This window comes from Terriglobales bacterium (assembly GCA_035651655.1).
GTDB lineage: Bacteria > Acidobacteriota > Terriglobia > Terriglobales > Acidobacteriaceae > DASRFG01.
In genome coordinates this window covers 1-57,411 of record DASRFG010000006.1, presented here as the reverse complement: position 1 = coordinate 57,411, position 57,411 = coordinate 1, and the positions used below count along the sequence as shown (strand labels likewise).

Sequence of the window (57,411 nt, the reverse complement as noted above, 5' to 3'; positions counted from 1 at the left end):
CGCAGAAACTCTTCGTGAAGTTTGGTGACCTCGCGTGCGATCACTAGCGGCCGTTCCGCGCCGAGGATCTCAACCACATCTTCGAGGCATTCGGTGATGCGATGGGGCGCCTCGTAAAAGACCTGGGTGTGCGGCGAATTGGCAATGCTTTCCAGCACCTCACGGCGCTGTCCTTTTTTGGCAGGAAGAAAGCCGCTGAAACGGAAAGAATCGGGTGGCAAGCCGCTGGCTACCAGACCTGCAAGAAAAGCAGCGGGACCAGGAATTGGCACTACGGGGATGTGGTGCCGGATGGCGAGAGTAATCAGCTTATAGCCTGGATCAGAAATTCCCGGCGTCCCGGCGTCGGTCACCAGCGCGACGCTGGCGCCCTGTTCGAGCTTCATGACCAGTTCGGCTGAGCGCGTGATTTCATTATGCTCGTGATAACTGATGGTGGGCTTGGTGATGCCGTAGTGGTTCAGGAGTATCTGAGTCTGGCGCGTGTCCTCGCAGGCTATGAGGTCAACCGATTTCAGGGTATTGAGCGCGCGCAAGGTGATGTCGCCGAGGTTGCCGATCGGTGTGCCGACCAGATAAAGAGCCGCTTTAGAGGTATTGTGAGTTTCGGAATCAGCAGTGTGCGCCGCTGCCGAATCAAGTTTTGTCGGCCCTGCCATAGCGGGAGTCTAGCATTCCCGTTCAGTCGCATTCAGCCAGCCACTACCCGCGCTCCGGGTGAATTGACGTTCGCCCGAGACGACCCTAGAATCAGAGAAGAACTTTCGCTTGCGAACCGAACCAGGAGTTGGATGCCACTCTACGAATACGAATGCCAAAAGTGCCATCACCGCTTTGAACGCCTTCGGCAGTTCTCTGATCCTCAGGTAACCAAGTGCCCCAAATGCAAGGGACGGGTGGAACAGGTCATCTCGGCGCCTGCGGTGCAGTTCAAAGGATCGGGATGGTATGTAACCGATTACGCTAAAAAATCGTCTGCGCCTCCGTCTTCTTCGGGTAACGACAGCGGCTCTGGGAAATCCGACGAGAAGGCCAGCGACAAGGCTGGCGAGAAGAAAGAGTCCAAGCCAAAGTCAGAAGCTTCCAAGAAGCGCAAAGACTGAGGCGGGTAGTCTTCTGGTAGTTTGCTGCTAGAACAAAAGGCATCAGGTCAGACCTGATGCCTTTTGCCCCTCCAGCCGGCCAACTTAGAGAATTAAGCCACTCGGCGAGTGTCGGCACGATCAGGGTTGCGACGTTCTTCCATAACCGCGCGTCGCCGGCCCGCCAATCCCAAAAGCCCTAACAGTCCGAGCAGCCCCCAGAGTCCTGAGACCGAGCGCCCACTGGTGTTGTCCGGCGTAGTCGTTTGATCGGCGCCAGCAGCCCGACTCGACGCTTTATTCGGTTCTTGATCGGATGTGGTCTGGTCGGCTGCATTGGATTTGTTGGTATTGGCTGCGTCGCCATTTTTGTCAGAGCTCCCCGATGTGGCAGACTTGCCACTTTGTTTGTCGGAGCTGGCCGGGTTACCGCTCTGACCGGGTTGGCTTGACTGGTCGCCGGGCACACTGGGCGAACTCTGGGTGGCTGCCGGCAGAGACCCAGAAACTACCAACAACAATGTGCTGAGAATCCCGACATTCGTCATTTTAGAAATAGACAATCGCATGACAGCCCTCCTCATCTCGCGAAGTCAAACGGATCGGCAGAAGCCCGGGCCTGCGTATTGTTGGGTGAGATTGGGCTGTTAGACGCAGGGATGCCCTGCGGCCAGTCACAGTCTTGGGCTGCGGAGAACCGGCGGGGAGCTGGTTTCAATCAGCCGGCATTGAAGCTGCCTGGTGTTGGCGGCGCGCTTGGATTTCAATGTAGACATTGACCAGCGACACTGCCGCAGGAGTCACGCCAGGAATACGATTGGCGTGGCCCAGAGTACGAGGCCTCACACGTTCCAACTTCTCCTGCATCTCTCGCGAAAGGCCGCTCACACTGCCATAGTCAAACCAATCGGGAATATTGCGCTGTTCGGCTTTTTTCAAGCGCTCAATGGCACGCTGTTGCTGGTCAAGGTAGCCGGCATATTTAATTTCGGTTTCCACCGACTTAAGTTCGTTGCGGATTGAAGAAGCCAAGCGCTGGTTTAACGCTCCCTCCCCATCCGAGCTGAAAAATGAGGGCAGCAGATCGCGCAGCAGGGGGACCAGATCTTCAATTGTGACCTCCGGCCGCTTGAGAACGTGGGCGAAAGTGGTACCCGCGACATTGCCAATTTTGGCGCCAAGATCAGCCGGTAAAGAATTCACCCGTGCAGTTTCGAGCAAGTGCTTCAACCCGGCGAGGCGCTCCTGTTTGGCCAGAAATTCTGTCCACGCCGCATCAGAGATCAGCCCCACCCGCCGGCCGTGAGGAGTGAGCCGCCGGTCGGCGTTGTCGATGCGCAGGTGCAAGCGAAATTCCGCGCGAGAAGTGAACATTCGGTAGGGCTCGTTGGTGCCTTTGCTGATCAGATCGTCAATCAAAATGGCGGTGTAGGCTTCGGTGCGATCAAGCGCGAGGGCTGGTTCACTCTTGACTTTCAGAGCTGCGTTGATTCCCGCCATGAGGCCCTGGCATGCCGCTTCTTCGTAGCCGCTGGTACCGTTGATCTGGCCCGCGAGAAAAAGCCGCTCGATCTGTTTCGTTTCCAGCGTGCGCTCAAGTTCAGTGGGATCAATGGAGTCGTACTCGATGGCATAACCGGGCCGCAACATCTCGGCATTTTCCAGCCCAGGGACTGACTTGATGATCGCGAGCTGCACCTCGACCGGCAGTGATGTGCTCATCCCGTTGACGTAAATCTCGTGCGTGTTCAGGCCTTCAGGCTCGAGGAAGAGCTGGTGAGTTTCCTTGTCTGGAAACTTGACGATTTTGTCCTCAATAGAAGGACAGTAGCGCGGCCCAATGGACTTGATCTGGCCGCTGTACATGGGCGAGCGGTGCACATTTTCACGGATGATGCGGTGCGTCTCGTCGGTGGTATATGCGATGTAACATGGCACTTGGGAATCAGCATGTGCCACGCGCTTGGTACGGAAGCTGAAAGGCGTTGGGTCTGCGTCGCCCGGCTGCAACTGAAAACGCGACCAATCTATGCTCCGGCCGTCCAGGCGGGGAGGAGTTCCGGTCTTCAAGCGGCAGCCCCTTAGCCCGAGGCGCTTAAGACCTTCGCCAAGCAGCACCGATGGCGGTTCGCCGCTGCGCCCGGCTGGATATTGCTGCTCTCCACAGTGGATAAGGCCATTCAGAAATGTGCCCGTCGTGATAACGATGGCGTCCGCCCCCACGGTGCGTCCATCGCGAAGCTTGATGCCTTTGCAGATTCTTGAAGAGTCAGATGGTTCGACGATCAAATCCGCGACTTCCGCCTGCTTGATCTTGAGGTTCGCCTGTGACTCAAGCACTTCCCGCATCTTCAGGCGATATGACTGCTTATCGCACTGGGCTCGCGGCGACCAAACCGCCGGTCCCCGTGATGTGTTCAGCAGACGGAACTGGATACCGACGGCGTCGGTGACTTCGCCCATGATGCCGCCCAGGGCATCCACCTCACGGACGAGATGGCCCTTGGCGATCCCACCCACAGCCGGATTGCAGGACATCTGCGCGATCAAATCGACGTTGAGAGTATAGAGTGCGGTGCGCAAGCCCATGCGGGCGGCTGCCATAGCGGCTTCGCATCCTGCGTGGCCGGCACCGACCACGACTACGTCATATTGTTCCGTGAACTGCATCCTTTTCTATTCTAAACGAGCGCAGGACGGGCGATGTGCTTCGATTAAATGTGGGAGCTGAATCTGCTACATTTGTCCAAGTTCAAATAAAATGAAACCGGTCCCGATCGGAGCGCGCGCCGAGGCCAGCGAAACTGTCGAACACGAGCACACGCTGGCTGCGCACCATCCGCAATTGCCGCCGGTTTATTCCACTCCGAACATGATTCGGTTGATGGAGACGGCTGCGTTCCAGGCGCTTCATCCCTATTGCGCACCGGGCGAGATCACCGTAGGCACGGCCATCCATGTGGAACACCGGGCCGCCACTGGCCTGGGGGCAAACATTCAGGCCGAGGCACTGCTGGAGTCTTTCGATGGTCGCTTCTATGTGCTACGCGTGACCGCCAGGGATGACGTGCAGGAAATTGGTCGAGGCACAGTAACCCGGGCTGCAATTGAGGTAAGCACGTTTCTGGAGCGGGTCCGAACCAAGAACAAGAAATAGTGCGCGCATGAACAACGTAGAACTGCAACCCAAGGCTGAGTTGTTTCGGGCCATGCACGGTGGCCCCGCCATACTCGTTTTGCCTAACGCCTGGGACGTGGCTAGCGCGCGAGTTCTGGAACAAGCCGGGATGCAAGCTATAGCCACAACCAGCGCCGGAATCGCTTTCTCACTCGGCTACCCCGATGGGCAACGCATCTCGCGCGACGAAATGATCGCGGCCGTAGCGCGGATTGCGAAGGCGGTGAAAGTCCCGGTAACGGCGGACGTGGAAGCAGGGTATGGCAATCGCGCACAAGATGCGGCACGAACCGCCAAAGCGGTGATGGAGGCGGGAGCAGTGGGCATAAATCTGGAGGACAGCACCGGCAATCCTGAGCGTCCCCTGGTTGATCTTCCGCTTGCCGTGGAAAAGATCAAAGCAGTGAGGGAGGCTGGCCGCGCTGCCGGCGTGGCGTTGGTAATCAACGCCCGCACCGATGTTTACCTGGAGAACGTAGGGGCGCCGGAAACCCGCTTCGACGAAGCTTGCCGACGAGGCAAAGCCTTCAGAGATGCAGGCGCAGACTGCGTTTTTGTCCCCGGAGTAACCGATTCCGAGACGATTGGCCGCTTAGTGCAGCAATTGAAATGCCCGATCAATATCCTCGCTGGGCCGGGTTCGCCCTCCACACGCGAGTTACAGGGCCTGGGAGTTGCACGCGTGAGCATGGGTTCCAAACCGATGCTCGCTGGCTTGGGGCTGCTGAGACGGCTGGTGCGTGAAGTTACAGAAAAAGGAACTTATTCCGCGCTGGAAGGCTTGGTAACGCACTCAGAGATGCAGAAGATGCTGGGCGCGTAAGACCTCGACAGAACACAGCTTCCCTCAGCCCCTTGTGAATTCCTGGTTTCGATACAATCCGAAGCAGACGAATGTCTGCCAGCGCTGAATTCTCCTTTGAAATAGAGGCCACGTGCGGCGAAGCGCGGGCCGGCCGCCTAACGCTGCCACACGGCGTGGTGGAAACGCCCGTGTTTATGCCGGTCGGCACCCTGGCAACAGTGAAAGGCGTGCCTCAGGACACGCTCGAAGACCTGGGCGTTCAAATCCTGCTCAGCAACACATATCACCTATATTTACGCCCCGGAGTGGAGACCATCCGCAACATGGGTGGGCTGCACCGCTTCATGGCTTGGGATCGCGCGATTCTCACTGACTCTGGCGGTTATCAGGTGTTCAGCCTCAGCGATCTGCGCAAGGTCACCGAGGAGGGGGTTCGCTTCCGCTCGCATCTCGACGGCTCGGAGCACTTTTTCACTCCGGAAAGCGCAATGGAGGCGCAGATCGGGCTGGGAGCGGACATCATCATGGCGTTCGACGAGTGCACCGAGTATCCCGCCGAACGCGAGCGAACACGGCAATCCATGGAAATGACGCTGCGATGGGCCGAACGCAGCAAGAGGTACTTTGAAGAGCACAAGCAGCAAGTGCCGTGGGATAGAGGTTCGAGTCTCGAGTTTCCACTTGCAAGCGACCGGCCGGAGACTCGCAACGTCGAGCGGGACACTCGAAACCACACGCAATCCCTTTTCGGAATTGTCCAGGGAGGCACTTATCCCGATCTGCGGCGTGAATCGGCGGAGCGCACTATCGAAATCGGCTTTCCTGGGTACGCCATTGGGGGTCTGAGTGTGGGTGAGCCGCGCGATCTAACTCACGAGGTCGTGGCGGCGACGGTGCCGAATTTGCCACCTGATCGGCCGCGCTACCTGATGGGAGTGGGCACACCAGATGAAATCGTGCGCTATGCAGGGATGGGCATAGACATGATGGACTGTGTGCTGCCTACGCGAGCTGCGCGCCACGGACTGCTATTCACTTCGGAAGGCAGAGTCGCGATCAAGAATGCCCGCTATGCCCGGGATGAGTCGCCCCTCGATCCGCGCTGCGGCTGCCGGGTCTGCGCCCGCTATTCTCGCGCTTACCTCCGGCACCTCTATGCGAGCAACGAAGTGCTGGCGATGGTGTTGAACACTACCCACAACCTGGCCCACTACCTTGACACCATGCGAGCGGTGCGGCATTCTATAAAACTTGGGGAGTGGGCCAATTTTCTTTCTGGTGCCCGGTCCACACCGAAACCGTAGTCCGGAACCCCCTGATCACGCCTGGTCATAAGGAAGCATCCGGCCCGGACAAGCTTTCCCGCAGGTGAACAAGCCAAGCAAGCTCTACGGACGGGCAAGTTTGCCGTGCGATTAGATGGAGGTTTGGTGGAGACATATGAGTGAATCTCTCGCTGCTCTGGTGATCGTACTGGTACAGGCCAAGGCTCCTGGAGGGGCGGCGGGGGTGGGCTTTGTTCTTCCCCTCATACTTATTTTTGGGGTGTTTTATTTCCTGCTGATCATGCCGCAGCAGAGGCGGCAGAAGAAATGGCAGCAGATGCTGGGCGAGTTGAAGACAGGAGATCGGGTGGTCACCAGCGGCGGGTTGCGCGGCACAATCATTGCGCTTCGCGATGATTATGTGCACCTGCGCGTGCCTCCTGACAATCTCCGGGTTGAGGTTGCGCGTTCCGCCGTGGTTTCGGTCACCACAGGAGAAGAGGCCGCGAAAACAGCTTAGAGAAGTTTCCACCAATCCCGGGTACTTACATATATGCAGCGCAACTTACTCATAAAACTTGTTGGCATCGTCGCGGTACTGATTGTCTTTGCTTTTGGCATTTTTGGCATTCCCCAGAGCTTTTCGAAACAGGGTCTGGTTAGCAGTATCCAGGAGAGGATTCACCTGGGACTGGATCTAAAGGGCGGTACTCACCTGATATTGCAGGTGCAGGTAAATGATGCGGTAAAGGCCGATGCCGAGCAGGCCATTGAACGGCTCAGAGACGAGCTGCGAAAAAAGAACATAGCCTTCGCGGAGATTAGTCAGCCCGACCCGGTGAATGCTCCCGACCGCATCCTGATCAAGGGTGTACCACCGGAGAGCAGCTCCGAACTACATCAGATCGTCAACGACCGCCTGCCAGAGTACAACCTGACATCCGCTGCGCAGGACACTTGGACCGTGGCGATGAAGCCTTCCAATCTTGCTGACCTGAAGAACCGGGCAGTGTCGCAGGCCATCGAGACCATACGCAACCGGGTGGACCAACTGGGTGTGAACGAACCCATCATCGAGGAGCATGGACTTGGGCAGTACCAAATCCTGGTGCAGCTACCCGGCGTGGACGATCCCGCGCGCGTGAAAGAGATCATGCAGTCCACTGCCATGCTGGAGATCAGGCAGGGATTGGGGGGGCCGTATGACAGCGAAGCAGCAGCCTTAGGCGCAAATAACGGTGTGTTGCCTCCCGGAAGCATGCTTATGAAAGGCCGCAGTATCGGCCAGAAAAGCACCGAGTCAGGGGACGTATATTGGCTGGTGTCACGCTCCACAGCTGTAACCGGGCGCGACTTGCGCACAAATGGGGCGACGGTGAACCGGGATGAAAACGGGCGCCCCGATGTAGGTTTTGCACTTACGAACGAGGGCGGCCGCAAATTCTCCGCTTTCACCCAGGCCCACGTGGGCGACAAGCTGGCTGTGACCCTGGATAACAAGGTCATGGAAGTGGCGACCATCCAGGAGCAAATCCGTGACCAAGGCCGCATAACTGGCGGATTTACCGATCAATCGGCGAAGGACCTTGCCTTGGTGCTAAATTCCGGCGCGCTGCCGGCTGGAATTCGTTATCTGGAAGAGCGGACTGTGGGCCCGTCCCTCGGTGCGGACTCCATCAAGGATGGTATTCGGGCGGCGGTCATCGGCATGGTTGCGGTGCTGTTGTTCATGTTGGTCTATTACCGAGGCGCCGGCGTCAACGCGGATATCGCGCTCATCTTGAATTTGATCATCCTTCTTGGGTTTCTGGGATATTTCGGAGCGACCCTGACCTTGCCGGGCATTGCCGGAGTGATCCTTACGGTTGGTATGGGTGTGGACTCGAACGTTCTTATATTTGAGCGTATTCGGGAAGAACTGCGGAACGGCAAGACTCCGCCCTCCGCAGTGGAACAGGGTTTTAGCCACGCGTGGATCACCATCGTGGACACACACGTCACCACGATTGTGTCGGCTGCAATCCTGTTCGCGTTCGGCACGGGGCCGGTGAAGGGGTTCGCGGTGACGCTGACGTTTGGTTTGGCGGCGAACCTGTTCACGGCAGTATTTGTCTCGCGGGTGATCTTCGACTACATCCTGACCCGCAAGCAGCGCGGCGAAGCGCTCAGTATTTAGGTGTAGGAATCGAACGACTGGTTGAGGGCTAAGTGGAATTCTTTCGCAATACGAACATAGATTTTCTTGGGAAGAAGTGGTATTTCCTCGCGTTTTCGCTGGTGTTCAGTGTGGCCGGGCTGCTGTCAATGCTGTTCTGGCACGGTGTTCCCCTGGGCGTCGATTTCAGAGGTGGGACGCTGGTGTACGTGAAATTCAACAGCACTCCAGATGACAACGCTCTGCGGGCGGCCATGGATCGTGCCGGCTTGCACAATGCGCGCATCCAGCGCTATGGCCTGCCCGGCAACAACGAGGTGCTGATCCGGCTGGAAGAAAAGGAAACCAGTGAGGCCTCGCTCGACCGCGGAAAGCTGCAGATTATTCACGCACTGGAGAGCAATGCGCCGGCCGGCAAACAAGACCTCAATAACGCCAGTGCCGCGGCAATACGCGATTACTTGCTGCAGACTGATCCATTGCGTGCGGGCAGCGACGCCAATGACCGCTACCAAGCCGTTGCTCAAGCCATCGTTAACTATCGCGACAAAGTTCGGGGCGGGGTACTGAAATCCTTCGATGAACTCAAGGGAATTGCTGACCCGGCGGTCCAGGCAGCGCTCCAGAACGGCTTCTTCGTCTCCAACTTTAGCGTGCGCAACGTGGAGATCGTAGGGCCGCAAGTGGGCAGGCAGCTCCAAGGCCAGGCCCTTCGCGCAATTTCATTTTCGCTCCTCGGAATGCTCATTTATCTATGGTTCCGATTTGAGCTGATCTATGGCGTTGCGGCTGTGGTGGCGGTTTTTCACGATACCTTGATCACGGTTGGGGCGTTCTCCCTGGCCAATAAAGAGATCAGCCTGACCGTGATCGCGGCCATTCTTACCCTGGTTGGCTATTCCATGAACGACACCATCGTCGTCTTTGACCGTATCCGCGAGAACATTAAGTTGCTCCGGCGGGAGAAGCTGGCCGATGTGGTCAATAAGAGCATTAATCAGACCCTAAGCCGAACCATCTTGACGTCCGGCCTTACTTTCCTTACTGTGTTGGCCCTATATCTGTTCGGGGGCGAGGTGCTTAGGGGATTCTCCTTTGCCCTGGTAATAGGTATTTTGATCGGGACTTACTCCTCGATCGCGATTGCAGCTCCCATGCTGGTGGCCTACCAGGATTGGCGGGCTGGCCGTAGCGGCAGACGTCCGGAGACAGGTACAAAGGCAGGCAAAGCAGCTGCTTCCGACGCGCGCCGAGAGAAAGTACGGGCCATTTAAGCAGCACTGGATACCATCAGTTCCCAAAATTTATTTGGCTCGGGCAACACTCGGGGCGGGAGCAAAGATCGCACCGATGGTGTCTAAGTATTAGGGGAAGTAACGTACGGAGGAATTTCCATGTTCGAGGATAGCCTCATAGAATCGGGCGGCAAGCTGAGGACCAAGCAAGGGATGACGACCACGATCTCCTTTGCCTTGCAGATGTTTCTGATCGCGATCCTTATCCTGATTCCGCTGCTCTACACGGAAGCTTTGCCCAAACAGCAGTTGATGACGTTTCTAGTGGCTCCGCCGCCACCCCCTCCCCCTCCCCCTCCGCCGGCCGCGGTGCCGGTGAAGGTAGTCAAGGTAATCCAGACCGACATTATCAATGGTCAGCTGCGGACTCCCACCAAGATTCCTAAGAAGGTCGAGATGATCAAGGAAGAGGAGGCCCCACCGCCAGTGATGGCAAGTGCGGGCGTGGTGGGTGGTGTGCCGGGCGGAGTCCCCGGTGGACAGATGGGTGGAGTCATCGGCGGCATCATCAGTTCGACACCCATGCCCAAAGTGGCGGCCCCCCAGCGCGTGCGCGTATCGCAGGGCGTTACGTCAGGGCTGCTAGTCCATCGCGTACAGCCGAATTATCCTCCCTTGGCGCGACAGGCGCGTATTCAGGGGTCGGTCGTGCTCCAAGCCGAGATCAGTAAGGATGGGGCTATTGAGAATCTGCGGCTGATGAGCGGCCATCCCATGCTGGCGCCTTCGGCAATTGAGGCCGTCCGGCAATGGCGTTATAAGCCGTACATCCTGAATGGCGAGCCGGTCGCGGTGGAGACGCAGATCACCGTGAATTTCACCCTCTCGGGAGGGTAGGGCTGAGTTAGGGCTGAGTCGGGAGCATTGCTGCTCGGGTGGGTGTACACTGCGGGGCACCAACCTTGCGTGCTGGACCAGAATCATAAGCAGTGCACGCGCAGAGAGCGGATGTAAGCTCCACGACCGCTCGACTCAATTACTAGGCCCAAGAGTTTTTCAAAGCTATACGTGAATGCGGTTATCAGAAGTCCTGAGGAGGAGAAAGTAACTCATGCTCGCACCTAACGTAGCAAACTTCGTTTTCAGTCACGTTTCCGCCTACGCCGCCTGGATGTTCCAGGAAGGCGGGACGGTGGGTTGGGACCCGGTTTCGCTTTGGCATCAGATGGGTATTCCAGCGAAGACCGTGGTAATCATTCTGTTCATCATGTCGGGTTGGTCCATCGGTGTGATGATTGACCGCTGGATGGCGTTCAGCGCGGCACGTAAGCAGTCGCGTGCTTTCGCTCCCGCTGTTGCCGGCGCCTTGCGCGAGGGCAAGATTGATGAGGCCATTCGCGTTGCGGAGCGTAATAAGAAGAGCCACCTGGCCAAAGTCGTGACCGCCGGCCTGCAGGAATTTCGTGCGCACTCGGAGTCCGGTGATATCCCGGGCGAGCAGATCGAGGCGTCAAAGCGAGCATTGGAGCGCGCGGAAGCTATTGTCCACGCCGAACTGAAGCGTGGTTTGGGCGGACTAGCGACGATCGGATCAACAGCTCCCTTCGTGGGACTCTTCGGCACAGTGGTAGGCATCATCAACGCATTTAAGGGCATTGAGTCGCAGAAAGCGACCGGTCTAGGTGCTGTGGCCGGTGGCATCTCCGAAGCCCTGGTGACCACCGCGATCGGCTTGTTCGTCGCCATCCCGGCCGTGATGATGTTTAACTATCTGACCGGCCGCGTGGAAGCGTTCGACGTAGAGATGGATAACTCGTCGAGCGAGCTGATTGATTATTTCCTGAAGCGGCGGGGCGTCCGTCGGTAAGTATTGGGGCGGCTGGATCTCTGGCCGACTGCGGTGTTGGTAGGACTGCACCGCTCTGTCTCACAGAGATACCCGCCCACTAGAGAGGGAAAACTATGGCGATTTCAGTTCGCGAAGAGGGGAAGAAGGTCAACTCCAATATCAACGTGACCCCCATGGTGGACGTCATGTTGGTATTGCTGATCATCTTCATGGTGATCACGCCCATGTTGCAGAAGGGTGTCAGCGTTGACATGGCCAAAGTGAACAATCCAACCCAAATGCCCGACGCAGACAAGGAAGATGCTCTGCTGGTGGCGGTCATGCGCAATGGCGACGTGTTCTTCGGCAATGACAAGATTTCTCCCGACGCGCTCACCCAAAGAGTGAAGGACCGGCTTACGAACAAAGTAGACAAGCGGGTCTTTATCCGGGCAGATGCGCGCGCGAAATACGGCAGCGTGGTGGACGTGGTAGATAACGTCCGCGCGGCTGGCGTAGACGACGTGGGCTTATTGACCGAGCAGAGAAAGACAAACGCTCCACCAGCGCCAACCAAAGCCACAGGGGCGCCCGGCGGAGGGGAGTAGAGGAGAACCAGTTATGGGAATGACAGCAGGAGGTTCCGGTAGCGGCCCTAGTTCAGACATGAACGTCACGCCGCTGATTGACGTTCTGCTGGTGCTGCTCATCATTTTTATGGTGATCACGCCACTGACGCAGAAAGGCTTGGACGCCCTGGTGCCCCAGCCGCCTCCACCTAATCAGCCGAAGAACGATCAGCCAGACCGGACCGTTGTGGTGCAGGTAATAGACCGCGGTCCAGGGCAGGCTCCGGGACTGAAGATCAACCAGGACGACGTTACCTGGGAGACCGTCCAGCAACGTCTGGCTGATATTTATAAGACCCGTGCCGAGAAGGTCATGTTTGTAAAAGGGGACTCCAGTGTTCCGTTCGCGGATGTGGCCAATGTGATTGACATTGCCCATGCCGCGGGCGTGGACAAGGTGGGGTTGATTACCGCCAAAATCGAGGCCGGCGGATAAGAGATTACGGGCTATGGCCCCCTCAGGCGAGGCGAGCCGTAACACAAGTGGATTTGGTGTTCCCGGCTGTACCGCGATCTCACGATTAGGCCCCGAGCATTTCCTTGCGAGGGAGAACTGATAACCACATGAATAGAAGCATGCGTGTACTGGCCTTGTTGGTCACCGCTCTTACGCTGCTTTCTGCTGCCGGATGCAACAAGCTGAAGGCCAGAGACCAGCTGAATAAGGGAGTGCAGGCCTACAAGAATGCCAAGTATGAAGAGGCGATCGATCATTTTCAGAGTGCGGTGTCCATGGATCCGGGGCTGCTGAATGCCCGGCTGTATCTGGCAACCGCTTATGCCCAGCAGTACATTCCGGGAGCAGACACACCGGACAACAACCGCATGGCGGAGCAAGCCATAGCGGAGTTCAAAAAGGTGCTGGACGACCATCCCAATAAAGACCAGAAGGTTACCAGCTTGAAGGGCATCGCCTCGCTGTACTTCAACATGAAAAAGATGAACGAGGCGAAGGAGTACCACCGCAAGGTGGCCGAACTCGATCCCAACGATCCCGAGACTTATTATTCAATTGGCGTGATTGATTGGACCCAGAGCTACCAGCCGCGTATGGAAGAAAGAGCGAAGCTGGGGCTTAAGGCCGAAGAGCCTCTGAAGGACAAGAAGGTCTGCGCGAAAATCAAAGAGATGAATGAGGACAAGGTGCAGGATGGGATCGCCAATCTGGACAAGGCCTTGAAACTGCGCCCAGACTATGACGATGCAATGGCGTACATGAACCTGATGTACCGTGAGAAAGCCGCCATTGACTGCGATGATCCGGAAACACGAGTGGCGGATACTAAGACCGCCGACGAATGGGTACAGAAGACCATGGATACCAAGAAAGCCAAGGCTGCCAAGCAAACCGGCCCTGGTGGGATCACGGCAGAGCCAACTCAAACGAGCCAATAGTTCTAATCTTCTGATTGCGTGCCCTCTGCACTACGCAGAGGGTATTTTTTTGCTCTCATCAACCGCTGGAAAACGGGTGAATTACAATCACCAGGCCAAGCGGCGCCACGACAACGCTTAATGTTCAAGAAAATCCTAATTGCCAATCGCGGCGAAATTGCAGTGCGCGTGATCCGCGCCTGTCGGGAGCTTGGCATCAGCTCTGTGGCTATCTACTCGGAAGTGGACCGCGCCTCCTTGCACGTCCGCAAAGCCGATGAAGCCTACTTAATCGGCCCCCCTGCGGCGACAGAATCTTACCTGAACATTGAGAAGGTAATCGATTTCGCGCGGAAAAGCGGGGCGGAAGCGATCCATCCTGGTTACGGTTTCCTCTCCGAGAATGCCGAGTTTGCTAGCGCCTGTGAACGGGCGGGGGTGAAATTCATTGGCCCCACTGCCGCTGCCATGGCGCTCATGGGATCCAAGATCCGCGCACGGCAGACGGTTCAAAGTACTGGCCTTCCCGTGGTGCCGGGCTCGTCGAGTGGCCTGGAGCTCGCCTCTGCCACAAGCACCGCAGCCGAGATCGGATATCCCATCATGCTGAAAGCTACGGCAGGCGGGGGCGGCAAGGGAATGCGCGTGGTCCGTTCCGCAGAGGAGCTACCCTCAGCCTTTGAGAACGCTCGTAGCGAGGCGCAACGTGCCTTTGGTGACGGAGAGCTATACATAGAAAGGCTGATCGAAGCTCCACGTCACATCGAGATGCAAATTCTCTCCGACGAGCATGGAAACACGATCTATCTCGGGGAGCGCGAGTGTTCCGTGCAGCGGCGCCATCAGAAAGTTCTGGAAGAATCGCCGTCCCCTATTGTTGATCCAGAAATGCGGCAGCGCATGGGGGAAACTGCGGTACGGATCGCGCAGGCCGCTGGTTACACAAATGCTGGAACCGTGGAGTTTCTGGTAGATAAGAACAAGAAGTTCTATTTTCTGGAGATGAACACTCGGCTGCAGGTAGAACATCCGGTTACAGAGCTGATCACTGGCCTTGATCTCGTCCACCTCCAGATACGAATTGCGGCGGGTGAGGCGCTGCCATTGCGGCAGAAGGACATCGTTATTCGTGGGCACGCGATTGAGTGCCGCATCTACGCCGAGGACCCAGACAATAACTTCTTCCCCAGTCCGGGCAAGATCAACATGCTCCTGGCCCCGGCTGGTCCTGGAATCCGGCACGACAGCGGTATCTATGAGAGTTGGACGGTGCCGATTGAATACGATCCCCTTCTCGCCAAGCTGATCGGCTATGGATGGGACCGTTCCCAAGCCCTGAGGCGCCTGCAGCGCGCTCTGTCCGAATATTTTGTAGGTGGGATCAAGACCAATCTCTCGCTATTCCAGCGCATCCTTCAGCATCCCGACTTTGTAGCCGGTCGGGTGGATACAGGGTTCCTTGACCGACTTCTCGTCCCATCTCCGACGGAATCAAATAAGCAGAAATCGGATGTCGCCGCCATCGCCGCGGGTCTGTTCGCAGCTTTGGAGCAATCTACAGCCGCGTCAGCTGTAGAGAGCGACAAAGCTTCAGCGGCTCGCAATGGGACCCCGCGTCAGATGGACAAGACCTCGTCCAACTGGAAGCGAACGGCTCGAATGGAAGCCTTGCAATGACCTACGAAGTGGGAATAGACGGCCGTATCTACAGGTTGGAACTCACTCGCGGAGGTGATCGCTGGAGTTGCCGCTTGGATGGGCGGGAGATCACGGTAGATGCTGTGCTCGTCCAACCCGACGTTCTTTCGATCCTGATTGGCGGCGTTGTGCATGAAGCCAAACGCGAAGTTACCCCAAGCGAAACCTACATTTGGATAGCTGGTGAGCGCTATACCGCCGAAGTTCGTGACCCGCGCTCGCTTCGGAGCCGGAGAGGCAAGGCCGACGCCACCCAAGGAACCAAGGAATTGCGGGCATCCATGCCGGGAAAAGTGGTGCGAGTATTGGTGCGTGAAATGGCTGAGGTGCAAGTGGGTGACGGCATCCTGGTGGTTGAAGCAATGAAGATGCAGAATGAACTCAAATCTCCCAAACAGGGAGTGGTGAAGAGAATCCTCGCCAGCGCCGGGTCCGCGGTCAATGCCGGAGACGTGTTAGCCATAGTGGAATAGCATGGCTCTTAGCGGAAGAATGCGAAAAAAACTATTTCGTGCCAGACTCTTTTAGTATTTGCTGGGCGTAGTAATTCTCTACTTTGGCCTGGTCGTCGAGCACTTCGTAATATGCGGCCTTCAGTAGTTGCTGGCGGTGGTCGCGCAGTTGCTGCCGTATGAATTGCTGAACTCTGGGATCACTGAGTTCGCGCTGCCCCGCGGGCTCTTTTTCCAGCAATCGAACCACCCGAAATCCGACCAGGCGGTGCGCGGTAGGCTCAATAATAGTGATAACACCGCTGTATTGACCGGGCTTCAGCTTTTCAATTACGTCTCGAGTGGAGCGATCGGTGTTGCTCAACGCCGATTCTGGGATCAAGCCTAGATCACCGCCGTTGGCAGAGGTATCCGGATCCTCCGAATAGTTCATGGCCACGCTGGCAAACTCCTGACCGCTTTCCAGCCTATTCAGTATTGCCTGTATTTTCTTACGCGCTTCGGCCTCGTTCTGCGCTTTGTCATTCTTCAGATTGCGCACCTGCGGATTAGGCGCGGTGGTCACCACGATGTGCGCCAAATGATATCGAGGCTCGATAAGATTGAAGTCCGCTTTGTGTTTGGTGTAGTAGGCGTTGATGTCCTGGTCGGTAACGCTGATCTTGGAGGTGATCTCCTTATTGATTAGCTTCTCCAAGGTGATCTGTTGCCGTTGATCACGTCTGAAGTCATCCAGCGTGATATGCATGTCCTTGAGTTTCTGGTTGAACTGCTCCTCGGTGTAAGGCGCTTTGGCTTCTGTGATCTTACGTTGGACCTCTTCGTCGGTGGCCAATAAACCCATCTTTTGGGCACGCTGCATCAGAATTTCATTTTGAATCAGCTCGTGAAGAATGCTGAGACGCAGGCTGGTCTCCTGTTCTCCGCCGGAGGGTTGGGGTGAGCCCATAGTCTGATTTTCAAAGTACTTCTGGACCTCGGAGCGGGTGATCTCGCGGCCGTTGACCTTGGCCATGACCTCAGGATCGGAGCCCTTCCGCTGACACGCGCCCAGGACGAGCACCATACAGAAGAGAAAAAGAGCAGCAAACGACGAAAGAGCCGCACGCAATCTCAAAGTTTCTCCACCATGTTCAATAGAGTCATTTGCTTGTTGGACCAGTGGCTGGAGCAGACTTTGACGGTGAAGTTGCGGCCGGAACGGGCCCGGGAGGTTGCACTCCCGCATCGCGCAAGGAGCGATCTATGGACGCGCGTAACTCCTCGGCAGGAACCGCGCCGTCCAATTTTTCACCATTGATGAACAGCGTGGGCGTCGCACTCACTCCCAACGCCGTGGCCTCGCGCACCGAGGCTTGTACCGCATCATCTTTTTGGGCCTTCACGCAGGATTGCAGGCGAGACGGGTCCAGATTGTGCTTCTGTCCCTGCTCCAAGGTGGCGCGGTCAAGCGTGGCAAATGCGTCCTTAGGATTGCTTCTGTCGCCGCCGATGGCTTTCTGATTGGCGTGCACATAGTCCGCGAAATCCCAATAGGCATCGTTGTTCTGTTCGGTCAAGCAGTTCGCATCCACCGCCGCGTGGGTCGCCCAAGGATGAATCTCTGATAAAGGATAGTCCTTATAAATAATGCGGATATTCTTTCCGTATGCCTGCAGGATCCCGGGAAATAGGGTCTGGTGCATCCGGGAACAGAAAGGGCATTCGAAATCGTCATAACTCACAATGGTGACCTTAGCGTCCTTGGACCCACGAACCGGCCTGCCGTTAACGTCAATCTTCTTCATGGTGTCGGCATAGGGATCGCTGTTGAGGTCCATCTTGGTGAACCGAACGAGGGTCTTGCCATCTTTGGATATCAGGAAGTCGTGACTTTGCTTCTGTTCACCGCTGGCGAAAGTGAGCACGATTTTGTCGTAGTTGGGGAACTCACTGGGCTCCCGCTGGCCTACCAAAATCTCCACCCCAGTCGGAACGCTGTAGTACGCCCGCACCTGGCGCTCGATGCGTTTTGTCACTTGTGGATCGTTGAGCTGCGCTGAACAGCCCAGGCACAACAATAGTAAGACCAGCAATGCGCGTCTGAATAACAACACTGAAAACCGCCTGCTCAAGGGAATAATTCATTATCTCACGATCAAGTGGGGGCGTGATTTATGACTGCGAACGACGTATTTGATCGGCAGGTAAGACGGCATTCATGGAACCGGAGCGGAAGCCTTCTAAATCGAGGGTTACATAGGTGAAGCCCAGAGCTTTGAAGATCTGTGTGAACTGCGCGACCATGGAGGATTCCAAAGCACGCGGCAAATCTTGGCGGGCTATCTCAATTCGGACAATGTGTCCGTGATGGCGTACCCGCACCTGCCGAAAACCCAGGGTGTGGAGCGCGTCTTCTCCCTGCTCGATCGCCGAAAGAGCTTCGCGCGTAACCGGCCTCCCATATTCGATTCGTGAGGAAAGACAAGCTGAGGCGGGTTTGTCCCAAGTGCGCATTCCGGCACCGCGAGCCAGGTCACGAATGTCCTGTTTTGAAAGGCCGGCGTCTACCAGTGGCGCGGCAACGTGATGTTGCTTCGCTGCCTCCTGGCCGGGGCGGAAATCGCCCTTGTCATCAAGGTTGACGCCGTACGCAATGCAGTTAAAGCCGTGTTCACTGCGGAACTCTTCCATCTTCGAGAACAGCTCATCTTTGCAATGGAAGCACCGCGAGGAATCGTTGCGCGCGTATTCAGGATTTTCCAGTTCAGAAGTTGCGAGGATGTGCAACGGGATCTGCCGTTCCTGCGCGAAAGCAACAGCATCATGCAGTTGGGAACGGGCAAGGCTGGGCGAATCAGCGATTACCGCCAACATTTGATCGCCAAGGATCCGGTGCGCGGCGTCAGCCAGAAATGCTGAGTCCACCCCTCCCGAGTAAGCCACCAAGAGCTTGCCCATCGAGCGCAGAATCGTCTCTAAGGCGGAAAGCTTCGACTGGAGGTTGCTTGGAATCGGCTCGGCCACGGCTCTATGGTAATACGGCGAGAAGGATTGCGGTGAATCCGGGCGGAAGTCTGTCTCAAAACCCGATCACGCCCCGAGACTCAGAAGATTCGTTCCCGCGCTCGGATAGTGCCAAAGCTTCCAATATTTGCGATGCTTAATGCGAATCGATATTGGTTTTCGTTCTGGATAGGGCCGACGGCAAAGCGCCGTACTTCAAAGCTCACCCCACAACAGTCCCAGTTATAGGCGCCTTGAAAAGCGGAATACTGTACGGTATGCAGCTTGTCATCTATGCCGACTGCGCCGGCAATGTTAAAGCCCACCCGGTTCGTCCTACCGTAACGGGCGAGCAGTCGATACTGGCTGAAAGGGCACACCAAAGTAGTCTGGCTGGCTACAGGGCTAAGGAAGCAGTTTGCAGGTACGCTTTTCAACGCAGTAGTCACCAGGCTCTGCTCACCTGGCCCTTGAAGAAGGGCATAGTTCGCGGCCAGGCCGAACTGCCCGAACCCATAACTCAAACCCTGCACGCTGGAGATGGTACGCCCCTTCCTGAGATCGTAATCCAGGTCCCAGATGATTCCTACCGGGCCTATGCTCGCGTTTAAACGAGAGATTACCGGAGACGAGTATCGCGGCTGATCGAGAAATGTAACTCCGGTGAAATTTATGGTGCTCTCAATGACACTGGTGCGACCGGGAAGGAGAATGCCGCCGAATGTGGGATCAAAAAAATACTTCTGACCCACCCTCCACATGAGCACCTCCCGTGCTGGTGTTTCTTTGGGGTCACAAGGAGGCTCACAGTCCTTCGGAGGAGGACTTTTGGCGAATACCCGGTTTGTAAGGCCGTATTCAACTTCGTTGGTGTCGCTGAGTGTGTCGCGGAGGTCAAAGCGTGGAATGGCAGTGAAATTGTCCACACCCCTTACATAGCGGTAAGTGACTTCGGGCTCGACGACGTGTTTCCATTTTCGATCGAGAAATCGATGCTGAAACAACCTCGTCAGGCCGGGTGGTCTGAGATTTACTGCCAGCTCTGCTGCCTTACGGTTAGCAGGAGTGCCTATTGTCAGCTCTGTTGATCCCATCGGCGCGGCGCTTTCGGTGTAGACGGTGTCTCGCAGCGCGAGCTCCGGACGGAACATCCATCCGCGAAATCTGAGTGGCAGGGACACGTCGGGGCGGGCATCAAATCGCCCCACCAGGGTTCCGCTGCGCAGGATTAGTCCGGTGGCAGGATCTCGCTCGCTCCGCGCCACACCATCCAGCGAGGTATCGAACGACCAATAAAAGGGCGAGTGGGCAATCGGGCGATCTACGCTTGAGAGTTCAAAAGTTGGTGCATGCAGAATGGTGATGGCATCGCCTGGGACCGTACTTTGAAAATCCTGATAGCGGTCCACAACCGCATTGAACGAATAACCACGCCCACTGCGACTGACGAAAGCATTGGAAGTCACTTCCGATGTGATTGCCGATGTGAAAACCTGATCGAAAGCCAAGCGGAAGAGAAATGAACTGAGATAGTCCAGGTTGGCAACAGCTCGCCAGTTCTTGTCCAGAGTGGTGTTGAAGGTCGCCCGAATGTCTTGCCCGCCTTGCCTGCACAGTCTGCCCGCTATGCTGGAACACAAGTTGGGATTCAGCCTTGCGGGAAACGGGTTATAGCCACGGTCCTCTACGCCGTAGAAACCGGCTTGGAACCACGTGTGATCGTTAGGCATCGCCCTGAAGCTGACGTGCTCTGCCCAGCCGCGTTGCGAGTAATAGTCGAAGCCAAAGAGAGCATCCATGCTGCGGTTAATGGCCCAGTAAAAGCCTTCGCCCAAAATCGTGCCCTTGCGTGAGGAAGTCCCGAAAGTCGGCATAAGGAACCCGGTTTGCCGGGGCAGGCGCTCCACCGGATGGTCGGCGAAGGGAAAGTAGAAAACCGGAATGCCCTTTATTCGGAATAGACCGTTATAGATTTTCGCGGTGCCGCCGACATCCACCACGACTCGGCTTGACTTAAAAATCCAGTTGGGATGAGGCACTCGGCAGGAGGTCACGGTGCCGTTATGAACGATATAGCGATCAAGGCTGACCTTCTCCACTACCTTCCCCGTGAAAGCAAATGGGTTGGAGCTAGTCAGAACATTCCGTCCACCACGCACCCGCGACCCGGTTGTGCCCACCACATCGTAGAAGGTGCCGGTGCCGGTCCGCACGTTGTAAGTGCCATGGCTGGCTTCAATGTGCTCGTCGTTGGGACCGCCGTCCAGGACCAGGTGGCCGGTAGCGGTCACCAGGCCTGTGCTGGAGTCATAGGTCGCCTCGTCGCCGAAGATTACGTAGTCGCGATAGTCCAGCTCCACATTACCTCGGGCCTTGTAGACGTTTCCGGCTTTCTCCTGCTGGGTGGCACGGATCGTGGTGACCTGTCCAGCGACTGGAGAGGGGGCTCGCATGAGGGAGGGCGAGGCCGATTGAGAAGTTTGGACGGGAAAACGCGCCAGCCTCAACACAGGAGATTGCAAGCCAGCGACCGAGGGAAACTGCATTGATGAACTTGCAAGCAACTGGCTGGTAACTAAGCGTGGAGCGACTAGCAGATGACAAACGCATGCCGCCGTGATAAGGAATCGAGAGCGGGAAATCATCAGACGCGCATGAGACTGCCCGAACAAACTTGCCTGCTGGGGACATCCGTGACCTTAGCACGGCAGGTGCGCTGAGGCAAAGCTTGCAACCTCAGTGGAGGGTCTAAGGCGCAACCGATGCTTCCCCGCGGCTCTCGGCGACTTCCAATTTGTCATGGCTTGTCCACTCTGCGGTGAGGTGTGCCGCTGTGGGTCGCGATTGTCTCCGCGATTCCTGCCGCATTCCGACGCCGTGACCGGAAGCGCGCACCTCTTTTCCTCTCAGACACAAGTAGAGACGAGGATCCTGCTCGAACCCGAGGAGAACAACATCAGCGAACAGCTGTTTTCCGCAAGCCTGGAGACCGCCCCGGCTACTACTCCAGCCGGCAACGCTCGGTTCGAGCTACACCGAGACATCGCAGCCGAGCCCCCGGCAAAGCACGCCGACGGCGCAGGCACTCAAGTTCTTGCCCTGGATGAACCAGCGGCCGATTGCGAATTAGGCGACGTTATTGCCAGTTCCGATCCGGCTGCACCTTCGAAGGAATCTGTGGTTTTACCAGCGCAGTTGGCCGAAGACATGTCTGCCGGTGAATGTGAGCAACCCGATTTCTTAGATCCAGATTGGCGCCAGGAAGTCAGCGCGCGAGTACATAAGTATCGTTCACGGCGCCACCATCGTCCGCCACGGTATCCATCCTTGAGTTTGAAATTCGATTCCCCGGAGCGCGGATGCTCGCCAGCCAGCCGTTCGTTTGATAGCTCGCGAATGCCTGCCAGCGTGGAAACTGCGGTGCGCAGCAACCTGCAGCAGCAGGAGGAGTGCGACGACCTTGCACTCGGGGAAGTAACCCTCGCTCATCCGTTGATTGTGGAAGCAAACAGCGCCGAACTGAGGAGCGAACCCAAGATCATCGAGTTCCCGCGTCCGCTTTTGCCTCCTCCTTCTCCCGCCGATGAGCTCGCAACTCCGGTTTTAGATAAGCCCCGTATCCTGGACGCACCTGAAGCCGTGCCTAAGCAAGTACCGCTCGGTGGCATCCTGCTGGAGGAGCAGGAGCCGCTCAAACCACCCGCGCTGGAACTGCCGCTACAAGTGGCTTCTCTTTCTTCACGTTTTTTCGCCGCAGCGGTGGATGGGTTAGTGGTGTTAACCGCAAGCGTAATGTTCGGCTACATCGTCGCGCGGCTCTCGCCAGTGGAGCTGCACGGTCGCTCCATTATGTTTCTGGCAGCAGTCTTGCCTTCCACGTTGTGGATGACTTACCAATATCTTGCCCTGGTGCACGCCGGCGCCACTCCTGGCCTGCGCGTTGCCCGATTGCGACTAAGCCGTTTTGATGGCAACGTTCCCAGCAAGAAACTCCGCCGATGGAGGGCGCTGTTCATGGCGCTTTCAGCGCTGTCGCTGGGCCTGGGTTTCTTCTGGTGCCTGCTCGACCAGGACACGCTTTGCTGGCACGACCGCATTACACGCACATACTTAATGCCTGCGGATCAAGTTAGCCGCTCTTAAATCCCACCGCCGCTCCGGATCATGAAAACCCGTTCATACTCGGGTCGCTCGGGCTGAAAGCGGCAGGTCCATGTGTTATCTTTGCCGATTGCGTACCCAGCGTTAGAGTAGCCGCAATCCCACGATGTCCGGCACCACAGAGACCATCAAACGCCCCGCCGTAAAGGTTTTCGTCGCCACTACGGTGATGTTGACCTTCATCTCGTTTTGGCGAGCGGCAGCCATCGTTCTTTCCGACCTGGCCTCTTCGGCGTATTACGCTGGCGGCGAAGCCGAACACTACATCGGAAAGAGTGCTCCCTGGTTCATTCTGGCGGTAATGATTTTCAGCTATGCCGTGCGGGCGCTCTACATTGAATCCAGCGCCATGTTCGTGCGTGGCGGCGTCTACCGCGTCGTAAAAGAGGCCATGGGCGGTACGCTGGCCAAAATTTCAGTTTCAGCTTTGCTTTTCGATTACGTCCTGACTGGCCCCATCAGCGCGGTTTCCGCCGGACAATACCTGGCGGGATTTATAGAGGACATCGGCCGCTATCTTGGGCGTCCAGTCCACGTAGCCCCAAACGCTTTCTCAGCGGTCTTCGGCATTCTGGTCGTCCTCTATTTCTGGTGGAAGAACATTCAGGGTATTCACGAGTCCAGCGATAAAGCGATGAAGATCATGAAGATCACCACGGTAATGGTGGTGATTCTGATCGCCTGGTGCCTGATAACCCTGATCAAAACTCCCGCCCCTCTTCCCCCCAGCCCCTTGCATCCCGGCGCTATGAAACTCGATCACGCATCGTTGGGCTGGCTGGAAGGGACGTGGTTAAGTCAGCTGACGCTGGTCATCTTGTTAGTGGGATTTGGACATTCGGTGTTGGCGATGAGCGGCGAGGAAACGCTCGCTCAGGTAAATCGCGAGATCGAGCACCCCAAACTACAGAATCTGAAGCGCACTGGGCTCGTCATCTTCGTGTACAGCCTGCTGTTCACTTCCCTGGTGTCATTTTTCGGAGTGATGATCATCCCCGATAGTGTGCGTCCCACGTATTTCGCCAATCTGATCGGTGGCTTGGCGATGTACCTGAGCGGCCCCTACATGCTGAAGTTGCTTTTCCATGCCTTCGTAGTTTTAGTTGGCGTTCTGATTCTTTCGGGTGCGCAGAATACTTCAATCGTGGGCGCCAATGGCGTTCTGAACCGATTGGCGGAAGGTAAGGTGCTCACCGACTGGTTTCAAAAGCCTCATCCCAAATACGGCACCAGCTACCGCATCATTAATCTGATCGTCGGTTTGCAGATTCTCACCATTGTGGCCAGCCGAGGCAATGTGTACCTGCTGGCGGGGCTGTACGCTTTTGGCGTGATATGGAGTTTCACCCTGAACGCGCTGGCAGTTTTCGTTTTGCGTTATACCGAGCCTGAGAATCGGCAATGGAAAGTGCCCGGCAACATCTACATTAGAGGAAAGGAAATACCAGTCGGGCTGGCCATCATCACCGCTATTCTGTTCCTTACGGCGTTGGCAAATCTGCTCACCAAGCAAGATGCCACGATCGCAGGCGTAATCTTTAGCGGAATATTTTTCTGTATTTTTACTTATTCGGAGCGGCGGGTCGCCCGCGAGAGAGCCGGTAAAGGTGAGACTCTGGACCAGTTCCGAGTGTATGGAAATCAGGAACTGGGAAGTGGAGCGCTCGGCGTACGGGCAGGCAATATCCTGGTTGCAGTGCGCGACCCGCGCAACCTGTACTACCTGCGTCAGGTACTTGCGCGTACAGATACAAACAAACAGGACGTGGTAGTGATGACGGCGCGGCTCTATCACCGCGAACACACCTTCAGCGGCAGCACGGTGGTTGATGCAGTAGAGGTGTTCGACCAATATGAGCAGGAACTTTTTACGGCAGTGGTCGCGGTGGCTGAAAAGGAAGGTAAGCCGGTTCACCTGCTGGTGGTTCCTGCGGCGGACGTTTTCGAAGCCATCATGGTGACGGCACAACGTTTGGGATCCAGCAGAATTGTGTGCGGACTCTCCAACAAGCTGAGCGCCTACGAACAAGGCAAGCTCACGGGAGACGCCTGGGAGAGACTGCCGGAGCCGCGGCCTCGGGTCGAGCTCGAGGTAATTTTCCCTGACGGCAGCTCACGAATATATCCGCTTGGTCCGCACGTTCCCCGCTTACGAGAGCAGGACTTAGATCGGCTGCACCAGGTCTGGCTGGAAATTACTTCAAATCCGGAGTTCAGCGGTCTGCACCATTATCACGTCGTAGCCCTCGCGCTTCGAGAGTTACAGCGCGAACTTCACGGTCCGCAGCGCGAACAGCTTCTCGCCGAATTGCGTGAGGACTTAAGCAAGGAAGCGGCCGAGCAGAGTTGGAAAGCTCTCGAAGAGGGAAATCGGTAATCTGTAACTAAGTTGGCCGTACTCCCGCCTGAGACAAATGACTTGCCAGTGGCTGGCCACCGTTCTGGCTGGCCAGCCCAATGGCAAAACAAAAAACTCCTTACCTGTCATCTGTAGTTTTTTGAATCATCTTTGCCAGGTGCCGCTTGCTAACGGGCATGCCGGCCAGCCTGATTTCCAGATCGCTTCGATGCACCTTACAGATCACTCCTGCTCCGCTTAGCCAAATTTCTGAGAGAAAATACCGGCCGCCATACTGATTGAACACCAGCTTAGGAGGAACGCCGGTCTCAGAGATTGATCTCTCCTCGGTTGGCAGAATGAAGGCACGACGACCTTCTCCGCTGATTAATAAAGTGCCAGCTCGCCCAGGACTCATGGTCATGATGCGATATTCGCCAGCCGGAAATACGGTCTGAGAAGCAGCAAAAGCAAAAGGAACACTAACTTTCGCGGCCAACGATTGTGCCTGAGCCGTGCTGGAGACCAGCATCAGACTAAGAGTTCCCAAAATGACGTAGAACTTTCTGCTCATAATTCCTCCCTCGCTCATGATCTTCTGTTGGCTAATTCGGCCATGGACGTGGGCATCGCCTTGGGGTGGCGAAACCCTGGAATTACCATTCCTGACCGTCGGGGCCGACGTTTGATGAGTTGTTGTTGTGTGGGTGGACGGAGAACTTGCGCAGCGTCTCTTTTTCTCCGCTGCGAAGGGGAACATTAAGGCGTGGCGCACGGCACGTCAAAGTACGAAGGTATATGGTGGCGCCTCTGCTAACATCGAATTTGTGACGCCTCAACCCCCGGTTCGTGTTCGCTTTGCACCTTCCCCAACGGGACAGGTCCACGTTGGCAACGCTCGGACTGCGCTCTTTAATTGGCTTTTCGCACGCCAGGGGGGCGGCACAATGGTGTTGCGGATCGAAGACACCGACGTCGAACGTAGCGAGACACGATTTGAAAATCAGCTGATTGATGATTTGAAATGGCTGGGCCTGAATTGGGATGAAGGGCCGGATGCAGGTGGCCCATACGCTCCCTACCGCCAATCAGATCGCCTGGATCTCTACCGAACGCACGCCGAACGGCTGCTGCATGAGGGCAAAGCTTACCTGTGCTTCTGCTCGACCGAAGAGCTCGAGCGCGAGCGCAAGCTTGCCCTGGCGGAGCATCGTCAACAGATTTATTCAGGAAAATGCCGCACCCTTGATCCGACAGAGGCACGGCGTCGGAGAGATGCGGGCGAGCCGGCGGCGATCCGCCTGAAAATACCTGAGCACCCTATTCGCTTTCACGACATTGTGCATGGGCCCATCGAGTTCGCCAGCGAATCGGTGAGTGATCCCATCATTCTCCGGTCAAACGGGATGCCGGTGTACAACTACGTGGTCGTGGTTGATGATGCGATGATGAAGATTACGCATGTGATCCGCGGCGACGACCACCTTTCCAACACTCCCAAACAGGTGGCACTTTATGAAGCGCTGGGATGGCAGGTGCCGGAGTTCGCCCATCTTTCAACCATCTTGGGTGGCGATCGCGAGCGGTTGTCCAAGCGGCACGGTGCGACCTCGATTGCCAACTTTCGCGAAATGGGAGTGCTTCCCGAAGCGCTGACGAACTATCTGGCATTGCTGGGTTGGGCGCCGAGCGGCGGAACACGCGAGATCTTCAGCACAGAAGAATTGATCAAGGAATTCTCGCTTGAGCGCGTAACTCGTTCTCCTGCCGTCTTCGACATGGAGAAGCTGTACTGGCTGAACCGGCACTACATCAAGGAAACTCCACAGGAGCGATTACTGACACTGGCGCTGCCCTTCTTCGAGAAGGAATTATTCGGCGCAGGCGCGAGTGCGCAGCTCAGCCTTAACGTCGCTGAACCGCTGAAAGCTTGGTTCTCAAAGATATTGGACCTGGTGGCGCCTTCCGTGGATCGCCTGGATCAACTTCGCGAGCGGGCATCCATGATCTTCCGCTTCGACCCGCGTGCGGCATTGGCAGCGACGGAAAATGCTGAAGTCATGGGCTGGGCCAAAACCCAAGCCGTAATGGAGTCATTTACGAAACGTATTTTGGCGGACGATCTGGCGAGGGCCAATCAGCTCACCCCCGAGCGCTTCAAAGCTATGGTTAACGAGGTAAAGACTGAGACCGGCGCCAAGGGCAAAGAGCTATTCCACCCGATCCGCATCATGATCACTGGCTCGCACTCCGGGCCGGAGTTTGACAAGCTGATCCCTATCCTTGAAGAAGGCAGCCGCCTGAAGCTGCCGCAGCATGTTCTGAGCGTGCGCGAGCGCGTCGAAGAATTTCAAAAAGCAATGGCAGCCGCAAATTGATCGGCGAAGACTGCCCTTGCTGACAATGCTACTTCCCGAGCAAATCTCTGAGCGCGTGGGTTAGTTCCGGATGGCGGAATCGGTAGCCGGTGGCTTGAAGTTGTTTGGGAAGGACGCGGGCGCTGGACAGCAGCAATTCGTCTCCCATTTCTCCGAAGAGCGTGCGAACTACGAACCTGGGCATGGGAAAGATTGCCGGGCGATGCAGCACCTGAGCGAGTGCCTGGGTAAACTCGGCATTGTTTACAGGATTTGGAGATACAACATTCGTAGGGCCGTGCAGACTGTCTGAACTCATGGCGTGCTCAATGGCGCCCACCACGTCTTTGATTGATACCCAGCTCATGTACTGCCGTCCGCTGCCTAGACGTCCGCCCACCCCCATTTTGAACGGCAAAAGCATTTGTCCAAGGGCTCCACCTTGCGGGCTCAAAACCACTCCAAGGCGCAATGAGACGACGCGAATACCGGCACTTGCTGCGGGTTGCGTGGCTGCTTCCCATTGCTGGCACACTTTTGTGAGGAATGCGCTTCCTGGCGAACTGTCCTCCGTGAGTGTTTCGTCACCACGATCGCCATAATAACCGATTGCCGATCCGCTGATGAGCACCCGCGGCCTGCTGGAAGCATTGGCGAGGGCCAGCGACAAATTTCGCGTGCCGAGGGTTCGGCTCAGCAAAATGCGCTGCTTTTTCGCCTCCGTCCAGCGCCCAAAGATGCTCTCTCCCGCCAGGTGAATGACAACGTCGAAGCCGCTCACGGTCTCTGGGGACAGGGGCGTTGCCGGGTCCCACTGAATCTCGCTCTCGCCGGTGGCGGCATGACGCGCCAGCCGGGTAACGCGATGGCCGGCGGCCGAAAGCACCGGCAGGAGCCCCGCCCCTACTGGTCCTGACATTCCCGTTGCTAAAACTCGAAGACCTGCCAAGGTTGTGTGACTCCCCCAATGCCAGAGTACGCCCCTTGATTGAAATCGGAAACCCGCCAACGCGTGACAGAAGTACTGGCCGTAGGTGACCCGTTTACAACTGGGTCTATAATCAAGCATGGCGACCCTGCGCCATCAGATCGCGACCAACGTGCTGACGGTCACACGTTTTCGTGACCTGTTAAAGCAAGTCAAGTCCTACCGCCCAAACGACGATCTGGAGCTCATCCGCAAGGCCTACGACTATTCCTTGCTCCACCACACGGGACAATCGCGAGCTTCCGGCGAACCGTATCTGGTGCACCCCGTGGAAGTGTCGCTGGTTCTGGCGGAAATGAAGCTCGACCCGGTGGCGATAGCCGCCGGTCTCCTGCACGACTCCGTCGAAGACACCTCGGTAACAATCGTTGATATCCGCAAGGAATTCGGTGAGCAGGTAGCCCATATTGTCGAGGGCGTCACCAAAATCAGCAAAATAGACTTCGCCTCCAGTGAGGAGCGCCAGGCGGAGAACGTCCGCAAAATGGTGCTGGCCATGGTGGATGACATCCGAGTGGTGCTCATCAAGCTGGCCGACCGCCTGCACAACATGCGCACCCTGGAGCACCTGCCGGCCGAACGACAACAGCAAATCGCCAGGGAGACGCTCGATATTTATGCGCCCATCGCGCACCGGCTTGGAATGGGCAAAATCCGTGGCGAACTGGAAGACCTGGGCTTCCGCTACGTGGATCCCATCGGGTACCAGCAGGTACACGAAGCGGTGGAGGCACGGCGCAAAGCGGGCGAGCAATTCCTGGCCAAGATCGAAGAAATACTGCGCGAGAAGCTGAAAGAAGCTGGGATTGAAGCCAAGGTCGAGAGCCGCATCAAGCGGCTGTACAGCATCCACCAGAAATTGCTGCGGCAGCACATTACGGTTGACCAAATCTATGACTTGCTGGCGGTCCGCATCATTACTGGCTCGGTGCAAGATTGTTATGGCGTGCTGGGCCTCATTCATAACCTATGGCGGCCAGTCCCTTCGCGGATCAAAGATTTCATTGCCATGCCGCGGCCGAACTTTTACCAGTCGCTGCACACCTCGGTAATTGCCGAAAATGGCACGCCGGTCGAGGTGCAGATCCGCACCGAGGAAATGCATAAGATGGCGGAAGAAGGCATCGCCGCCCATTGGAAGTACAAGGACGGCCCCGTCACCGCCCGCGACGAGCAGCGCCTGGCCTGGCTACGCCAGGTTGTGGAATGGCAAAGAGACATTTCCGACCCCAGCGAGTTTCTGAATACTCTAAAGATTGACCTCTACCCGGAGGAGGTCTACACGTTTACGCCGAAAGGGAAGGTCCTGATCCTGCCGCGGGACGCGACGCCAGTGGACTTTGCTTACACCATCCACACCGAAGTCGGGCATACCTGTGTAGGCGCGAAAGTCAATGGACGCATGGTGCCGTTACGGTACAAGCTGCATAGCGGCGACATCGTCGAAATCCTGACCCAGCCCGGGCACCATCCCAGCCGTGACTGGCTGGGGGTGGTGCGGTCATCGCGGGCGCGCAACAAAATCAAGCATTGGCTCAACGTCCACCAGCGCGAGCGGGCGATCGAGATCGGACGCAAACTGGTGGAAAAAGAAGCGCGCAAATACCGCATCGCTATCAAAGACCTGAAAGAAGAGGACTTCAAACGCGCAGCCTCAGATTATGGTCTGGGCGGGCAAGACGATTTGCTGGCAGGCATTGGGTATGGCAAATTCGCCGCCCGGCAAGTGCTGGCAAAACTGGTACCAGCGGCCACCGAGCAGCCGGGGGAAGGCGACGAAGAAAAACAGAACACGATCAGCAGCGTTGTTCGTCGCGTTTTTGGAGGCGACCACAATGCCATTAAGGTAAAAGGCCACGACGACCTGCTGGTGTACCGCGCCCGATGCTGCAATCCTATTCGTGGCGAGGACATTGTCGGCTACGTGACCCGCGGCAAAGGCGTGGCCGTACACTCGAAGAACTGTCCGAACGTCATCAATCTTATGTATGAGTCCGAGCGTCGCATCGCGGTGGAATGGGCGCGTGAGGATGGTACGGCGGCGAGCGGCTATCCGGTGAAGTTGACTCTGTATTGCGATGATCGTGCCGGCATGCTGAAACAGATCACCGCGATCATCAGCGATGACAATACGAATATCCGCAACGTCGAAGCCCGTACCGCGAATAGCCAGGCCAGCATTGATGTGGTGATTGACATTGACGACCTAAAGCATCTCGAGCGCATCATTGCGGGGTTGCGCAAGATCCCTGGCGTACACGATGTCCAGCGGGTACAAAGAATTAGTTCTTAGTGTCGAGTGTCCAGAGAGCCACGGTTGACGACACTGCGCTTAGGAATTGGGAACTTGAAACTGAGAACTGGAAATTGAGAACTGCATGAGAGACGTGATCGCCACTAAAGAAGCGCCCCAGGCCATTGGCCCGTACTCACAGGGCATCAGAGCGGGAGGTTTCGTATTCGTTTCAGGGCAGGTTGCCCTCGATCCGGCAAACGGAAATGTGCTGCAGGGCGATGTCGCGGTGCAGACCGAACGGGTCTTGAAAAACTTGCAAGCCATTCTTAAGGCAGCGGGCACAACGCTGGAAAAAGTAGTGCGCGCGACAGTTTTTTTGAAGAACATGAACGACTTCGCGGCCATGAACGAGGTTTATGCAAAGTTCTGGAAGGCGGCGCCGCCCGCCCGCTCCACCGTGGAGGTAGCACGCCTGCCCAAAGACGTGCTGGTGGAGATTGATGTAATCGCCCTGGCTTGACTCTTTTTCAACCACGGAGTCACAGAGGAGCACAGACAAACCAGGGCCCAGGAAGTTGGAAGTGAACCGATCCATCCTCCCGTGCCCTCTGTGGTCAGGATTCGGTAGTGACAAGGTTTCAGCGGGAGTCAAGTGGAAACCCATATTATTTTTTAATCCGCAAATGCCACAAACAAAATGCTTTATACTAGGTTAACTCGCTGTGAACCCAATTTGCTATTGGGGCATCTATGGTAATGTCTATTAGTAATGTTGACAGCAATCTTATTGGTAAACATAATGGACGCCAATTCGATAACGGAGATGAACTATGGCCACAGCTTGGAAGCTTCCAAATCGACCGTCCAGATCAGCAAGGGAGTCGCGCTCTCTCTCTCTTGAGAAAGAGGTAATTCAAGCCATCGAAGAAACAAAGGGAGCCGAGTCTACCAGCGAGAGAGTCAATCAGTTGCTGCGGTCCGCGCTGGAAGCTGAGCGCATTATTCAGCTAGAAAAAGAGGCTGAGCAATTCTACGGCTCTATTGATGATCGGGAGGAAACCATTGCTTTCCAGTGTGCTGCACTGAAGAGTTGGGATAGATAATGAGTGCTTGGGCGAGGGCTGCTACACCTTTGGGTTGGTTCCCTCGCCGGGGTGAAGTCTGCCTAGTGGACATTGATAAAGAGCGCCCCGCAATAATCTTTTCTTCGGACGCATTAAATAAATTCTCGCAGGATGTGTGTGTAATCCCAATCTCAAAAGTTGAACACAAGCAGTTCTCATTGCGCCCGAAGCTGAACCGTGGCGAAGCTGGCCTTGACTATGATTCATGGGTCAAGTGCGACCAACCAACGACGGTCGAAAAAAGATGCGTTGTATATCCACCACTCGGCACTCTTTTGAGTGCGAGACTTGACGAAATAGACAGCAATGTGAAGGTGGCTCTGGGGCTGAAATGATATGCTGCGCTAACCGTGTCAAGGTCTAAACTTACACGTGGCTAAGCATGGCAGGAAAAACAAAGGGGCGGGGTTTTAATCCCGGCCTCTTTTATTTTCAAACCTTGTCACCACCCAGGATTCCTACGCCTTGACAACTTTGCCGCTGCGCAGGCAGGAGGTGCAGACGCGCAGCTTCTTGGTGGCGCCCTTCACTCGCGCCCGCACCGGCCGCAGGTTCACATTCCACCGTCGCCTGCTCACGTTATGGGCGTGACTGATCTTGTTCCCGAACTGCGGCGACTTGCCGCAGATATCACAAACTTGTGCCATTTTCGCTCCCGCTGGTCGCTTAGAAAAGTTCCGAAACTGTCGGCAGAATCTAGATTTTAGCGGATGAGAGCGGTTTTGCGCCACTGCCCCTATGCGATACTGAATATATGTCGGTCAGTCTCAAAACCGATCCTCAGTCAGTCAAGGTGAACATTACCACCGGCACTGGCGTAGAAATCGAGTGGAAAGACGGCCATCGGAGCAGTTACACGTTTGCCTACTTGCGGGATGCCTGCCCCTGCGCCTTATGCGATGACGAGCGCCTGAAGAGTGGCCGGAAACCGGGTGAGCCGCCCCAAGAAACTCCCGGTGCGCTGCCCATGTTCAAAGCGACGGCAAAGCCCAATCACGCTCAGCCGGTTGGCAAGTACGCGATTAAATTCCAATGGAATGACGGCCATGATTTGGGCATCTATTCATGGACTTTCTTGCGCGAAGTCTGCCCCTGTGAGCAATGCAACGTGAACGCCTCGCCGGCAGTTGCTGGTTCGACGAAATTCCCATCGAAGGTTTAGGTAGTGCCGTTACTCGACAATCTCAATCCTCAGCAGCGCGAAGCTGTTGAATCGACGCAAGGGCCCCTGCTCATCCTGGCAGGCGCGGGCAGCGGTAAGACACGTGTCATTACCTATCGCATTGCTCACCTGATCGAAGACCGTGGCGTGCGGCCAGAGTCCGTCCTGGCGGTCACCTTTACCAATAAAGCCGCCGCGGAGATGGGTGAGCGGGTCGCCAAGCTGGTGGGCGGCCACGGTGTTACCAAACCTACGATCTCCACCTTCCATTCATTTTGTGTTCGGGTACTCCGGCGAGACATTGAGGCACTCAATATCGTTCCGGCGAGCGGGGAACCGGCTGTTGGTTTCCGAAAGGACTTTGTCATTTACGACGAGAGCGACCAGCAACAGGTAGTCAAGGCCGCCATGAAGCGGCTCGGCCTGGACGACAAACAGCTCACACCGAGCGCGGTGCTGGGACGAATTTCCTGGGCGAAGAACCACATGCTCGATCCCCAGGAGATTTATCTGCAATCGGCCGACCCCAAGACGGAGCGCGTCGCCCACATTTACGAGATTTATCGCAAAGAATTGCGCAAAGCTAACGCTCTCGACTTTGACGACCTGCTGCTTGAGACGGTTCGGCTGCTGAAGGGTTCAGCCGAGGTTCGCGAGCGCTACAACCGCCGCTTCGAATATCTTTTGGTTGACGAGTACCAGGACACCAACCGGCCGCAGTACGAGCTCATGCGGTTGCTGGCCGGTACTCAGCACAACGTCTGCGCTGTGGGCGACGAAGACCAGTCCATCTACTCATGGCGGGGCGCCGACATTCGCAACATCCTCGAATTTGAGCAGGATTTTCCCGAGGCCAAAATCATCCGTCTGGAGCAGAACTATCGTTCCACCCAGAATATCCTGCAAGCGGCTTCGTCGGTGGTGGCCAACAATGTGAAGCGCAAGGGCAAGAATCTTTGGACCGAGCGCCAGGGCGGCGCCAAAATCGGCTATTACGAGGCTCCAGACGGAGAAAACGAGGCGCTCTTTGCCGCCGACTACATCTCTCGCTATCTACGAGAAGCTACAGAGCGAGGCGATGATGCGCGGGCGGCGGTGCTCTACCGCACCAATTCGCAGTCGCGTTTGTTTGAAGAGGCAATGCGCCGGTACCAACTCAAGTACCACGTGGTCGGCGGATTCTCGTTCTACGATCGGGCAGAGATCAAGGATCTGATCTCGTATCTCAAAGTGATTCACAACCCTGACGATTCGATTTCCCTGATGCGCGTGCTGAACACACCGGCCCGCGGAATTGGCAAAAATACTGTCGAGACGCTGGAGAGGCTGGCGCTGGAGACCGGCCTGTCCTTATGGGGCGTGATCGGCCACGCGGTTGAAGGCCAGCTGCTTCCCCCGCGAGCCTTAGCGGCACTTCGCGGCTTTAAAGAGCTGATTGACGATGCTCGCGCCATGCTCGCCGGCAGCTATGCGGCACGCCTTGCCGAAACAGCGCGGCCTGAGCCCCGGCTGCGGGTGGCTGAGGACGAACTGGATGCCGGCGCCATTGAGCAGAACGGCGACGGCGATATTCCTGAGCAGACCGAGCTTGATATCTCGTTTGATTTTGGGGACAGGAGCGCCGCCGTCACGGCGGCCGAGTCTGCAGGCGATCTGGAAGACGACTCCACAGAAGGAACTCTGACGGATGAAAGCCGGCAGGATGCCGGCGCTACCGATGCCGGCGCTAGAAACGCCAACACCGCAGACATCCTGAAGTTCCTGATAGATCGCACTGGGTACATCAAGCGCCTCGAAGAAGAGGACACGCCCGAAGCCTTTTCTCGCATCGAGAACCTGCGCGAGTTGGTCAATGCGGCGATGGACTCGCGCGATCGCGGCGAGACGCTTGACCAATTTCTCGACCACGCTGCCCTGGTCAGCGACGCCGACCAATACGATGCCAGCGCGCAGATTACCCTCATGACCCTGCACGCCGCCAAGGGGCTGGAATTTCCTCTGGTGTTTCTCGCGGGACTGGAAGAAGGCTTGTTCCCCCACTCCCGAACTTTGTTGATGCCCGACGACATTGAGGAAGAGCGCCGCCTCTGCTACGTCGGCATGACCCGGGCCATGAATACCCTCATCGTCACTCGTGCGCGTTATCGACGTCGTTATGGGACCGACTTGCCCGAAGCGACGATCGCTTCCCGTTTTTTGGAAGAGATTCCGCCGCAGTTGCTGGAGGACCTGGGATCACCACGTGGCCGTTCGTATTCCGGGGCTGACTATTCGCGGACAAGAGTTTCCGCGCCACATATTTCCGGAGCAGGAGAATCCGGGCATTATGCATACGAGGACGAAGATCAGAGCGCGGCATGGAGCGGCGGCTCAACCAAGCCTAAGCGCACATATTCCGGGCCGGCCTACAACTCGATTGACAATATCGCTGAGTTCTTTGCCTCACGAGGGAAGAAGTTCTCTCGTCCCAAGCTGAAAGTGGAGGCACCCTCGGGCCGGCGCGGATTCAGGCCGGGGCAAAAAGTCCGGCATCCCAAATATGGCGAGGGAACGGTCTACCAGCGCGAGGGAGAAGGTGAAGAATCGAAGATTACGGTACAATTCCCTCGCTTCGGCCTGAAGAAGCTGGTGGAGAAATACGCGCAACTAGAAAGCCTTTAGCGGTTTCACAATTGATTGGAGCAGACGACACGTACTCATGGCAAACACGAAGAAGCTGAGCAAGGAAGAGCGTAAGAAATCCAAACGTGCTGCACGCAAAAAGCGGGCGCAGACGAATCCACAAAAGAAGCGCGACTACCCACGCGGCTCCAAGAAACAAAAAGTGAGGAAGCTCGCTCGTGGGCAGGCCAAGCGCGCATAAGGCCAGCGAAGCTGTGCGCAAACTCGCTTAGAAAATATCCAGACCCAGGAGCTACGACCTCAGGAGTAAAGTGGCAGAAAGAACAACAGTTACCCGAGAACCGCCACAGCAACGCGGCAGCCAGCTCTTCTGCAAGAAGTCTATTGATAAGCTAATTGCCGACTGCGAAGAGCCGGAGCGAAGGCTCAAGAAAACGCTCGGTCCGGTTTCTCTGACCGCGCTTGGCATTGGCGCGGTGATCGGGTCGGGCATCTTCACCGTCATCGGGACGGCAATTGCCGGCCAGAAGTTCAATACCTCTTCCATCCTGAACGCTCCCCTGCTTGATTACCTGGTGAGACACACGGCCACGACTGGCCGCCCGGGGGCTGGGCCGGCGCTGGCATTCTCACTGCTGCTGGTGGCGACAGTGTGCGCCTTCACGGCACTGTGCTATGCCGAGCTGGCCTCGATGATTCCTATCGCCGGCAGTGCCTACACTTATACGTACGCGACCATGGGCGAGCTGATCGCGTGGATCATCGGCTGGGACCTGATTCTCGAATACGCGGTCAGCAACATGGCGGTAAGCGTGGGCTTCGCCGCCCACCTGGTGGACCTGCTCGATTGGTTCGGCTTGCACCCACCCTTGCGCTGGATATCTCCCTCGTATCTGCCTAGCGGCCTGAGCGATCTGAACGGGAACATGCTCTATGTCCCGGGGTGGCACTTCGGCTTCAACTTTCCGGCGTTCCTGATTGTGATGGTGCTCACGGTGGTGCTGGTACGCGGCATCCGCGAATCCGCCAGGGCGAATAATGTGATGGTCCTGCTAAAGATCGCGGCCATTCTGTTATTCGTGATGGCCGGTTCGTACTTTGTGCGCCCGCAGAATTGGCACCCTTTCGCGCCCATGGGTTGGTCAGGAATCCTCACCGGTGGATCCATTATTTTCTTTACTTACATCGGATTTGACTCGGTTTCTACCGCCGCCGAAGAGGCCCGCAATCCGCAACGCGATTTGCCGATTGGCATCATCGCTACCCTTGTGGTCTGCACCGTGTTGTACATCGCAGTGGCGGTTGTGCTCACCGGAATCGTTCCCTGGCAAACCTTGATTGACGACGCCGCGCCGGTGGTGAACTCGCTAAAGAAGCTCACCCTGGCGACCGGCTCTCATGGTTTGCCCTGGATCCGACTCGGCGTACTTTTTGGCGCCATGCTGGGCATGATCTCGTCCCTGCTGGTATTTCAGTTGGGGCAGGCACGGGTGTGGTTCGCCATGTCGCGGGATGGGTTATTGCCCAAACTGTTTAGTCGGGTGCATCCCCGCTTCCGCACGCCGGATCTTGCCACCTGGATTGCAGGATTCGTGGTGGGGATTCCGGCAGGTCTGCTCGATATCGGTACTCTGGCTGACCTCTCCAATATTGGCACTCTCTTCGCCTTCGTGCTGGTTTCGATTGGAGTGATCATTCTCCGCTACAAGCAGCCGGAGCGTGTGCGTGGCTTTCGGGCGCCGGGCGGAATCGTCGCTCCTGTGCTCAGCGTGACCTTCTGCGTTCTGCTGATGAGCGGGCTGCCCATCCTTACCTGGCTGCGCTTTTTCGGGTGGCTGATAATTGGCTTAAGCGTCTACAGCCTCTACAGTCGCAAGCACAGTGAATTTGCGAGAGACAGGATCTCAGGATCGAAGGAGCACCCATCTGGATGAACCAGGCCGAACCCATCTCCGAGGAAAATTCAGAGGCTTCGATTCAGGTGAGCGAGTTCATACGCTCACTACCCAAAGCAGAGTTGCATCTTCACCTGGAAGGCGCGGTTGAGCCGGCAACTCTGCTCGAACTGCGCCAGCGGCATGGAATTTCAAATGGTGGGCTGGCGGGCGTCGAGCAGATTTACCAGTATCGGGATTTCAGTGGCTTCCTGATGGCCTTTAAGGCTGTTACCGAGCAGCTGTGGACGCCAGAAGACTACGAGTTGATCACGTACCGTCTGATGCAGCGTCTGCGCTCGGAAAATGTGTTGCATGCCGAAGTCTATGTTTCGGTGGGAGTATGTCAGTGGCAGAAAAAGGATTTCGATCGCATCTTTGAGGCGATGGAGCGCGGACGCGAACGGGGCGAGCATGACTTTGGGGTCTCGCTGCTTTGGATTTTCGATGCCACGCGACACTTCGGCCCGGAGCGGGCAATGTGCGTCGCGCGGACCGCGGTTGAATGGCAGCAGCGTTGTGCCAGCGTTGTCGGGTTTGGCATTGGCGGCGATGAACTCAAAGCCGGGCCGGAGCTTTTTCGCGAGGTCTTTTCTTATGCGGGCGAGCACGGATTGCGACTCACGGCGCATGCAGGCGAAACCGCCGGTCCAGAGTCTATCTGGGGGGCCCTCAACCTGAAAGCAGAACGCATCGGACACGGCTTGAGCGCGTGGTACGACCGCGAGTTAATGGCCGAACTGGTGCAACGCCAGGTTCCGCTCGAAATTTGTATCTCCAGTAACCTGCGAACCGGATGCTGCCGCCGAGCTGCAGACCATCCGGTGAAGACCTACTTCGATACTGGAATCATGGTGACATTGAATTCTGACGATCCGGCGATCTTTGGTACGTCCCTTGACCGCGAATACCAGCTCGCCCAGGACACTTTCGGCTTCAGCGACGACCAACTGCGCGAGATTGCCCGCAATTCCTTCGAAGCGTCGTTCCTGTCGGCAGAGAAGAAGCTGCAATATCTGGACTTGGTTGACGGTGTAGCCATAGGTTCGAAAGTGTAGCTGACGCTCCTTTATGGCCCAACATATTGGCATCGTGGCTTGCAGCGCGGAAGGGGCGGCGCTTTGCTATCGCACCGTCTGCTCGGAAGGCGCTGAATTGATGGGTCGGCACGCGCATCCGGAAGTTTCCATGCACACCCATCCGCTCGCGGATTACATGCGTCACATCTATCGCGACGATTGGACCGGCGTTGGCGACCTGATGCTCTCCTCGTCAGAGAAATTGGCGACGATCGGCGCTGAGTTTCTCATCTGCCCGGACAACACTATCCACAGATCGTTTGAATATGTGGTCCAGCGTTCTCCACTGCCCTGGCTGCACATTGTGGAAGAAGTGGCTCACGAAGCCTCTCGTCACGGCTACAAACGTCTCGCCGTCCTTGGAACGCGCTACACCATGGAAGGTCCGGTGTATCCCGCGAAGTTATCTTCCGCCGGAATCGAGTACCGCGTCCCAGACGCGAAGCAACGCGAGCGCATTGACCAGATCATCATGGATGAACTGGTGAACGGCCGCTTTACAGCCGAGTCGCTGGACTACTTTGTTTCGGTGATCAGCACATTGAAAGACCAGGGTTGCGACGCCGTCGTGCTGGGATGCACCGAAATTCCGCTGCTGGTCACACCGGAAGCGTCGCCCTTGCCCACACTCGACTCAACGCGTATTCTTGCGCGCGCTGCAATCCGAAAAGCGGTGAGCAGCGATAGCTCCAAAGCCGCACCCGGCCATGAGCGCTCCACAGTCAGCCGATAAGTGGGCAGGTTTCCCGAAATTACGAAGGAGATTACCTCGTGCTTAAACCGTTGCGGTGCTTGCTGTGGCTTTTGACTTGCAGCATTGCAGTCGCGCAACAAGCGTCCATTCTCTCGCCGGAAGTGAAGCAGTTTGTCAAAGTGGACTCGCCGGTTGTGGCACTGACCCACGTGCGAGTAATTGACGGAACGGGAGCTCCCGCCCGAAACGATCAGACAATCATTCTAGCGGATGGAAAAATTCAGCAAATGGGTGATGCGGCCACCACGTCTGCTCCGTCAACGGCCCGTGTGCTCGATCTTCCTGGATACACCGTGATTCCCGGCCTGGTAATGATGCACGAGCATCTGTACTACACCGCCGGGTTCTCCGAGACCCCGGACGGAAAGGTGGCAGCGCCAGGGCCACTCATTAACCAGCAGGGCTTCAGCTTTCCACGGCTCTATCTTGCGTGTGGCGTCACCTCCATCCGAACCGCGGGCAGCCTGGAGCCGTACACCGATCTCAACCTGGCGAAGCAAGTAGCGGCAGGAAAGCTGCCAAGTCCCAAGATTCACGTCACCGGTCCTTACCTGGAAGGCCCTGATTCTTATTTTCCGCAACTGCACGAACTAACCGGGCCAGACGATGCTCGCAAGATGGTGAATTACTGGGCGGACCAGGGGGTAACTTCATTTAAGGCGTACATGCAAATCACCCGCGCCGAGCTGAGCGCCGCCATTACAGAAGCACACAAACGCGGCATAAAAGTGACGGGCCACCTGTGCTCCATCGGCTCTACCGAGGCTGCCAGCCTGGGCATTGATGATCTGGAACACGGACCGCTCTTTGTTGATACCGAGTGGGTGCCGGGCAAGAAACCTGACCAATGTCCCAGCGGGAAGGAAACCTCAGAATCTCTCCTGAAGCAGGATGTGGAAGGTCCCGCCGTGCAGCAGATGATGCATTACCTGATTCAACATCATGTCTCGGTTACTTCAACTTTGCCGGTGTTTGAGCTGGACGTTCCCGGCCGCCCTCCGCTGCGCAAAGAAGTTCTTGATTCTATGCTGCCCGAGGCACGCATAAGTTATCTGGAACTGCGCGCCCGCCAGCAAAGTCCAGATGAGTTGACCCTGCTGAAGAAAGAGATGCAATTCGAACACGCCTTTGCCAAGGCCGGCGGACTGCTATTAGCCGGCAGCGATCCCACCGGGATCGGCGGCGTGCTGGCGGGTTTCGGCGATCAGCGTGAACTGGAATTGCTGGTTGAGGCCGGTTTTACGCCGGTGGAGGCCATTCATATTGCAACCGCAAACGGCGCCGAGTTTCTGGGGGAATCGGCGAAGCTTGGCTCTATCGCCCCGGGCAAAGCAGCAGACCTGGTGGTGATTCATGGTGATCCTTCCACCAGGATTGATGACATCGAGAAGGTGGAGACGGTCTTCAAAGACGGCGTTGGCTACGATTCCGCCAAACTCATTGAGGCGGTAAGAGGCGTGGTAGGGCTGCGCTAAATGCCGGTTTTGTCAGCCCCGAGAAACTACCATTTACTACGGGAAATGTTCCACCCGATGCGACGGGCTGCAAGTTATAGAGTCGCTGTGATTTACTAATAACACCGAAACTATGCCTACTGCCCGCGTGCGCCTAGGTCGTCGGCTGCTTGCCACTCATCGCCATTTGCGCGAATGGCGGATGATTTTCAAGGGGCTGACGGACACAGAGCATCCCATACTGGCGCACCTCATCCCTGTCCGGCGCTGCAATCTCTCCTGCGCTTATTGCAATGAATACGACGACTATTCCAAGCCGGTGCCCCTGGAGACGCTGTTCGAGCGGGTGGATCAATTAGCTGCGCTGGGGACTACGATCATCACCCTGAGCGGTGGCGAGCCGCTGCTTCACCCTGAGCTCGACCAGATCATCGCCCGGGTGCGGCGGCACCGAATCATCGCCGGATTGATTACAAACGGGTATTTGTTAACCGCAGAGCGCATTCAAAGGCTGAACCGTGCCGGGCTGGAGCATCTGCAAATCAGCATAGATAACGTCAATCCGGATGAGGTCTCAAAGAAGAGCCTCAAAGTTCTCGACAAGAAGCTGCAATTGCTGGCCGAGCATGCCGACTTTCACGTCAATATCAATTCCGTAGTTGGCGGCGGCATTCACGATCCGAACGATGCGCTTATAGTGGGACGCCGCGCCACGGAACTGGGATTCACTTCGACCGTAGGCATCATTCATGACGGCGCTGGACAGTTGCAGCCGCTCGGCCTGAAAGAACGGGACGTGTATCGGCAAATGAAAGCCATGGAAAAGGGCAGCTACGCCCGCATTAATTTTTTCCAGGACAATATCGCCGACGGCCGTCCCAACCAATGGCGCTGCAGAGCCGGCGCGCGCTACCTCTACATCTGCGAGGACGGGCTGGTGCATTACTGCTCGCAACAGCGCGGATATCCTGCCAAGCCGCTCGCGCAATACACAGTGCAGGACATTCGGCGTGAATACGTCACTGAAAAATCCTGCGCCCCGCACTGCACAGTTTCATGCGTTCATCAGGTCTCCTGCATTGACGCATGGCGCTCGCCACAACGACCGGCTGAGACGGTTCCCGCAGGCGGCCTGGTACAAATCGAGTAGAAAATCAAAGGGCAGCGGCTAGCGAAGCTAGCCTTGGACAGCCGAGTCTCGCCTTGCGCATGTTCTCAGGCAGCAAATCTTTTTCGGCCAGCTCTTCCCATGCGGCAACGGTGCGAGGTTCGTCAACGCACGGTTTCGTACCGAATGGGTTTGTTCGTACACGCTGACGAGCACGTATTTTGTTGGCGTTTCCTTCGGAGAAGACGCAGACGTCGCCTGGCTGAAATTATCAAAAATGGAACAGCTCAGTGGCGACAAAGAGCACCGAAGAGTGGGCTTGCTTTAGCGCGGTGTGGAAGCAAGTAATGGTCCGGCAATGCTGCCCCTTTCTTCTTGGCCCGTTCCAACAGGCTGCGAACTGCAAAAAGGGCATTGGAGTTAAGTGGAATCTTGCGATTCCGGAATTTGTTCTTTATGCCCCGGCAACCTCCGGGATAGGGTCAACGTCTCTTTCACACAAGGCAGGATTCGCGGAAACGTTTTTGCCCGAATTTCCTCACGCGGGAGCGGGTTTTGTAGACGTGAAGACCGCTTCTGAGAATTGTTATTCACTGCAAGCTGTTGAAGCGATTAGCCGAAATAAGGTCAGCGCACAGGCAGCGCACGTTAACTGAAACAGAGAGCATTCTGCTGCTGGAAAGCCTTACGCTTGGGATCGTAAAAGGGCTCACGGGGGAATAAGGTCGCTACCGTCAGGCAGACCCTTCGTGAGGCATTTTGAGTGTAATCGCCTGTTCTCGACAGTTGAGCCGCATCTGATAGATTTGAATACCGACGAGCCTCGTAGCACACTACACGCCATGCCCAGAACACGCGAGGATATTCTCGAAGAGCGCCGCCAGCTCAAGGCGAAGTATGGCGAACTGTTTGATTCCACCGCCGCACTTTTGTTTCGCCACGATCCAGTCGGCATCAACTTTGAGGTCAACCCCGATGAGTATCAAGCGGAGGCAGGAAGCATCTTGCCGCGTATCTATGGCTGCCAGTCTGCCGATGACGTGTGCAGTGTTGTCCATGAGGAATTTGTTCGTTGGTTCGACGTGGCGACCGCTGGCCCACCTGAGCGATATACGCAAATTGCTTCTGAGATTTGGCAGTTGTGGGAAGTGTCTCGACAACCTAAGAAATAGGGTTCCGGCGATGGTTGACGTAATATCCCCATTTCACTCATCAACCGTGAAAAAGGCGAACGGGAAGCGCAAGCTTGTGCTAACGCCTGCTTTCGCCAACTAGGGTTCTATAATTCCGACGAAAATCAGATCAGCCCTTTTAAAAGGGGGAAACATGTCCTACAAGTATGTCATCGCAACCGCGCTGCTATGTGTTGCTGCATTCGCACAAACACCACTGTCTGTGAAACATTTCGTTGCACCTGATTATCCAGTCGCCGCATGGCTTTCGCGAATAGAGGGCACAACGGTGGCAGATATCGCCGTCAAAGCTGATGGGACAGTCGATTCCGCCAAGGTTGTCTCCGCTCATCCTCTGTTCCGCCATGCGGTGGAATCCGCATTAAAACAGTGGACGTTTTCAACTGCCATGGCCACGTCGTTGCGAGTGACAACCCGATTCCAACTTGATGATGGCTGCCCGTTGTCCGGTTCCCCAGAAGGGGACAAACGTTATTACGTCAGCACCCAAGTCGTTGCCGATCTGCCCGCGACCGTTGAGGTGAAGACATGCCTACCTGTTATCACAATCGAAACAAGCAAGTCTGGACATCAGTAGCTACCTAATTGTCGAAAAATCGCAATTTCACTCATCATCCGGGTCAATGAGTGTAATCGCCTGGTTACATTCAACAATGTTGATGAACGCCTGTTGGTTTGGCGTAAAGTGTTGACGTGAAAAGTCCACTTGTTCGAGCTGTACTGCTGCTCATCGCTACGGGCGCGTTTGGGCAGCGCATCGGGCGGCTGTCCCTACGTGAGTGTTCTCGCCTTGGGAAGCTTCTCTACCCACGTGGGCACAAGCGCCTTGCCTGTGCTGGCGAGAGTACGCTCGCCCATTGGACAGCCGAGGGTGGCTGTCCCTACGTGAGCGTCTCGCCTTGGGAAGCTTCTCTACATACGTGGGCACAGGCGCCTCGCCTGTGCTGGCGAGAGTACGATCGCCCCTTGGACAGCCGAGGGCGGCTGTCCCTACGTGAGCGTCTCGCCTTGGAAAGCTTCTTTACACACGTGGGCACAGGCGCCTCGCCTGTGCTGGCGAGAGTACGATCGCCCCTTGGACAGCCGAGGGCGGCTGTCCCTACGTGAGTGTCTCGCCTTGGAAAGCTTCTCTACCCACGTGGGTTCGGATCGATTTGGTCACTCGCCTTTCTTCAGCGCCGTGGGTGGCAGAAGCCCATTCAGCCGCAGGTAAATGGCAGCAGCCGCGTAGTGATCAGCCCAATCGTTGGTAAGCGAAATCGCGGCGGCAGCTTTCGGCGCAGTGCGTCCGCCAAAGAGCTTTACTTCACTCCCCAATCTGGAATCGTCCACTTTGGCGAGCACGCCACCGCAATAATCGAAAGACTTCTTCAGCGCGGAGACCAGCTTGTCCTTGCCGTCAGTTTCTTTTAATTTCATCTCTTGCGGCTCCGAGCCCGCGATCCGGGCGCACAGAAAATCATTCGATTCGGCAATGTGCATCACCAGCTTGCCAAAGCTCATTTGCGGCGGAGTCGGGTGGTAGCTGTATTTGTCGGCAGGCATTTCCTCGGCAGCGGCGGTCAGGTTCTTCTGCTGACGCTCAAAGATGTGCCGAACCGTGTCCATGACGGGATTTTTCGGCGGTTGCGCGAAGAGCATGGACCCAAATGTACCCAGCACGACCGCCATAAAGACTAGTTTTGGCATCGCATCCTCACTGTGTTCTGGAAAAAGAACGGTTCAATGCTCAGATATCGAGGACCACGCGGCGGATTCTACTCCCTTGGATTGTCGCAAACAACTATGGAAGGGACGCCATTTCCGGCGTCGCCTGCAGCAGGCTGCGAGTGTATGCGTGCCGAGGGCTGGTGGTGACCTGCTCGGTTGTACCCACCTCCACGATCTTCCCCCGGTACATAACGGCTATTCGAGTGGCCAGGTAACGGACCACCGGCATGGAATGGGAGATGAACAGATAAGTAAGGCCGAACTGACGCTGTAATTGCGCCAGCAGGTTCACAATTTGTGCTCCCACGCTGACGTCAAGCGCCGAAACGGGTTCATCGGCCACAATAAATTTCGGTCGCAGTGCCAAAGCCCGGGCAATCCCGATGCGCTGTCGCTGGCCGCCGCTGAACTCGTGTGGATAACGCTCTACGGCCGAGCTGTCCAATCCGACGGCACGCAGCAATTCGGCAACTCGCTCCCGGCCGGCACGACGATTCGTCCGATCATGCACCAGCAGCGGCTCCTCTAGCACGTCTCGAACCCGCATGCGCGGATCGAGCGACCCGAACGGGTCTTGGAAGATGATCTGCATGTCGCGGCGAAGGTGTCGCAACTCGCTGGAAGTTGCGCTGAGCAGATCGTGGCCGTCAAACCGGATGCTACCGGAGGTTGGCTCCACCAGCCGTAACAACAGGCGGCCGAGAGTGCTTTTTCCCGATCCTGACTCTCCCACTACGCCCATGGTTTGGCCGGTTTCGATATCGAGGGACACGCCGTCCACTGCGCGCACCTCCGTCGTGGAGCCGCCACCAAAGATAGATTCTCCCGAATGAAATACTTTCACCAGGTCGCGGACCTCGACGAGGGGCATTGACGGATGGTAAATGATTTACGAAACCGAGAAAGGGCTATCTTCCCGATGACAGTCTGTCGGCCAAGCGCGGAGGCAAATTGGCGTCCACAATCCTTTTCTGTGCCTGTTTCAGGTCGTAAGGAACGCGGTGGAATGAAACCTTATAGCCCTCCGTGTCGAATAGGCAGAACGCGGCCCGCCAATCTCCATCCCGGGGCTGCCCTACAGAACCCGGGTTGATCAAATACTGGACCTCCGCGGAGAGCGCCAAATCCCAAACATCATGGCGATCGCTGGAGGCATACGCCGGGTGGAAGGCGCTGCTCTCGCCGTCCCTAAAAAACCCGCCCTGAATGTGGGTATGCCCAAAGAAAGTCAGGGGCACAGAAGAATAGCTGAGGGGATCGGCGGCGTCGCGAAGGGTTACGAGATATTCGTCTTCGTCAATAGGAGAACCGTGCACGAATTGAGCGTCCAGCGAGTCATCAACACGGATCGGCCCCTGGGGAAGAGCGCGTAACCACTGCGAGTTTTCCGGAGTGAGCTTGTTTCGAGTCCATAGCGCGGCCATTGCGGCCACAGCATTGAAATCATGCAGGTCCATCAATCCACTCGCAGCTTTGTCATGATTGCCGCGGACGAACCATTTTCCCGAATCTTTGGAAAGTGCGATCACTTCGTTGGGACTGGCGCCATAGCCGACGATGTCCCCCAAATTCACCAACCCATCGTGAGGCGGTGCTGCGGCAAGAGAAGCCTCAAGCGCCTCAAGATTGCTGTGAATGTCGCTGAGTATAAGAATGCGCATGAAATGACGGGCGATTATAGACCGTGGCCGCGGCCCCGGGCAGGCATCGGCGTTTGGCCAACGGTATTTAGAACAGGGCAGCGTGCCAGGTGTCCGGGGCTGATTTCAACCAATGGAGGCAGCTCGCTGGCGCACTCCTCGATCTGGTACGAGCAGCGGGGCTGAAATGTGCATCCGGGCGGCAGCGCGTGGATCCCCGGCACCGAGCCTTCGATCGTCGGCAGTGGAAGCGTGCGGTCGCTGCGTAAGGTGGGGACCGAATGCAACAGGCCCCGCGTGTACGGGTGCGCCGGCGCGCGAAAGATGTCGCCCACCGCCCCCATCTCCACCACGCTGCCTGCATACATCACAGCAACCCGGTGAGCCACTCGTGAGACAACCGCCAAATCGTGCGAGATGAAGAGCATGGCTAGGTTGAAGCGGTCGCGCATTTCGGCGAGCAATTCCAGCATCTGCGCCTGGATCGTGACATCGAGAGCTGTCGTGGGTTCGTCAGCTATCAGCAGCTTTGGCCGGTTGACCACCGCCATCGCGATCATAATGCGCTGCCTCATGCCGCCCGAAAGCTGATGGGGATAGTCGCGCGAGCGACGTTCGTGATCGGGTATTGCGACCACTTTCATGGCTTCCAGAGCGCGGCCCCAGGCTTCGTGCTTGGCAGCAGCGGAACTTGCGGAATGTGCCAGCACCGCCTCAGCTATCTGGTCGCCTACCCGCATCACGGGATTGAGCGCGGTCATGGGCTCTTGAAAGATCATTGCGATCTGGGAGCCCCGCAGGCGGCGCATCTCCTCTTCGGATTGTGCGAGCAGGTTGAGTTCGGGAAGCGAGCCCACCTTCTCGCCAGCGGCTGGTTGAAAGCGGACTTCGCCCGAAATCCGGGCTTGTGGCGGAAGCAGCCTCATGATGGCCAAAGATGTAACCGACTTACCCGAACCGGACTCGCCTACCAGCCCAAGAACCTCACCGGGAGCAATGGCAAAGCTCAAATCATGAACGGCGGTAAATCCTCGCGAAGCGGCGACTGCGGTCGCAAATCGGCCATTGGAAGCAGGTCGGCGCGGATTGTGCGAAGCGCTCTCAGTCCTGAACTCAACAAACAAATGACGGACATCGAGCAGGTACGACGACATGTCCACATCCTAGCAGGGGATTCTCTGGGAGCAAGCGAAGCAGCTTACGTGCCCACTCTGAGCCACTTAGAACGCGCTTTCCACATTTCTCAGTTTCTGTGAAATGAAACTTTTGGTCCAAATAAATCACGTAAGCTCGCCAAAATTGCACTCGAAATAGAGTGCGCAGAATTCTGGCGGAAGTACCTGCCCAAAAAGCTGGCATGGCCGTGTGGATGTGCTGCACTCTGCTGAAAATGCGCGAGATAGAAAGAACGTTTTTGATTTGACTTAAAAACTGAGAGGAGTAAAACCATAATCGTTCTTCGGTAGTTCTTGAGTTTACCCAGTTGGTGCGGCGTCCGGGGCTCAAGCAGGATCACCGAGCTTGATCGCAAGATCATCTCGGAGGGTCAGCAAGGGTCTATAGCAAAGCACTGGTTGAGGCGAACGGGAACTTACTGAAAAGCAAAATGGAGTCCCGAGGCGTTGGCCGGTTTTCCCGGTTGGCGGTAAGCCCGGAGCCCGAGCGGAACGATCGCCCATCATGAACCCGCAAGGTAGTAGTGGTGAGCGCAGGTCGGCGAGGGTCTAACGCGAGCTACTGGCCGAGGAGAATAGGTTCCAACACCACCTCGGGATTCTTTGTTTTTGGCTGGATCCCGCCGCAGTATCTCTGAAATTCCATCACACCAAGCAAGTCGCTACACGCGCTGTATAAGCTCCAGCCGTCTCCTACAGTGGGATATTTCCGTGTTTTTTGGGCGGGTTCTTGTCGCGTTTTGTCTCCAGCATTGCCAGCGCCTGGATCAGCTTCTTGCGGGTATCACGAGGACGGATCACAGCATCAATAAATCCGCGTTCCGCGGCAATGTAGGGATTGGCGAAGCGGTCTCGAAATTCCTCAATTTTCTGCGCCCGGAGCTTTTCACGCTTCGGTGCAGCTTCCAGTTCGCGCTTGTAAACGATGTCCACCGCTCCTTCCGGACCCATCACCGCGATTTCGGCTGTCGGCCAGGCGTAGTTCACGTCGGTCCGAATGTGTTTCGACGCCATCACGCAATAGGCTCCTCCGTACGCTTTGCGGGTGATCACGGTGACCTTGGGCACAGTGGCTTCCGCGAAGGCAAAGAGCAGCTTCGCGCCCTGTCTGATGATGCCGCCATACTCCTGGTTCGTGCCGGGCAAGAACCCGGGAACGTCTTCGAAGGTGACCAGCGGGATGTTGAAAGCATCACAGAAGCGCACAAAGCGTGCGCCCTTGACTGACGCGTTGATGTCGAGCGTACCCGCCAAAAACGCGGGCTGATTGGCCACAATGCCAACCGAGCGGCCGTCCAAACGCGCGAATCCCACCACGATGTTCTTCGCAAAATGCTCGTGCACTTCGAAAAAGTAGCCATCATCGACCACCGCGTGGATGACGTCTTTCATGTCATAGGGCTGGTTCGATTCGGCGGGAACTACCGTATCCAGCTGCACATCTGCCCGATCCATGGGGTCGGTACAAGCGCGCCGGGGTGGGTCGTCAACATTGTTAGAGGGAATAAAGCTCAACAACTCGCGGACCATCGAAAGGCATTCGGCATCGTCGTGGGCAAGAAAGTGCGCCACCCCCGAAGTTTCATTGTGGGTGGTGGCGCCGCCGAGCTGATCCTTCGTGACCTCTTCATGGGTCACCAGCTTAATCACGTCAGGGCCGGTGATGAACATGTACGAAGTCTTGTCCACCATGAAGATGAAGTCGGTAATGGCCGGCGAGTAAACAGCACCGCCGGCGCACGGTCCCATGATGGCCGAGATCTGGGGAACGACGCCGCTGTAGAGCGTATTGCGCAGGAAAATGTCAGCGTAGCCGGCCAGGGACATGACACCTTCCTGAATGCGGGCGCCCCCAGAATCGTTGAGTCCGATTACCGGAGCGCCGACCTTAGCCGCCAGATCCATAATCTTGACGATCTTGGCGGCGTTTGCTTCTGAAAGTGAGCCTCCGAAAACGGTGAAGTCCTGGGCAAAAACGAACACCAGCCGCCCTTCTATGCGGCCGTAACCAGTGATAAATCCATCTCCGTAGTATTTCTGTTCTTCCATGCCGAAATCGGTGCTGCGATGGGTGACCAGCTTGTCGGTCTCTTCGAAGCTGCTTTCGTCGAGCAGAAACTCAATGCGTTCTCGCGCCGACATCTTTCCCTGCTTGTGCTGGCTTTGGCGGCGCGCCTCTCCGCCCCCCGCTTCGGCGAGGCCGTCGCGCCGCTTGAGTTCGGCAAGTTTGTCTTCCAGCTTCATGGAGGGGAATTATAGCGGGAGTGCGGATTCACCCGGGGTAATGACAGCGCTGGCTATTCCATGGCTCCACCGAAAGGATGGTACTGATAACTCTTTCCCGTCCAGAATATGACTGAGCTGTTGGTGTCAACTTCCTGGGCGGCAATTGCAGAGATGGGTTTTTTGTGCAGCAGAGTCTTAGAAAGAGAAACTTTGACAAAAGGAACATTGATGATTACGAACTTGGCTTTGGGTGTAGGGGCCTTCCAAGCATCATTCGCAGCACCATGAATGATGAGAAGCACGAGTCCCCGGTTTCTAGGATCACTGGCATCGAAATTCATTGTGACCTTGGGATCGCCGAACCCGTAAAACGCATAGTACGGATCAATAACCTTGTAATTGAATCCAACGGAGTTCACTAAAGGATTGCTGGCATGTGCCACCAGCACCAGATCGGGAATTCCATCCCCGTTGAAGTCCCCTATCATGGGATCGAGTGGCGTCGAGAGGGTGTACCCCGACCCGAATTGGGCGCGCACAAGTTTCTTCGCTGCTTCCGGATCGAGCTGGACGGCCGAACTGGGTTCTTCGAGAGATTTGTCACCTGATTGGCCTAAAAAGGCAATCGGGGAGATCAACAGAATACAAACAGAAGCAAAACGGCAACTGCGACGCATATGCTTACTTTATCCCTCGGGAGTGCTGGCGGATACACTCTTTGCTAGGCGTTACCGGCAAAGGCAACATATTTCATAGGTCGGGGTCATTGCACCCGCAAATTGTCAGCCCGGTTCCACATCTGCTCGAAATCGCGCTCGAAGGCCTTCACCTGCGCAACGTCCGTGATGAAATGAATGCTGTTGTCCTGCCTCTTCAGCCCCGCCGGAGACCAGTTAGCGCTGCCCTCGCGCAGCATTCCGCCATCGACGACGTAAGCCTTTAGGTGCATCAAGTCACGCTCGCTGGAATTCTTGACTCGAATTTGAATGTCTTGCTCTTGATGCAGGATGTCGCTACACGAAGCCTCGGCATGCTCCGCAGCGTGGCGTTGCTCCTCCTGGTATTGTGAGCGGTCGCGATAGAGGCGTATTCGCACCCCCCGCCGCGCCAATTCGAGCAGTTCTTGTGCCAGGTACTTGTCAGTAAAAGCGTACATGGCAATATCCACCGTTCGCTGTGCCTGCCGAAGTTGTTGAATATCCAACCGCTCCAGATTGTCCGCAGGCGAGTAATAAGCATCCCGGTGGTCGGTTGCCAAAGGCGGGGCTTGCAATGTGGGATTCGGGCTCAGTAAGCGGTGCGCAACAACCCGGGGATAGGAGGCTCCGGCAATCAGCACCACGCAAGCCAGGAATGAGAGCCGCATTACCATTCTTTTATTGGCGAGCACGTCGTCCACCATGACAAGGCGCCTTGATACTTACGTTCTTTGTCGAGCCCGGAAATGCTCCCATCCACTGACGGGCAGCACGCTTTCGCGTCCATCCTTTACCAGGACTATGCGGCGGCCGCGGGTGATTTCTCCGATGCGCGTGATCTGAATCCCAGCGAGCTGAGACGGCACCCGCTGGTTTGCTGGCGCGGTAAACAGCAGCTCGTAGTCTTCACCCCCATGCAACGCCAAAGAGAGGTCCGCCCCCTTTGCCGCGGGGATGCGTTCAGCGTAAATACGTGCGCCCACTCGGCTTTCCTCGCAAATGTGGTCGAGATCCGTGGAGAGACCGTCACTGATATCAATCATTGACGAAGCCATTTTGCCTGCTCGCAATGCCTGCCCTAACGCGACGCGCGGAACCGGAAAGAAATGTGCGGGATAGCGGGCGGGATTGAGCTTCCGACCCGCGCGCAATTCCTTCAGGACCCACGCGGAGCCGCCCAATTTACCGCTGACGTAAATGGCGTGGCCCGCTTGGGCGCCCGCACGAAACACCGCCGTTCCTTTGGGAACCGAGCCGAGCACTACGATGTCAGCCAGCACGCCGGAAGGGGATTCAGCGGTGTCGCCGCCAGCCAGGACAGTCTTGAAACGGCTTCCCAGCGCGAGCACACCTCGGACGAAGCCGTTCACCCAGGCTTGAGGAATATCTGACGGTAGCGCCAATGAAAGAAATGCGGCAACGGGGGTTCCCCCCATGGCCGCAATATCGCTCAGTCCTCGTGCCAGGCAACGGTGCCCGACCGACTCCGGGGGGTGCCATTGACGATGGAAATGAATATTTTCCAGGCTGAAGTCGGTTGTGACCAGAACCTGGTCTGCGGCTGGAATGCCTAGCAGTGCGGCATCGTCGCCGATTCCCCGCAGCACCGCGGCATGCCGGAGATACGTGCCCGAACCAGACAACCTATGACTGGAAGCCCGCGCCCGACGGCGGATTTGGCGGATCAACGATTTCTCTTGCCGGCGCACCGCGACTAACTATACGCGACTAACTATAAAAGACTGATCAACTTGTGAGAAGACGCTGGAATTGGCCTGCGCCATTGGTAACCACCAAGAACCGAGGACAAATCACCTCGGTAACTAATTTAGGTGTTTTACCGCGTTGACAGGGTTAAAGCTGGTTTGTTACGTTCGGTAAGTAGTTTCCCTTGGTCGAGGCATCTGGCGGCACGGGGACGCGCCGCTTAAGGTGTATTTGTCTCGGGGCTTATCGGTTCAGCCGGATCCGAAATCGGACGCGCGACCGCCCACTCCCTGTCGTATAGGCAGCGTAGTCCGGGGATCAACAAAGGCTGTGGAACCAACGATGGCCCGCACGACTGTGAAGTAGGCGCGGTAGAGACGCATGAATTGGAGAACTGTTGCGTAAGCGCTTTTACATTCTATTCGTGACCCGGGACTCAGACGGGCAACTCCGTAAGGTTCAAATCCCTATTTATTATCTATATGTGTTGGTCGCTGGCGCCCTGCTGGGCATGGCTAGCCTTACCGGAATCGTCAGCTCCTATACCAGAATGGTGATGAAGGTTTCGCGCTTTGATCAGCTGCGCGTAGAAAAAGAAGCGCTCACCAAGCGGTACACGCGCCTGGAACAGGCGGAACACGAAAAGGACATCCAGGTGGCATCGTTGGGCTCCCTGGCCAGCGAGGTTTCTGCGCTTTACGGACTCAGGCAGGAACCGGTGCTCGGCAGCAAGCTGGCGGATGAAGCACCGGACAATGAGATAGATGCGTCGCTTGGCCAGTTATACGTATTGAGGAAATCGGCTTTGACAGGTGTTGCCACGGTTGGCATCAGCATGGGAGTTACCCGCTCCCTGACCATGGCGGATTGGGTGCGTGCCTCTGCTGCGCCTACTTTGTGGCCGGTTATGGGAAGAGTTACGGGATCATTTGGGGAACGCATTGATCCCTTCAACGGCGAAGGCGCATTCCACCGCGGGGTTGACATCTCCTCGGGATTTGGACAGCCAGTGGTAGCCCCCGCAGATGGAATGGTCTTTTACGCCAACTCGGTAAGCGGCTATGGTCGCACCATAATCCTTGATCATGGACGCGGCATCACCACTCTTTACGGTCACCTGGCCAGCTATTCGATCACCCAGGGCCAGGAAGTGCACCGTGGTGATGTGATCGGCTACGTGGGTCAGAGCGGCCGCAGCACCGGGCCACATCTCCATTATGAAGTACGCATCAACGGTGTGCCGGTCAATCCTTATAAGTATCTGCGCATGACTTTAGCCAACCAGCATGGTCTCCTGCTTTCCTCCCTGAACACTAGTTACATGCCGCACGACGGCAACTAGATAGCCTCCAACAGCTAAGACTTCCGGCTTTGACTTTCTACTCCTGTGCATTTACAACCAGACCACCGCTTAATTTGGTAAGAACTATTTCCATAGCTTTTGATACCGGATGGAAAGATGCGCGTCCTGATCACTGGTGGCACCGGAACCGTGGGTAGTGCAACGGTGCGCAAACTCCTATCGCAGTCAGTACCGGTGTCAGTGCTGACGCACTCACCGGAGAAATCAAAGTCCCTTCCCGCGGGTGTGCAAGCAGTATTCGGCGACTTTCGCAAGCCCGAGACTCTCCCCGTCGCGATGGACGGCATTGACGAACTGTTTCTTATCACTGCCCTGAGCCAGAGCGAAAGCGAAGAAGGTATCAATGTGGTGCGAGCCGCAAGGCAAGCCGGAATCAAGCGGGTTGTACTCCTATCCATCCATGACGTGGAGAGTGCCCCGCATGTTCCGCACTTCCGCTCAAAAATCGAGATTGAAGCCGCCCTTCGCGACAGCGGAATCCCCTGCACCGTCCTGATGCCAAACAACTTCTTTCAAAATGATTATTTCTTTCAGCAGCCCATCAGCGAATTCGGCGTCTATCCGCAGCCCTATGGCGACATCGGCCTGAGCCGGGTTGATGTTCGCGATATCGCGGATGCTGCAGTAAACGCGCTATTGCAAGAGGGCCACGAAGGGGAACGTTATCCTCTGGTCGGTCCGGAGGCGCTGAATGGTTTTCAGACCGCCCAGATTTGGGGCCGCCACCTGGGAAAAGAAATCCGCTATGCAGGGAATGACCTGAAAGCCTGGGGAGAGCAGGTGCAGGGCCTCATGCCGGCATGGCTGGTTGAAGACCTGAAGACCATGTATGCCTTCTTCCAGCAGAACGGGTTGAGAGCGACGGAAGCCGACCTCAAGCAGCAGGCCAAGATTCTGCATCATCCACCCCGGGACTACGGCACGTTTGTAGCTGAAACCGCGCGCGCTTGGAAGGGCTGAGCCTCGGCCAGTCTTTTATTTCGGTCTGCGCCTCATTTTATGTTTCTTGGGCGGAGCGATCGGCTCCGCAACTGCGGGGGCAGAAGGCTCCGCCGGCGGTTCGGTAAAAACCTTCTTGATAAACTCTGGCGGCACGACCGCGCTCAGTGCAACCCTCTCCCTTGATTGCTTCACTTGCAGGCTGTTGAAGAACTTCTTTACGTCCTGGTCGGTGCCACCGGTGGTGAGGGTGGGTTCAAGAGCGTGAAAAACGGTCACCAGTGAGGCAAGTCGCTCAGCAACCTGCGATGCCTGGGCTTGATTGCTGAAGAAAGCCTCGGCGCGGAAGTGAATGGCGAGCAAAAAACGTACCGAGACAACCACCGTGGAACCGGACAGCAGTTGTCGATAGTCCAATGGCAGTGCCAAGCTATTCAATTGTTGATTCCGCAATTGGGAAGGATTGCTGGCGATTACCCAGGCCAAACTGCCCAAGGGGACACGCTTGTAGTAGGAGCGCAACAGCGCCGGCCCGCCGAAAGGCGAGGCCAGCCTATGTGAGCGATCAATAATTTCCCGGATTACTGCCGGATCGTTTGTATTGGAGGCGGCGATGGTGCCAACACCCAGCAAGGCAATCCGCAAGGTGCGACCCTCGAGGGGAATGTTGAAGATGTCCACCTGATTGTAGTTTTCGACCGAGCCTGCGACCTTGCGAAAGTACTCGCTCACTTTTTGTGAGTTCCAGCGACCGAGGAAAACTTCCGTGAATCGTGGGGATCCGTCCGGGGCAGCAAGAGGGCCGGTGTAGTGGATGGCAAAGGCAGCCTCGTCCAGGTCGCGCTCAAACTGGAAGCCGGTTTCACGGACAAACTGCTCATATTCAGGATCCAGGGAAACCGGGGGAAGCTTGCCGAGGCGGCTCACGCGCCGCACCCACCTTAGATCCAGGTAAACAAAGGCATCGGCGCCGGGGAGTAGGCGCGCAGGCTCAGGGGGAGCCTGTTTCCGCAGACCGATGATCAGTACCAGGACCGCGGCAACCAGAACCACGGTCAACAGGGTGATGCGGGTGCGTGGTCGCATGGATTTTTGCCCGCAGGGCGAACAACCCTCATAGTGACGGTGGCAGAGCCCGGCGACTTCGAGTAAAATCGTTTAAGAAGAATTGCAAATCATAGCACTCAGCAACAAGGAAATTACGCGGGGCCGAGTGCGTTGCACGCCGGGTTCCGTTTGTGTTAACCTCTAAACTTTGTCCCGCAAGGTGGGCGGGAGATGTGTCTTTGGTGCGTCATAGGTGATGCACCGAAACCGCTGGCGTAGCTCAGCTGGTAGAGCATCTGATTTGTAATCAGAGGGTCGGGGGTTCAACTCCCTCCGCCAGCTCCAGGAACGGAATCAGACGCTGGTCAGTCGAGCGGTGGGCCGACGATAGCAGGACGATAATTCCAGAACGCACTCCTTAAGGATTTCCGAAGTGGGTTCGCTCTTCGTGCGGAGGTATGCGCGCGCGTTTACGTGTTCTTATGCGCACAACTCCACGGGCGTGAGGAGCGCGGAGTAAGCGTGGGCGATTGTAAAAGCGAGCGGCTGGCGACAGCGCCGCCTGAAACGGTTTCTGCACAGGTGGCCGAGTGGTTAATGGCAGCAGACTGTAAATCTGCCGCTCCTTGCGAGCTACGGAGGTTCGAATCCTCCCCTGTGCACCAGGATTTTTAAGTGAATCGCTTGCTGATTGCGTTAGTGGCATACGCGGTGCTCGCGGTGCTGGCTTGGCAGACCATCAGCGACGAGAAGATGCGGCTGGTAACGCTGATTGTGCTGGCTGGTTTCGCGGTGAGAACGCTGGCGCATCGGCGTGACGGTGTCCGCGAAGATACCGAGGGAGATTCGAAGAACGAGCCGACGTAGCTCAGTTGGTAGAGCACTCCCTTGGTAAGGGAGAGGTCACCAGTTCAATCCTGGTCGTCGGCTCCAGGGTTTGGTTGAGCCGGTTTGCGGGCGTGAGCGGAGCGGGAGCCCGCAGGCGAAATCCCGAGCGCAGCGAGGGATCTACGGAAGGGCGGGAGTAACTCAGTGGTAGAGTCACAGCCTTCCAAGCTGTTGGTCGCGGGTTCGATTCCCGTCTCCCGCTCCAGATTTTGAAAGCAGGGAATTGCAACTATGGCTGAGGCGGGGTTCAACCAGGCTGCAATCAGGGTCCAGCGAGAACTGGAGTTTGCGGAATTGAAACAAGCCATTGATAAGGCGCTGACCCGGCCGGCAGTGGAGCGATTTCTCAAAGACCTGAAGAAAAAAGGGATCGGCATACGTGACTTCGATGCCGTGCTCGCGAACCAAGTGATCGAGCACGCTGATGAAGCTGAAAAGGCAGCATCTACTGCCAGAGGGCTTTACGATTCGCTGACGCTCTCAGACCAGGGTCTGATCAGGGAGTTTTACCTGGAGCGGCTGGAACACGTAGATGTGGAATTGAGGGCAAAATACGCTCAGGTTTATCGCGTGTTTTGAGACTGAAGCAGCACTGAGATAAGGGAGTAAACAGAGGCAATGGCGAAAGAGAAATTTGAACGGAATAAGCCGCACGTGAACGTGGGGACGATCGGGCACATTGACCACGGGAAGACGACGTTGACGGCGGCGATCACCAAAGTGCTGTCGAAGCACAACCCGAAGGTGGCGTTCCGCTCGTTCGATTCGATAGACAACGCGCCCGAGGAGCGGGAGCGGGGGATCACGATCGCGACGGCGCAC

The 57,411-nt window shown here is 56.6% G+C and carries 55 protein-coding genes and 4 tRNA genes (1 of these 59 only partly in view); 40 read left to right on the top strand and 19 right to left on the bottom strand.

Annotated features, from left to right (window positions below; genetic code table 11):
• On the bottom strand, positions 1-659 hold the 5' portion of the coding sequence (gene rsmI / locus VFA76_03220) for a 16S rRNA (cytidine(1402)-2'-O)-methyltransferase (protein ID HZR30849.1). 247 nt of this gene lie to the left of the window's left edge; only the first 659 of its 906 coding nucleotides appear in the window; its start codon is at positions 657-659; its stop codon lies off the left edge, out of view.
• A 132-nt stretch (positions 660-791) separates the two neighbouring features.
• Here rsmI and VFA76_03215 point away from each other — a divergent pair, with 132 nt between their 5' ends.
• A complete protein-coding gene (locus VFA76_03215) occupies positions 792-1,103 on the top strand; it encodes a zinc ribbon domain-containing protein (GenBank protein HZR30848.1) in 312 nt (103 codons plus the stop codon).
• Between the two features lie 92 nt (positions 1,104-1,195).
• Here VFA76_03215 and VFA76_03210 read toward each other — a convergent pair whose 3' ends face one another.
• Positions 1,196-1,651: a hypothetical protein gene (locus VFA76_03210; GenBank protein HZR30847.1), complete on the bottom strand. Its 456-nt coding sequence runs from the start codon at positions 1,649-1,651 to the stop codon at positions 1,196-1,198.
• Between the two features lie 145 nt (positions 1,652-1,796).
• Complete coding sequence (gene mnmG / locus VFA76_03205; protein ID HZR30846.1) at positions 1,797-3,752, bottom strand: tRNA uridine-5-carboxymethylaminomethyl(34) synthesis enzyme MnmG; 1,956 nt, start codon at positions 3,750-3,752, stop codon at positions 1,797-1,799.
• 91 nt (positions 3,753-3,843) lie between these two features.
• On the opposite strand from mnmG, the gene VFA76_03200 reads away from it, so the two are divergent.
• From VFA76_03200 to VFA76_03140, 13 genes are all read left to right on the top strand, one after another.
• Positions 3,844-4,239, top strand: a complete 396-nt coding sequence (locus VFA76_03200; protein ID HZR30845.1) for a thioesterase — start codon at positions 3,844-3,846, stop codon at positions 4,237-4,239.
• 7 nt (positions 4,240-4,246) lie between these two features.
• Positions 4,247-5,083: an isocitrate lyase/phosphoenolpyruvate mutase family protein gene (locus tag VFA76_03195; protein HZR30844.1), complete on the top strand. Its 837-nt coding sequence runs from the start codon at positions 4,247-4,249 to the stop codon at positions 5,081-5,083.
• Positions 5,084-5,154: 71 nt separating this feature from the next.
• Positions 5,155-6,369, top strand: coding sequence for a tRNA guanosine(34) transglycosylase Tgt (locus VFA76_03190; protein HZR30843.1), 1,215 nt, complete (start codon positions 5,155-5,157; stop codon positions 6,367-6,369).
• Between the two features lie 136 nt (positions 6,370-6,505).
• On the top strand, positions 6,506-6,850 hold the full coding sequence (gene yajC, locus VFA76_03185) for a preprotein translocase subunit YajC (GenBank protein ID HZR30842.1): 345 nt from the start codon (positions 6,506-6,508) through the stop codon (positions 6,848-6,850).
• Positions 6,851-6,883: 33 nt separating this feature from the next.
• Positions 6,884-8,506 carry a protein translocase subunit SecD gene (secD, locus tag VFA76_03180; protein ID HZR30841.1) on the top strand — a complete coding sequence of 541 codons (1,623 nt, stop codon included), beginning with the start codon at positions 6,884-6,886 and terminating at the stop codon, positions 8,504-8,506.
• A 32-nt stretch (positions 8,507-8,538) separates the two neighbouring features.
• Positions 8,539-9,759 (top strand): protein translocase subunit SecF, encoded by a 1,221-nt coding sequence (gene secF / locus VFA76_03175; GenBank protein ID HZR30840.1) that lies wholly within the window; start codon positions 8,539-8,541, stop codon positions 9,757-9,759.
• 120 nt (positions 9,760-9,879) lie between these two features.
• On the top strand, positions 9,880-10,617 hold the full coding sequence (locus VFA76_03170; protein HZR30839.1) for an energy transducer TonB: 738 nt from the start codon (positions 9,880-9,882) through the stop codon (positions 10,615-10,617).
• A gap of 214 nt (positions 10,618-10,831) precedes the next feature.
• Positions 10,832-11,587: a MotA/TolQ/ExbB proton channel family protein gene (locus tag VFA76_03165; protein ID HZR30838.1), complete on the top strand. Its 756-nt coding sequence runs from the start codon at positions 10,832-10,834 to the stop codon at positions 11,585-11,587.
• A gap of 95 nt (positions 11,588-11,682) precedes the next feature.
• Positions 11,683-12,156 (top strand): biopolymer transporter ExbD, encoded by a 474-nt coding sequence (locus tag VFA76_03160; GenBank protein HZR30837.1) that lies wholly within the window; start codon positions 11,683-11,685, stop codon positions 12,154-12,156.
• A 13-nt stretch (positions 12,157-12,169) separates the two neighbouring features.
• Positions 12,170-12,613, top strand: a complete 444-nt coding sequence (locus tag VFA76_03155) for a biopolymer transporter ExbD (protein ID HZR30836.1) — start codon at positions 12,170-12,172, stop codon at positions 12,611-12,613.
• A gap of 128 nt (positions 12,614-12,741) precedes the next feature.
• Positions 12,742-13,572, top strand: a complete 831-nt coding sequence (locus VFA76_03150; GenBank protein ID HZR30835.1) for a hypothetical protein — start codon at positions 12,742-12,744, stop codon at positions 13,570-13,572.
• 120 nt (positions 13,573-13,692) lie between these two features.
• On the top strand, positions 13,693-15,228 hold the full coding sequence (accC, locus tag VFA76_03145) for an acetyl-CoA carboxylase biotin carboxylase subunit (protein HZR30834.1): 1,536 nt from the start codon (positions 13,693-13,695) through the stop codon (positions 15,226-15,228).
• Positions 15,225-15,722, top strand: coding sequence for a biotin/lipoyl-containing protein (locus VFA76_03140; GenBank protein ID HZR30833.1), 498 nt, complete (start codon positions 15,225-15,227; stop codon positions 15,720-15,722). The genes accC and VFA76_03140 overlap by 4 nt, the downstream gene beginning before the upstream one ends.
• 31 nt (positions 15,723-15,753) lie before the next feature.
• Here the strand turns inward: VFA76_03140 and VFA76_03135 are convergent, their stop codons facing one another.
• The 4 genes from VFA76_03135 to lptD all read right to left on the bottom strand — a co-directional run bounded on the left by VFA76_03135 (position 15,754) and on the right by lptD (position 21,139).
• Complete coding sequence (locus tag VFA76_03135; GenBank protein ID HZR30832.1) at positions 15,754-16,818, bottom strand: SurA N-terminal domain-containing protein; 1,065 nt, start codon at positions 16,816-16,818, stop codon at positions 15,754-15,756.
• Between the two features lie 25 nt (positions 16,819-16,843).
• The gene (locus tag VFA76_03130) at positions 16,844-17,719 is read right to left on the bottom strand and encodes a thioredoxin domain-containing protein (protein ID HZR30831.1); all 876 of its coding nucleotides are present in this window, start codon (positions 17,717-17,719) and stop codon (positions 16,844-16,846) included.
• A gap of 136 nt (positions 17,720-17,855) precedes the next feature.
• On the bottom strand, positions 17,856-18,707 hold the full coding sequence (gene larE, locus VFA76_03125; GenBank protein ID HZR30830.1) for an ATP-dependent sacrificial sulfur transferase LarE: 852 nt from the start codon (positions 18,705-18,707) through the stop codon (positions 17,856-17,858).
• A gap of 80 nt (positions 18,708-18,787) precedes the next feature.
• The gene (gene lptD / locus VFA76_03120) at positions 18,788-21,139 is read right to left on the bottom strand and encodes an LPS assembly protein LptD (GenBank protein HZR30829.1); all 2,352 of its coding nucleotides are present in this window, start codon (positions 21,137-21,139) and stop codon (positions 18,788-18,790) included.
• 391 nt (positions 21,140-21,530) lie between these two features.
• Here lptD and VFA76_03115 point away from each other — a divergent pair, with 391 nt between their 5' ends.
• Positions 21,531-22,829, top strand: a complete 1,299-nt coding sequence (locus VFA76_03115; GenBank protein ID HZR30828.1) for an RDD family protein — start codon at positions 21,531-21,533, stop codon at positions 22,827-22,829.
• Positions 22,830-22,953: 124 nt separating this feature from the next.
• Positions 22,954-25,224, top strand: coding sequence for an APC family permease (locus VFA76_03110; GenBank protein HZR30827.1), 2,271 nt, complete (start codon positions 22,954-22,956; stop codon positions 25,222-25,224).
• Between the two features lie 100 nt (positions 25,225-25,324).
• Here the strand turns inward: VFA76_03110 and VFA76_03105 are convergent, their stop codons facing one another.
• Positions 25,325-25,759 (bottom strand): hypothetical protein, encoded by a 435-nt coding sequence (locus VFA76_03105; protein HZR30826.1) that lies wholly within the window; start codon positions 25,757-25,759, stop codon positions 25,325-25,327.
• 253 nt (positions 25,760-26,012) lie between these two features.
• On the opposite strand from VFA76_03105, the gene gltX reads away from it, so the two are divergent.
• Entirely contained in the window at positions 26,013-27,563 is a 1,551-nt protein-coding gene (gene gltX / locus VFA76_03100; GenBank protein HZR30825.1) for a glutamate--tRNA ligase, read from the top strand.
• A 28-nt stretch (positions 27,564-27,591) separates the two neighbouring features.
• Here gltX and VFA76_03095 read toward each other — a convergent pair whose 3' ends face one another.
• Positions 27,592-28,611: a TIGR01777 family oxidoreductase gene (locus VFA76_03095; GenBank protein ID HZR30824.1), complete on the bottom strand. Its 1,020-nt coding sequence runs from the start codon at positions 28,609-28,611 to the stop codon at positions 27,592-27,594.
• On the opposite strand from VFA76_03095, the gene VFA76_03090 reads away from it, so the two are divergent.
• The 4 genes from VFA76_03090 (at position 28,610) to VFA76_03075 (ending at position 32,225) form a co-directional block, all read left to right on the top strand.
• Positions 28,610-30,823 (top strand): bifunctional (p)ppGpp synthetase/guanosine-3',5'-bis(diphosphate) 3'-pyrophosphohydrolase, encoded by a 2,214-nt coding sequence (locus VFA76_03090; protein ID HZR30823.1) that lies wholly within the window; start codon positions 28,610-28,612, stop codon positions 30,821-30,823. The two genes, VFA76_03095 and VFA76_03090, sit on opposite strands and share 2 nt — an antisense overlap.
• A gap of 85 nt (positions 30,824-30,908) precedes the next feature.
• Positions 30,909-31,286: a RidA family protein gene (locus VFA76_03085; GenBank protein ID HZR30822.1), complete on the top strand. Its 378-nt coding sequence runs from the start codon at positions 30,909-30,911 to the stop codon at positions 31,284-31,286.
• A 310-nt stretch (positions 31,287-31,596) separates the two neighbouring features.
• A complete protein-coding gene (locus VFA76_03080; protein HZR30821.1) occupies positions 31,597-31,869 on the top strand; it encodes a hypothetical protein in 273 nt (90 codons plus the stop codon).
• A complete protein-coding gene (locus VFA76_03075) occupies positions 31,869-32,225 on the top strand; it encodes a type II toxin-antitoxin system PemK/MazF family toxin (GenBank protein HZR30820.1) in 357 nt (118 codons plus the stop codon). Before VFA76_03080 ends, VFA76_03075 begins: the two co-directional genes overlap by 1 nt.
• A gap of 123 nt (positions 32,226-32,348) precedes the next feature.
• On the opposite strand, the gene rpmB is transcribed toward VFA76_03075, so the two are convergent.
• Positions 32,349-32,537: a 50S ribosomal protein L28 gene (gene rpmB, locus VFA76_03070; GenBank protein ID HZR30819.1), complete on the bottom strand. Its 189-nt coding sequence runs from the start codon at positions 32,535-32,537 to the stop codon at positions 32,349-32,351.
• 107 nt (positions 32,538-32,644) lie between these two features.
• Between rpmB and VFA76_03065 the strand changes: the two genes are divergently transcribed.
• The 10 genes from VFA76_03065 (at position 32,645) to VFA76_03020 (ending at position 43,773) form a co-directional block, all read left to right on the top strand.
• Positions 32,645-33,052 (top strand): DUF971 domain-containing protein, encoded by a 408-nt coding sequence (locus tag VFA76_03065; protein HZR30818.1) that lies wholly within the window; start codon positions 32,645-32,647, stop codon positions 33,050-33,052.
• Positions 33,053-33,055: 3 nt separating this feature from the next.
• Positions 33,056-35,713, top strand: coding sequence for a UvrD-helicase domain-containing protein (locus VFA76_03060; protein ID HZR30817.1), 2,658 nt, complete (start codon positions 33,056-33,058; stop codon positions 35,711-35,713).
• A 37-nt stretch (positions 35,714-35,750) separates the two neighbouring features.
• The gene (locus tag VFA76_03055) at positions 35,751-35,915 is read left to right on the top strand and encodes a hypothetical protein (GenBank protein HZR30816.1); all 165 of its coding nucleotides are present in this window, start codon (positions 35,751-35,753) and stop codon (positions 35,913-35,915) included.
• Between the two features lie 70 nt (positions 35,916-35,985).
• Positions 35,986-37,608: an amino acid permease gene (locus VFA76_03050; GenBank protein ID HZR30815.1), complete on the top strand. Its 1,623-nt coding sequence runs from the start codon at positions 35,986-35,988 to the stop codon at positions 37,606-37,608.
• The gene (gene add / locus VFA76_03045; protein ID HZR30814.1) at positions 37,605-38,666 is read left to right on the top strand and encodes an adenosine deaminase; all 1,062 of its coding nucleotides are present in this window, start codon (positions 37,605-37,607) and stop codon (positions 38,664-38,666) included. Before VFA76_03050 ends, add begins: the two co-directional genes overlap by 4 nt.
• A 13-nt stretch (positions 38,667-38,679) precedes the next feature.
• On the top strand, positions 38,680-39,420 hold the full coding sequence (locus VFA76_03040; protein HZR30813.1) for an amino acid racemase: 741 nt from the start codon (positions 38,680-38,682) through the stop codon (positions 39,418-39,420).
• A 38-nt stretch (positions 39,421-39,458) separates the two neighbouring features.
• Positions 39,459-40,916, top strand: coding sequence for an amidohydrolase family protein (locus VFA76_03035; protein HZR30812.1), 1,458 nt, complete (start codon positions 39,459-39,461; stop codon positions 40,914-40,916).
• A 112-nt stretch (positions 40,917-41,028) separates the two neighbouring features.
• Positions 41,029-42,045, top strand: a complete 1,017-nt coding sequence (locus VFA76_03030) for a radical SAM protein (protein HZR30811.1) — start codon at positions 41,029-41,031, stop codon at positions 42,043-42,045.
• 800 nt (positions 42,046-42,845) lie between these two features.
• Positions 42,846-43,175, top strand: coding sequence for a hypothetical protein (locus VFA76_03025; protein HZR30810.1), 330 nt, complete (start codon positions 42,846-42,848; stop codon positions 43,173-43,175).
• Between the two features lie 154 nt (positions 43,176-43,329).
• On the top strand, positions 43,330-43,773 hold the full coding sequence (locus VFA76_03020) for an energy transducer TonB (protein ID HZR30809.1): 444 nt from the start codon (positions 43,330-43,332) through the stop codon (positions 43,771-43,773).
• Positions 43,774-44,354: 581 nt separating this feature from the next.
• On the opposite strand, the gene VFA76_03015 is transcribed toward VFA76_03020, so the two are convergent.
• The 8 genes from VFA76_03015 to thiL form a co-directional block, all read right to left on the bottom strand.
• The gene (locus VFA76_03015) at positions 44,355-44,885 is read right to left on the bottom strand and encodes a DinB family protein (protein HZR30808.1); all 531 of its coding nucleotides are present in this window, start codon (positions 44,883-44,885) and stop codon (positions 44,355-44,357) included.
• 94 nt (positions 44,886-44,979) lie between these two features.
• Positions 44,980-45,777 carry an ATP-binding cassette domain-containing protein gene (locus VFA76_03010; protein HZR30807.1) on the bottom strand — a complete coding sequence of 266 codons (798 nt, stop codon included), beginning with the start codon at positions 45,775-45,777 and terminating at the stop codon, positions 44,980-44,982.
• 37 nt (positions 45,778-45,814) lie between these two features.
• Entirely contained in the window at positions 45,815-46,567 is a 753-nt protein-coding gene (locus VFA76_03005; GenBank protein ID HZR30806.1) for a metallophosphoesterase family protein, read from the bottom strand.
• A gap of 14 nt (positions 46,568-46,581) precedes the next feature.
• Positions 46,582-47,700 (bottom strand): ABC transporter ATP-binding protein, encoded by a 1,119-nt coding sequence (locus VFA76_03000; protein HZR30805.1) that lies wholly within the window; start codon positions 47,698-47,700, stop codon positions 46,582-46,584.
• A gap of 714 nt (positions 47,701-48,414) precedes the next feature.
• Positions 48,415-49,965, bottom strand: coding sequence for an acyl-CoA carboxylase subunit beta (locus VFA76_02995; protein HZR30804.1), 1,551 nt, complete (start codon positions 49,963-49,965; stop codon positions 48,415-48,417).
• A 53-nt stretch (positions 49,966-50,018) separates the two neighbouring features.
• Positions 50,019-50,624 (bottom strand): hypothetical protein, encoded by a 606-nt coding sequence (locus VFA76_02990; GenBank protein ID HZR30803.1) that lies wholly within the window; start codon positions 50,622-50,624, stop codon positions 50,019-50,021.
• Positions 50,625-50,710: 86 nt separating this feature from the next.
• Positions 50,711-51,313 (bottom strand): phospholipase D-like domain-containing protein, encoded by a 603-nt coding sequence (locus VFA76_02985; GenBank protein HZR30802.1) that lies wholly within the window; start codon positions 51,311-51,313, stop codon positions 50,711-50,713.
• Between the two features lie 54 nt (positions 51,314-51,367).
• Positions 51,368-52,333, bottom strand: a complete 966-nt coding sequence (thiL, locus tag VFA76_02980; protein HZR30801.1) for a thiamine-phosphate kinase — start codon at positions 52,331-52,333, stop codon at positions 51,368-51,370.
• 416 nt (positions 52,334-52,749) lie between these two features.
• On the opposite strand from thiL, the gene VFA76_02975 reads away from it, so the two are divergent.
• Together VFA76_02975 and VFA76_02970 are read left to right on the top strand one after the other, a co-directional pair.
• Positions 52,750-53,694 (top strand): M23 family metallopeptidase, encoded by a 945-nt coding sequence (locus tag VFA76_02975; GenBank protein ID HZR30800.1) that lies wholly within the window; start codon positions 52,750-52,752, stop codon positions 53,692-53,694.
• A gap of 117 nt (positions 53,695-53,811) precedes the next feature.
• Positions 53,812-54,675 carry an NmrA family NAD(P)-binding protein gene (locus tag VFA76_02970; GenBank protein ID HZR30799.1) on the top strand — a complete coding sequence of 288 codons (864 nt, stop codon included), beginning with the start codon at positions 53,812-53,814 and terminating at the stop codon, positions 54,673-54,675.
• A 15-nt stretch (positions 54,676-54,690) separates the two neighbouring features.
• Here the strand turns inward: VFA76_02970 and VFA76_02965 are convergent, their stop codons facing one another.
• Positions 54,691-55,740 carry a hypothetical protein gene (locus VFA76_02965; GenBank protein HZR30798.1) on the bottom strand — a complete coding sequence of 350 codons (1,050 nt, stop codon included), beginning with the start codon at positions 55,738-55,740 and terminating at the stop codon, positions 54,691-54,693.
• 230 nt (positions 55,741-55,970) lie between these two features.
• Here VFA76_02965 and VFA76_02960 point away from each other — a divergent pair.
• The 7 genes from VFA76_02960 to VFA76_02930 all read left to right on the top strand — a co-directional run.
• Positions 55,971-56,046: transfer RNA gene (locus VFA76_02960), tRNA-Thr, on the top strand.
• 231 nt (positions 56,047-56,277) lie between these two features.
• Positions 56,278-56,366 (top strand) — tRNA-Tyr (locus VFA76_02955).
• Positions 56,367-56,376: 10 nt separating this feature from the next.
• Complete coding sequence (locus VFA76_02950) at positions 56,377-56,568, top strand: hypothetical protein (GenBank protein ID HZR30797.1); 192 nt, start codon at positions 56,377-56,379, stop codon at positions 56,566-56,568.
• Positions 56,559-56,634, top strand: a tRNA-Thr gene (locus VFA76_02945). The genes VFA76_02950 and VFA76_02945 overlap by 10 nt, the downstream gene beginning before the upstream one ends.
• Before the next feature lie 85 nt (positions 56,635-56,719).
• A tRNA-Gly gene (locus VFA76_02940) sits at positions 56,720-56,794 on the top strand.
• 26 nt (positions 56,795-56,820) lie between these two features.
• Complete coding sequence (locus VFA76_02935) at positions 56,821-57,168, top strand: hypothetical protein (GenBank protein HZR30796.1); 348 nt, start codon at positions 56,821-56,823, stop codon at positions 57,166-57,168.
• A gap of 39 nt (positions 57,169-57,207) precedes the next feature.
• Positions 57,208-57,411, top strand: a 204-nt coding sequence (locus VFA76_02930) for a GTP-binding protein (protein HZR30795.1), incomplete at its 3' end; no start/stop codon positions are given.

What these genes read in the sequence shown, in the direction of transcription:
- VFA76_03215 (HZR30848.1), top strand. Translation starts at nt 792, where the DNA reads ATGCCACTCTACGAATACGAATGCCAAAAGTGCCATCACCGCTTTGAA.
- VFA76_03210 (HZR30847.1), bottom strand. Translation starts at nt 1,651, where the DNA reads ATGCGATTGTCTATTTCTAAAATGACGAATGTCGGGATTCTCAGCACA.
- mnmG (HZR30846.1), bottom strand. Translation starts at nt 3,752, where the DNA reads ATGCAGTTCACGGAACAATATGACGTAGTCGTGGTCGGTGCCGGCCAC.
- VFA76_03200 (HZR30845.1), top strand. Translation starts at nt 3,844, where the DNA reads ATGAAACCGGTCCCGATCGGAGCGCGCGCCGAGGCCAGCGAAACTGTC.
- VFA76_03195 (HZR30844.1), top strand. Translation starts at nt 4,247, where the DNA reads ATGAACAACGTAGAACTGCAACCCAAGGCTGAGTTGTTTCGGGCCATG.
- VFA76_03190 (HZR30843.1), top strand. Translation starts at nt 5,155, where the DNA reads ATGTCTGCCAGCGCTGAATTCTCCTTTGAAATAGAGGCCACGTGCGGC.
- yajC (HZR30842.1), top strand. Translation starts at nt 6,506, where the DNA reads ATGAGTGAATCTCTCGCTGCTCTGGTGATCGTACTGGTACAGGCCAAG.
- secD (HZR30841.1), top strand. Translation starts at nt 6,884, where the DNA reads ATGCAGCGCAACTTACTCATAAAACTTGTTGGCATCGTCGCGGTACTG.
- VFA76_03170 (HZR30839.1), top strand. Translation starts at nt 9,880, where the DNA reads ATGTTCGAGGATAGCCTCATAGAATCGGGCGGCAAGCTGAGGACCAAG.
- VFA76_03165 (HZR30838.1), top strand. Translation starts at nt 10,832, where the DNA reads ATGCTCGCACCTAACGTAGCAAACTTCGTTTTCAGTCACGTTTCCGCC.
- VFA76_03160 (HZR30837.1), top strand. Translation starts at nt 11,683, where the DNA reads ATGGCGATTTCAGTTCGCGAAGAGGGGAAGAAGGTCAACTCCAATATC.
- VFA76_03155 (HZR30836.1), top strand. Translation starts at nt 12,170, where the DNA reads ATGGGAATGACAGCAGGAGGTTCCGGTAGCGGCCCTAGTTCAGACATG.
- VFA76_03150 (HZR30835.1), top strand. Translation starts at nt 12,742, where the DNA reads ATGAATAGAAGCATGCGTGTACTGGCCTTGTTGGTCACCGCTCTTACG.
- accC (HZR30834.1), top strand. Translation starts at nt 13,693, where the DNA reads ATGTTCAAGAAAATCCTAATTGCCAATCGCGGCGAAATTGCAGTGCGC.
- VFA76_03140 (HZR30833.1), top strand. Translation starts at nt 15,225, where the DNA reads ATGACCTACGAAGTGGGAATAGACGGCCGTATCTACAGGTTGGAACTC.
- lptD (HZR30829.1), bottom strand. Translation starts at nt 21,139, where the DNA reads ATGCGAGCCCCCTCTCCAGTCGCTGGACAGGTCACCACGATCCGTGCC.
- VFA76_03110 (HZR30827.1), top strand. Translation starts at nt 22,954, where the DNA reads ATGTCCGGCACCACAGAGACCATCAAACGCCCCGCCGTAAAGGTTTTC.
- VFA76_03105 (HZR30826.1), bottom strand. Translation starts at nt 25,759, where the DNA reads ATGAGCAGAAAGTTCTACGTCATTTTGGGAACTCTTAGTCTGATGCTG.
- VFA76_03090 (HZR30823.1), top strand. Translation starts at nt 28,610, where the DNA reads ATGGCGACCCTGCGCCATCAGATCGCGACCAACGTGCTGACGGTCACA.
- VFA76_03095 (HZR30824.1), bottom strand. Translation starts at nt 28,611, where the DNA reads ATGCTTGATTATAGACCCAGTTGTAAACGGGTCACCTACGGCCAGTAC.
- VFA76_03085 (HZR30822.1), top strand. Translation starts at nt 30,909, where the DNA reads ATGAGAGACGTGATCGCCACTAAAGAAGCGCCCCAGGCCATTGGCCCG.
- VFA76_03080 (HZR30821.1), top strand. Translation starts at nt 31,597, where the DNA reads ATGGCCACAGCTTGGAAGCTTCCAAATCGACCGTCCAGATCAGCAAGG.
- VFA76_03075 (HZR30820.1), top strand. Translation starts at nt 31,869, where the DNA reads ATGAGTGCTTGGGCGAGGGCTGCTACACCTTTGGGTTGGTTCCCTCGC.
- rpmB (HZR30819.1), bottom strand. Translation starts at nt 32,537, where the DNA reads ATGGCACAAGTTTGTGATATCTGCGGCAAGTCGCCGCAGTTCGGGAAC.
- VFA76_03065 (HZR30818.1), top strand. Translation starts at nt 32,645, where the DNA reads ATGTCGGTCAGTCTCAAAACCGATCCTCAGTCAGTCAAGGTGAACATT.
- VFA76_03055 (HZR30816.1), top strand. Translation starts at nt 35,751, where the DNA reads ATGGCAAACACGAAGAAGCTGAGCAAGGAAGAGCGTAAGAAATCCAAA.
- add (HZR30814.1), top strand. Translation starts at nt 37,605, where the DNA reads ATGAACCAGGCCGAACCCATCTCCGAGGAAAATTCAGAGGCTTCGATT.
- VFA76_03040 (HZR30813.1), top strand. Translation starts at nt 38,680, where the DNA reads ATGGCCCAACATATTGGCATCGTGGCTTGCAGCGCGGAAGGGGCGGCG.
- VFA76_03030 (HZR30811.1), top strand. Translation starts at nt 41,029, where the DNA reads ATGCCTACTGCCCGCGTGCGCCTAGGTCGTCGGCTGCTTGCCACTCAT.
- VFA76_03025 (HZR30810.1), top strand. Translation starts at nt 42,846, where the DNA reads ATGCCCAGAACACGCGAGGATATTCTCGAAGAGCGCCGCCAGCTCAAG.
- VFA76_03020 (HZR30809.1), top strand. Translation starts at nt 43,330, where the DNA reads ATGTCCTACAAGTATGTCATCGCAACCGCGCTGCTATGTGTTGCTGCA.
- VFA76_03015 (HZR30808.1), bottom strand. Translation starts at nt 44,885, where the DNA reads ATGCCAAAACTAGTCTTTATGGCGGTCGTGCTGGGTACATTTGGGTCC.
- VFA76_03010 (HZR30807.1), bottom strand. Translation starts at nt 45,777, where the DNA reads ATGCCCCTCGTCGAGGTCCGCGACCTGGTGAAAGTATTTCATTCGGGA.
- VFA76_03005 (HZR30806.1), bottom strand. Translation starts at nt 46,567, where the DNA reads ATGCGCATTCTTATACTCAGCGACATTCACAGCAATCTTGAGGCGCTT.
- VFA76_03000 (HZR30805.1), bottom strand. Translation starts at nt 47,700, where the DNA reads ATGTCGTCGTACCTGCTCGATGTCCGTCATTTGTTTGTTGAGTTCAGG.
- VFA76_02995 (HZR30804.1), bottom strand. Translation starts at nt 49,965, where the DNA reads ATGAAGCTGGAAGACAAACTTGCCGAACTCAAGCGGCGCGACGGCCTC.
- VFA76_02990 (HZR30803.1), bottom strand. Translation starts at nt 50,624, where the DNA reads ATGCGTCGCAGTTGCCGTTTTGCTTCTGTTTGTATTCTGTTGATCTCC.
- VFA76_02985 (HZR30802.1), bottom strand. Translation starts at nt 51,313, where the DNA reads ATGCGGCTCTCATTCCTGGCTTGCGTGGTGCTGATTGCCGGAGCCTCC.
- VFA76_02970 (HZR30799.1), top strand. Translation starts at nt 53,812, where the DNA reads ATGCGCGTCCTGATCACTGGTGGCACCGGAACCGTGGGTAGTGCAACG.
- VFA76_02965 (HZR30798.1), bottom strand. Translation starts at nt 55,740, where the DNA reads ATGCGACCACGCACCCGCATCACCCTGTTGACCGTGGTTCTGGTTGCC.
- VFA76_02935 (HZR30796.1), top strand. Translation starts at nt 56,821, where the DNA reads ATGGCTGAGGCGGGGTTCAACCAGGCTGCAATCAGGGTCCAGCGAGAA.